This window comes from Pseudomonas sp. B3G-3, from assembly GCF_028640915.1.
In the GTDB taxonomy this organism is placed as follows: domain Bacteria; phylum Pseudomonadota; class Gammaproteobacteria; order Pseudomonadales; family Pseudomonadaceae; genus Aquipseudomonas; species Aquipseudomonas chlororaphis_I.
The window spans coordinates 1-57671 of sequence record NZ_JAQZAB010000098.1 but is presented as its reverse complement, the minus strand read 5'-3'; the positions used below and the strand labels follow the sequence as shown (position 1 = coordinate 57671).

Annotated in this window: 49 protein-coding genes and 1 pseudogene; 34 read left to right on the top strand and 16 right to left on the bottom strand. The window is 63.9% G+C overall.

All coding sequences use genetic code 11. The features are described 5' to 3' along the window. Window positions 1–161: 161 nt before the first annotated feature. Window positions 162–527 (top strand): hypothetical protein, encoded by a 366-nt coding sequence (locus tag PVZ80_RS12570; RefSeq protein WP_016702350.1) that lies wholly within the window; start codon window positions 162–164, stop codon window positions 525–527. 223 nt (window positions 528–750) lie between these two features. Further along, window positions 751–1101, top strand: a complete 351-nt coding sequence (locus tag PVZ80_RS12565; protein ID WP_028682062.1) for a BON domain-containing protein — start codon at window positions 751–753, stop codon at window positions 1099–1101. 193 nt (window positions 1102–1294) lie between these two features. On the opposite strand, the gene argC is transcribed toward PVZ80_RS12565, so the two are convergent. After that, window positions 1295–2221, bottom strand: coding sequence for an N-acetyl-gamma-glutamyl-phosphate reductase (argC, locus tag PVZ80_RS12560; protein WP_273863977.1), 927 nt, complete (start codon window positions 2219–2221; stop codon window positions 1295–1297). Window positions 2222–2333: 112 nt separating this feature from the next. Between argC and PVZ80_RS12555 the strand changes: the two genes are divergently transcribed. Beyond that, window positions 2334–3218: a LysR family transcriptional regulator gene (locus PVZ80_RS12555; protein ID WP_273863976.1), complete on the top strand. Its 885-nt coding sequence runs from the start codon at window positions 2334–2336 to the stop codon at window positions 3216–3218. Window positions 3219–3230: 12 nt separating this feature from the next. On the opposite strand, the gene PVZ80_RS12550 is transcribed toward PVZ80_RS12555, so the two are convergent. The 5 genes from PVZ80_RS12550 to PVZ80_RS12530 all read right to left on the bottom strand — a co-directional run bounded on the left by PVZ80_RS12550 (window position 3231) and on the right by PVZ80_RS12530 (window position 7463). Next, window positions 3231–3602, bottom strand: coding sequence for a PH domain-containing protein (locus PVZ80_RS12550; protein WP_009044741.1), 372 nt, complete (start codon window positions 3600–3602; stop codon window positions 3231–3233). A gap of 104 nt (window positions 3603–3706) precedes the next feature. Continuing rightward, complete coding sequence (locus PVZ80_RS12545; RefSeq protein ID WP_273863975.1) at window positions 3707–4405, bottom strand: hypothetical protein; 699 nt, start codon at window positions 4403–4405, stop codon at window positions 3707–3709. A 182-nt stretch (window positions 4406–4587) separates the two neighbouring features. Further along, on the bottom strand, window positions 4588–5034 hold the full coding sequence (locus PVZ80_RS12540) for a hypothetical protein (RefSeq protein WP_273863974.1): 447 nt from the start codon (window positions 5032–5034) through the stop codon (window positions 4588–4590). Between the two features lie 104 nt (window positions 5035–5138). After that, on the bottom strand, window positions 5139–6401 hold the full coding sequence (locus tag PVZ80_RS12535) for an OprD family porin (RefSeq protein WP_273863973.1): 1263 nt from the start codon (window positions 6399–6401) through the stop codon (window positions 5139–5141). Between the two features lie 168 nt (window positions 6402–6569). Then, a complete protein-coding gene (locus PVZ80_RS12530; protein WP_009049932.1) occupies window positions 6570–7463 on the bottom strand; it encodes a LysR family transcriptional regulator in 894 nt (297 codons plus the stop codon). A 125-nt stretch (window positions 7464–7588) separates the two neighbouring features. Here PVZ80_RS12530 and PVZ80_RS12525 point away from each other — a divergent pair, with 125 nt between their 5' ends. The 13 genes and pseudogenes from PVZ80_RS12525 to PVZ80_RS12465 all read left to right on the top strand — a co-directional run bounded on the left by PVZ80_RS12525 (window position 7589) and on the right by PVZ80_RS12465 (window position 20445). Next, window positions 7589–8716 (top strand): muconate cycloisomerase family protein, encoded by a 1128-nt coding sequence (locus tag PVZ80_RS12525; RefSeq protein WP_273863981.1) that lies wholly within the window; start codon window positions 7589–7591, stop codon window positions 8714–8716. Window positions 8717–8748: 32 nt separating this feature from the next. Next, a complete protein-coding gene (catC, locus tag PVZ80_RS12520; RefSeq protein WP_009044734.1) occupies window positions 8749–9039 on the top strand; it encodes a muconolactone Delta-isomerase in 291 nt (96 codons plus the stop codon). A 51-nt stretch (window positions 9040–9090) separates the two neighbouring features. Next, window positions 9091–10020 (top strand): catechol 1,2-dioxygenase, encoded by a 930-nt coding sequence (gene catA, locus PVZ80_RS12515; protein ID WP_273863972.1) that lies wholly within the window; start codon window positions 9091–9093, stop codon window positions 10018–10020. A 165-nt stretch (window positions 10021–10185) separates the two neighbouring features. Beyond that, the gene (locus tag PVZ80_RS12510; protein WP_273863971.1) at window positions 10186–11142 is read left to right on the top strand and encodes an AraC family transcriptional regulator; all 957 of its coding nucleotides are present in this window, start codon (window positions 10186–10188) and stop codon (window positions 11140–11142) included. 442 nt (window positions 11143–11584) lie between these two features. Further along, window positions 11585–12946 carry a benzoate 1,2-dioxygenase large subunit gene (benA, locus tag PVZ80_RS12505; RefSeq protein WP_273863970.1) on the top strand — a complete coding sequence of 454 codons (1362 nt, stop codon included), beginning with the start codon at window positions 11585–11587 and terminating at the stop codon, window positions 12944–12946. Continuing rightward, the gene (gene benB, locus PVZ80_RS12500; protein ID WP_016702337.1) at window positions 12946–13434 is read left to right on the top strand and encodes a benzoate 1,2-dioxygenase small subunit; all 489 of its coding nucleotides are present in this window, start codon (window positions 12946–12948) and stop codon (window positions 13432–13434) included. Before benA ends, benB begins: the two co-directional genes overlap by 1 nt. 10 nt (window positions 13435–13444) lie before the next feature. Next, on the top strand, window positions 13445–14458 hold the full coding sequence (benC, locus tag PVZ80_RS12495) for a benzoate 1,2-dioxygenase electron transfer component BenC (protein ID WP_273863969.1): 1014 nt from the start codon (window positions 13445–13447) through the stop codon (window positions 14456–14458). Between the two features lie 154 nt (window positions 14459–14612). Further along, window positions 14613–15386 (top strand): 1,6-dihydroxycyclohexa-2,4-diene-1-carboxylate dehydrogenase, encoded by a 774-nt coding sequence (locus PVZ80_RS12490; RefSeq protein WP_053269532.1) that lies wholly within the window; start codon window positions 14613–14615, stop codon window positions 15384–15386. 170 nt (window positions 15387–15556) lie between these two features. Further along, window positions 15557–16886 (top strand): annotated as a pseudogene (locus tag PVZ80_RS12485) (MFS transporter). A gap of 80 nt (window positions 16887–16966) precedes the next feature. Next, window positions 16967–18181, top strand: a complete 1215-nt coding sequence (locus PVZ80_RS12480; RefSeq protein ID WP_273863968.1) for a benzoate/H(+) symporter BenE family transporter — start codon at window positions 16967–16969, stop codon at window positions 18179–18181. A gap of 230 nt (window positions 18182–18411) precedes the next feature. Further along, on the top strand, window positions 18412–18561 hold the full coding sequence (locus PVZ80_RS12475) for a hypothetical protein (protein WP_273863967.1): 150 nt from the start codon (window positions 18412–18414) through the stop codon (window positions 18559–18561). A 310-nt stretch (window positions 18562–18871) separates the two neighbouring features. Further along, on the top strand, window positions 18872–19957 hold the full coding sequence (locus tag PVZ80_RS12470) for a hypothetical protein (protein ID WP_009049921.1): 1086 nt from the start codon (window positions 18872–18874) through the stop codon (window positions 19955–19957). A gap of 134 nt (window positions 19958–20091) precedes the next feature. Then, window positions 20092–20445: a DUF1428 domain-containing protein gene (locus tag PVZ80_RS12465; protein ID WP_124301891.1), complete on the top strand. Its 354-nt coding sequence runs from the start codon at window positions 20092–20094 to the stop codon at window positions 20443–20445. A gap of 4 nt (window positions 20446–20449) precedes the next feature. On the opposite strand, the gene PVZ80_RS12460 is transcribed toward PVZ80_RS12465, so the two are convergent. The 3 genes from PVZ80_RS12460 to PVZ80_RS12450 form a co-directional block, all read right to left on the bottom strand. After that, a complete protein-coding gene (locus tag PVZ80_RS12460; RefSeq protein WP_009049919.1) occupies window positions 20450–20989 on the bottom strand; it encodes a phosphohydrolase in 540 nt (179 codons plus the stop codon). A gap of 143 nt (window positions 20990–21132) precedes the next feature. Then, complete coding sequence (locus PVZ80_RS12455) at window positions 21133–21339, bottom strand: tautomerase family protein (protein ID WP_007922853.1); 207 nt, start codon at window positions 21337–21339, stop codon at window positions 21133–21135. A gap of 66 nt (window positions 21340–21405) precedes the next feature. Then, window positions 21406–22152 (bottom strand): SDR family NAD(P)-dependent oxidoreductase, encoded by a 747-nt coding sequence (locus PVZ80_RS12450; RefSeq protein WP_273863966.1) that lies wholly within the window; start codon window positions 22150–22152, stop codon window positions 21406–21408. A 118-nt stretch (window positions 22153–22270) separates the two neighbouring features. On the opposite strand from PVZ80_RS12450, the gene PVZ80_RS12445 reads away from it, so the two are divergent. Together PVZ80_RS12445 and PVZ80_RS12440 are read left to right on the top strand one after the other, a co-directional pair. After that, a complete protein-coding gene (locus tag PVZ80_RS12445) occupies window positions 22271–23191 on the top strand; it encodes a LysR family transcriptional regulator (protein WP_041988223.1) in 921 nt (306 codons plus the stop codon). 159 nt (window positions 23192–23350) lie between these two features. Beyond that, window positions 23351–23800 carry a hypothetical protein gene (locus tag PVZ80_RS12440; RefSeq protein ID WP_009049916.1) on the top strand — a complete coding sequence of 150 codons (450 nt, stop codon included), beginning with the start codon at window positions 23351–23353 and terminating at the stop codon, window positions 23798–23800. A gap of 207 nt (window positions 23801–24007) precedes the next feature. Here PVZ80_RS12440 and PVZ80_RS12435 read toward each other — a convergent pair whose 3' ends face one another. Both PVZ80_RS12435 and PVZ80_RS12430 read right to left on the bottom strand, forming a co-directional pair. Further along, the gene (locus tag PVZ80_RS12435; protein WP_273863965.1) at window positions 24008–25054 is read right to left on the bottom strand and encodes a class I SAM-dependent methyltransferase; all 1047 of its coding nucleotides are present in this window, start codon (window positions 25052–25054) and stop codon (window positions 24008–24010) included. 392 nt (window positions 25055–25446) lie between these two features. Further along, complete coding sequence (locus PVZ80_RS12430; RefSeq protein WP_372436531.1) at window positions 25447–26256, bottom strand: CAP domain-containing protein; 810 nt, start codon at window positions 26254–26256, stop codon at window positions 25447–25449. Window positions 26257–26537: 281 nt separating this feature from the next. Between PVZ80_RS12430 and PVZ80_RS12425 the strand changes: the two genes are divergently transcribed. Together PVZ80_RS12425 and PVZ80_RS12420 are read left to right on the top strand one after the other, a co-directional pair. After that, the gene (locus PVZ80_RS12425; RefSeq protein ID WP_411268960.1) at window positions 26538–27149 is read left to right on the top strand and encodes a cell wall hydrolase; all 612 of its coding nucleotides are present in this window, start codon (window positions 26538–26540) and stop codon (window positions 27147–27149) included. A gap of 177 nt (window positions 27150–27326) precedes the next feature. Further along, complete coding sequence (locus tag PVZ80_RS12420) at window positions 27327–28013, top strand: GNAT family N-acetyltransferase (RefSeq protein WP_110175514.1); 687 nt, start codon at window positions 27327–27329, stop codon at window positions 28011–28013. Window positions 28014–28047: 34 nt separating this feature from the next. Here the strand turns inward: PVZ80_RS12420 and PVZ80_RS12415 are convergent, their stop codons facing one another. Together PVZ80_RS12415 and PVZ80_RS12410 are read right to left on the bottom strand one after the other, a co-directional pair. Then, the gene (locus tag PVZ80_RS12415) at window positions 28048–30222 is read right to left on the bottom strand and encodes a DNA/RNA non-specific endonuclease (RefSeq protein WP_053269526.1); all 2175 of its coding nucleotides are present in this window, start codon (window positions 30220–30222) and stop codon (window positions 28048–28050) included. 122 nt (window positions 30223–30344) lie between these two features. Continuing rightward, window positions 30345–31205, bottom strand: coding sequence for a type 1 glutamine amidotransferase domain-containing protein (locus PVZ80_RS12410; RefSeq protein WP_009049910.1), 861 nt, complete (start codon window positions 31203–31205; stop codon window positions 30345–30347). 121 nt (window positions 31206–31326) lie between these two features. Here PVZ80_RS12410 and PVZ80_RS12405 point away from each other — a divergent pair, with 121 nt between their 5' ends. The 6 genes from PVZ80_RS12405 (at window position 31327) to PVZ80_RS12380 (ending at window position 37421) form a co-directional block, all read left to right on the top strand. Next, window positions 31327–32232, top strand: coding sequence for a LysR family transcriptional regulator (locus PVZ80_RS12405; RefSeq protein WP_273863963.1), 906 nt, complete (start codon window positions 31327–31329; stop codon window positions 32230–32232). A 150-nt stretch (window positions 32233–32382) separates the two neighbouring features. Beyond that, window positions 32383–34509: a TonB-dependent siderophore receptor gene (locus PVZ80_RS12400; protein WP_273863962.1), complete on the top strand. Its 2127-nt coding sequence runs from the start codon at window positions 32383–32385 to the stop codon at window positions 34507–34509. A 305-nt stretch (window positions 34510–34814) separates the two neighbouring features. Continuing rightward, entirely contained in the window at window positions 34815–36311 is a 1497-nt protein-coding gene (locus tag PVZ80_RS12395; RefSeq protein WP_053269523.1) for a methyl-accepting chemotaxis protein, read from the top strand. Window positions 36312–36541: 230 nt separating this feature from the next. Then, window positions 36542–36796 (top strand): bacteriocin immunity protein, encoded by a 255-nt coding sequence (locus PVZ80_RS12390; RefSeq protein ID WP_273863961.1) that lies wholly within the window; start codon window positions 36542–36544, stop codon window positions 36794–36796. A gap of 81 nt (window positions 36797–36877) precedes the next feature. Further along, window positions 36878–37156, top strand: a complete 279-nt coding sequence (locus tag PVZ80_RS12385) for a bacteriocin immunity protein (protein WP_273863960.1) — start codon at window positions 36878–36880, stop codon at window positions 37154–37156. A 7-nt stretch (window positions 37157–37163) separates the two neighbouring features. Then, window positions 37164–37421 carry a bacteriocin immunity protein gene (locus tag PVZ80_RS12380; protein WP_273863959.1) on the top strand — a complete coding sequence of 86 codons (258 nt, stop codon included), beginning with the start codon at window positions 37164–37166 and terminating at the stop codon, window positions 37419–37421. Window positions 37422–37499: 78 nt separating this feature from the next. Here the strand turns inward: PVZ80_RS12380 and PVZ80_RS12375 are convergent, their stop codons facing one another. From PVZ80_RS12375 to PVZ80_RS12365, 3 genes are read right to left on the bottom strand one after another with little or no spacing between them, the layout of a single operon-like run. Continuing rightward, window positions 37500–38795 (bottom strand): cytochrome c, encoded by a 1296-nt coding sequence (locus PVZ80_RS12375; protein WP_273863958.1) that lies wholly within the window; start codon window positions 38793–38795, stop codon window positions 37500–37502. Then, the gene (locus PVZ80_RS12370) at window positions 38792–41086 is read right to left on the bottom strand and encodes a xanthine dehydrogenase family protein molybdopterin-binding subunit (protein WP_273863957.1); all 2295 of its coding nucleotides are present in this window, start codon (window positions 41084–41086) and stop codon (window positions 38792–38794) included. Before PVZ80_RS12370 ends, PVZ80_RS12375 begins: the two co-directional genes overlap by 4 nt. Then, on the bottom strand, window positions 41083–41556 hold the full coding sequence (locus tag PVZ80_RS12365) for a (2Fe-2S)-binding protein (protein ID WP_101282876.1): 474 nt from the start codon (window positions 41554–41556) through the stop codon (window positions 41083–41085). The genes PVZ80_RS12370 and PVZ80_RS12365 overlap by 4 nt, the downstream gene beginning before the upstream one ends. Before the next feature lie 355 nt (window positions 41557–41911). Here PVZ80_RS12365 and PVZ80_RS12360 point away from each other — a divergent pair, with 355 nt between their 5' ends. The 8 genes from PVZ80_RS12360 to PVZ80_RS12325 all read left to right on the top strand — a co-directional run. Next, on the top strand, window positions 41912–43324 hold the full coding sequence (locus tag PVZ80_RS12360; RefSeq protein ID WP_273863956.1) for a TolC family outer membrane protein: 1413 nt from the start codon (window positions 41912–41914) through the stop codon (window positions 43322–43324). A 132-nt stretch (window positions 43325–43456) separates the two neighbouring features. Further along, the gene (locus PVZ80_RS12355) at window positions 43457–45595 is read left to right on the top strand and encodes a type I secretion system permease/ATPase (protein WP_023964207.1); all 2139 of its coding nucleotides are present in this window, start codon (window positions 43457–43459) and stop codon (window positions 45593–45595) included. Between the two features lie 93 nt (window positions 45596–45688). Further along, window positions 45689–47104 carry an HlyD family type I secretion periplasmic adaptor subunit gene (locus PVZ80_RS12350; protein WP_257373183.1) on the top strand — a complete coding sequence of 472 codons (1416 nt, stop codon included), beginning with the start codon at window positions 45689–45691 and terminating at the stop codon, window positions 47102–47104. 39 nt (window positions 47105–47143) lie between these two features. Then, window positions 47144–47578 carry a hypothetical protein gene (locus PVZ80_RS12345; RefSeq protein ID WP_124304023.1) on the top strand — a complete coding sequence of 145 codons (435 nt, stop codon included), beginning with the start codon at window positions 47144–47146 and terminating at the stop codon, window positions 47576–47578. A gap of 128 nt (window positions 47579–47706) precedes the next feature. Then, window positions 47707–48213, top strand: a complete 507-nt coding sequence (locus tag PVZ80_RS12340) for a DUF5625 family protein (protein ID WP_009049897.1) — start codon at window positions 47707–47709, stop codon at window positions 48211–48213. 33 nt (window positions 48214–48246) lie between these two features. Then, window positions 48247–54822, top strand: a complete 6576-nt coding sequence (locus PVZ80_RS12335) for a S8 family serine peptidase (RefSeq protein WP_273863955.1) — start codon at window positions 48247–48249, stop codon at window positions 54820–54822. 287 nt (window positions 54823–55109) lie between these two features. Beyond that, a complete protein-coding gene (locus tag PVZ80_RS12330; protein ID WP_198919133.1) occupies window positions 55110–56801 on the top strand; it encodes a ShlB/FhaC/HecB family hemolysin secretion/activation protein in 1692 nt (563 codons plus the stop codon). A 25-nt stretch (window positions 56802–56826) separates the two neighbouring features. After that, the coding region (locus PVZ80_RS12325; protein WP_273863954.1) for a filamentous hemagglutinin N-terminal domain-containing protein at window positions 56827–57671 on the top strand (845 nt) is incomplete at its 3' end.

The following is a 57671-nucleotide window of genomic DNA, read 5'->3' as shown; positions in this document are numbered from 1 at the left end:
GTTCTATGAAGGAAGGGCCTAGTAACTGTTGGGTGAGCTCAGACTTTCTGGCGCTTCGGGTGATGTGAGTGGCAATTCGTTGCTCCTTCATCAGTTGCGGCAAAATGGCTTAGGTAATTGAAGGCTGGAACTGAACATCTCGACTAACAGGACGCACATTTATGGAAACGCCCATCTCTCAAGTCAGCGAGCGTTTGAACAATCGTCGGTTTACTGTCGCGAACAACGCCCAAGGGCTATCCGGGGCAGGCACGGTATTTCATTACCGTGTCGAGGAAGATGCCATTTTCAGCACTTACCAAGGCGGGCGGATCCGCATGGGTAATCAAGTCGGGCGCGTGACAGGCCCCGATACCATCGAGCTTCTTTATCAGTGCTTGACGACGGATGGCGAGATGCTTGCCGGCTGGTCGCGTGGCACGGTGGGCGTTGATCAAGCAGGACGTACTACTCTGAGCTTTGTATGGGGTTGGTTGTCGGGCGCGACTGGGGGAGGGGAGTCGAACTACGTCGAGCTTGTCGCGTAGTGGTTAAGGTTCTGATGCTTGCGTCCATCAGCAGCACCATCGAGCAACCCTCGCACACGGCCCCTGAGCGTATCCAACCCCCGAACTATAATTAATAAGCACCCCCATTTGCCCGGCGAGTACCACCACGCCCATCCACAACCCACCACGCTCACCCGCCAGGCAGAGGGCAGTCCAACCAATGGGACGGGACGCCCAACTGATTACGCGAGAGGGGCCCGCCATGAAACTTCATTCCTTCCAGCATTACTCCCATGGCCTGGAAATGGCCGTTCACGATGCCTGGATCACCACCAAGGTGAAGTCGGCCCTGGCCTTTGCCGAACCGACCCGCGGCCTGCATATCAATGTCAAAACCCATGCGGGTATCGTCACCTTGAGTGGCCGGCTCATCACCCATAAGCAGTGTGAGCAGGCCGTCAGCCTGACCCGTGCGGTGCATGGCGTCGTCGATATCGAGGCCAGCGACTTGCAGACCCATATGTTCACGCCGGGCAGCCTGCCTGAAGCGCCCAACGCTGAAGAGAGCCGCGAATACTCTTCGCAGTCGTCGACGAAGAAGGACGACAAATAACGAAGGTGATTGCTTGAGCGTCGCCCCGGGAAAACTGGCCCGCGCTGGGTTCGATAGCCCTTTCGGCAGGGGCTCAGAAGGATCATCAGCACGCTGAAAGCCCCACCTCAGCCGGTGGGGCTTTTTTATCAGGCACCAAAGGCAGCATGAAACCAGGCTATATCTGGCCAGTTGCAACACGCAGGCAATCCCTTCAACCCAGTGCGGCCAGCATCAAATCCAGATTCTCTACCGCCGCCCCCGCCGCGCCTTTGCCCAGGTTGTCGAACACCGCCGCCAACAGCACCTGACCCTCACCCTCAAACACCATCAAACGCATAGCGTCCGTATCGTTCAGCGCCTGTGGATCAAGGCCGGTGAGTTCTTGTGCATGCCGAGGCGACATCACCTCCACGCAACCGCTCCCGGCGTAATGCTGCTCCAGACAGGCATGGATACGCGCGGCATCGACACCCGGAGCAAGCAGGCGCAATTGCAGTGGAATGGTCAGCACGATGCCCTGGCGAAACGCACCGTAGGCCGGGACGAACAGCGGCCGTTCGCTCAGGCCGCTGTGTTGCTGGATCTCCGGTACATGTTTGTGGCCCAGGCCCAGGCCGTAGATCTGGAAAGGGGCGGCTTTGGAGGCATCCGGCCCTTCGTGTGTTTCGACCGCGGCGCGGCCGCCGCCGGAGTAGCCGGAGATGGCGTTGATGCTGATCGGGTAGTCCTGCGGCAACAGCCCGGCTTGCAGCAACGGGCGCAGCAGGCCGATGGCGCCGGTGGGGTAGCAGCCGGGGTTGCTCACGCGTTTTGATGTAGCGATACGTTGCGCCTGTTGCGGGTGCATTTGCGCGAAGCCGTAGGTCCAGTGGGGGTGGGTACGGTGCGCCGAGCTGGCGTCGATCACCCGCACGGCCGGGTTGCGGATGCTGGCGACGGCGTCGCGGGCGGCATCGTCGGGCAGGCAGAGCAGGGCGATGTCGCAGGTGTTGATGGCTTCGGCGCGGCGTTGCGGGTCTTTGCGCTGGTCGGCGGCGAGGGTCAGCAGGTGCAGGTCGCTGCGGCCGCGCAGGCGCTGGTGGATCTGCAACCCGGTGGTGCCCTGGTCGCCGTCGATAAATACGAGGGGTGTGCTCATGTTGTGTGCTCGCAAGCCGGAAAAGTTGGGCAAATCTTCCGGCTGAAGCTGAAATAGAGAAAGTTGAATTTAATAACGCTAAGCTTCAGTTTTTCTGAATCTGGAGCGAGCCATGCGCGAAATCAGCCTCGACCGGTTGCGCACCCTGGTGGCGATTGTCGACCTTGGCTCCTTTGCCGAAGCGGCCCGCGCGCTGAACCTGGCGCCGCCTACGGTCAGCCTGCATATCGCCGACCTGGAGGCGCGGGTCGGAGGCTCGCTGTTGTCGCGCACCCGCGGGCGGGTGCAACCGTCAGCCATTGGCGAAACCCTGGTGGAGCGCGCGCGGCGCCTGTTGGCCGATGCCGAACAAGCGCTGGAGGATGTGCAGCGCCAGGTGCTGGGCCTGGCCGGGCGGGTGCGCCTGGGGGCATCCACCGGGGCCATCGCCCAGTTGCTGCCCCAGGCCCTGGAAACCCTCGGCCAGCGGCACCCGGGCATCGACCTGCAGGTGGCGGTGCTGACTTCCCAGGAGAGCTTGAAGAAGCTCGCCGAAGGTTCGCTGGATATCGGCCTGGTGGCCTTGCCGCAAATCCCGGTCAAGGGCTTGCGCATCGAGCCCTGGCGCAAGGACCCGGTCATGGCCTTCCTGCCGGCCCGCTGGCAGTGCCCCGACCCGGTAACCCCGCAGTGGCTGGCGGCCCAACCGCTGATCCTCAACGACCACAGCACCCGGCTGTCGCGCCTGACCTCGGAGTGGTTCGCCCTGGGCGGGCAGCAGCCCACGGCGCGCATCCAGCTCAACTACAACGACGCGATCAAGAGCCTGGTGGCCGCCGGTTATGGCGCCACCTTGCTGCCCCACGAAGCCGCCACGCCGCTGCCCGACACGCGGATCGCCATGCGCCCGTTGTTGCCGCCGCTGTGGCGACAGCTGGGCATTGCCCATCGGGACGGCGAGGTGGAGCGCTCGACCCAGCATGTGCTGGAGGTGTTGTGGGGGCTGAGCGCCGATTGACGCCTCGGCGTTCTAGCCCAGCAGATGCCTGGAAATGTGCTTCGAGATTTCCACCATCGAAGTCTTGCCGGTGAATTCGAACTTCACCTGACCCAGCGATGAAAAGTAGATCTCCAACTCGGAGTCCAGGTCGAAAGTGCCGGAGGTTTCCACCGAGTAAGCGACGATGTTTTTGTAGGGCAGGGAGGTGAAGTCCTTTTTACTGCCGGTGATGCCCTGCACGTTGACCGCGATGATGCGCTTGTTGGTAAACACCACGCCGTCGCGCATGGCTTTATAGGCGTCGATCACCTGCTCGCCTTCCAGCAGCAGGTCGCTGACCCGTTCCGCGTATTCGTCGTTTTGCTTGAGCTTGAAGAAGCCTTTGTTGTTGAAGTCGATCATGGGGGAGTCCTTATTCTTGAAGCGATATTCCAGGTTTTTTGCTGGCAGCTAAGGTTTATCGGACCTAGCTTAGGTTTAATCTGCTCCAACGTATATGAGCGAGCCTACACCGAGTACTGTGCTCTAACAGGGTCGTACATTGGTTTTATGGAAAGCCGGCTGTAGAAAGTGTCTGCTAAAGAAACTGCGCTTTTAACTGCCCATCTAGCACAGCCTGATCCCAGGACTTTATCTGGATAGAATGTGTTGCCTGCGCCGGTTAGTGAATTAAGTTCGAATTTTCCTCTGAGCTTTTTCTCAAATTTATGAAGGTCTCTTTGTTCTTCTGATATTCCAGTTGGGTGCTGAATGGTCTCTGGTTCGTAATGTATTAGAGCATTTCTGAGTTCTATCAGAAGTTTAACGTCCTGATATGGATAGCTGCTTTTGTCAAAAGGCTGACTTTCATTGAGGTCTAAGGCAATTTCGTACTTTTCTAGAATGGAATAGCTTGCTGTTCTGGGGATGCCGCGGGTCCATAGTTTTGCCATTAATTTGCAAGTTGGCAGCATGGCGACCTTTGCATAAGGTTCTTCAGCGCAGTCTGAGAAAAACTCATTGATTGTTGCCTCTAAGAATGCAACAGATAGCATTATTGTTGATACGATACAGGCATTATGTTCACGTAGTCCGTTTGTGGATTCGCTTTCGCCAAGAGTCAGTGTGGGCTCAAGCTCAGTACTGCGCTTTGCAAATAGACTTGCTGCCGAAAGATGAGAGATTGACAGGTAGTTTCGGCTGGTCATTGTGACTTGTATTTGCATATGGGCGTCTCTTTGGTTTTTTATCTGAGGTGAGTTGTAAAGGGCCTAGCGCTCTTGTTTTAGAGCTTGTGTCATTGGACTTTTTTGAGGCTTCAAAAGAGCTTTTCTGCATGCAAAATAGGTGGGCCTGATTCGAGCTTGCTGGTATTAGATATTAGGGCTTTTTCTATGTTCGCCACTTACTACTCCTGATTCTCCGGCCACGTCTCAGTCGGAAAATACGCCTCCAGCCCCGGCCGTTTGTGCTCCACGCCGTTGTCGATCCAGTAGCAGCTCAGGCGGCTGTAGTTGTCCAGGTCGCCGCGCAGCAGGCAGGTGCTGCTGTGGCTGGGCCAGTAGAAGCGCAGGACATCGGCTTCGGCGATGCTTGCCCGTTCGACTTTGCCGGTGGCGGTGGTGGTCGTGCCGTTGATGGTTTTCACCAGGGTCAGGGTGCCGTCCTGATAGCGGATTTCGGCGTTGCCCGAGTAGGTCACGCCGCCGTCCGGCTCCTGGCCGATCAGGGCGTAGCGGCCTGGGGTCATGCTGTAGTAGAGGTGGGGCTCCGGCTCGTTCTTGGTGGCGGCGAGGCTGCCGAGGCTGGTGAGCAGCAACCCGAGCAGGGCGCTGGCGGGCAAAAGGCGATTCATGGGGCGCGGTCCTTGGCGAAATCGACGGCCATGATTCCAGACTTGGCGCCGGCGTGGAATCCTCCCGCGCTGGCGCCGATCACGAGGGTTGCCGGTAGCGGTTGTTAAAACAACTTCCAGCTATAACTCAGCAACAACCGGTTCTCATTGATATCGGTCCGATAATTCGACCTTGCCACCACATTACGCACCTTGATCCCCAGCCCGCCCAACGGGCCGGACTGGATCACGTAACCGATATCCAGGTCGCGCTCCCAGTCCTTGCCCTCAAAGCCCTTGCCGGTGTCGACGTTGTCGCCGCGGATGTAGCGCACGGTGCTGGTCAGGCCGGGCAGGCCGCTGGCGGCGAAGTCGTAGTCGTAGCGCAGTTGCCAGGAGCGTTCGTCGGTGTAGGCGAACTCGTAGGTCGGCACTTCGTTGCCCAGTGGGGTGATGTTGGCGAAGACCCGGGGGAAGGCGCTGTCGCCGAACATGCCCTGGTAGCCGACGTAAAAGGTATGGCCGCCACGTTTGGCCGACAGCAGGGAGAAGAAGGCCTGGTTGTCGATGGCGCCGAGCAGCTGTTTGCCGTCCTCTTCGCTGTTGTAGTAGCCGAGGTTGGCGCCGAGTATCCAGTTGCTCAGCGGCTGGCTGTGTTTCAGGCCGAGGAAGCGCTGGTGGTAGATGTCCTCCAGCTGGCCGTACCAGGCGCTGACGCTGGTGCGTTTGTCGTTGAAGGCGTAGTCGGCACCAAAGTAGTTGAAGGCGTCGCTGCTGACCGCGCGTTTTGGCACGTGGCCGAGCATGGCTTGCAGTTTGCCGTCGCCGGATTCGTTGCGCAGGCTGGTGGAGCGCAGGCGGCCGCCTTGCAGGGTCAGGCCGTCGATGTCGTTGGAGACGATGCTCGCGCCCTGGTAGGACGGTGGCAGCAGGCGGATATCGCTGAAGCTCAGCACTGGCAGGTTGGGTTGCAGCTCGCCGATGCGCAGCTCGCTTTTCGCCAGGCGCAGTTTCAGCGCCAGGCCGAGGCGGCTGTAGTCGTCGGCGGCTTCGCCGTCCTCCTGCACCGGCAGCAGGCCGCTGTTGACCCGGCCCTTGCCGCTGTCGAGCTTGAGCCCCAGGGTGCCGATGGCATCCAGGCCCACGCCGAGGGTGCCGGGGGTGTAGCCGGACTTGAAGTTGAGGATAAAACCCTGGGCCCATTCCTGGGCCATGGACTGCTCGGTGCCGCGGATATCCGAATAGTCGCGGCTGAAGAAGTAGTTGCGGGCCTGGAGGGTGGCGGTGGCGTCCTTGATAAAACCGCCGTCTTCGGCCAGCAGCGGCTGGGGGGCGCTCAGGCACACCGCGCTGGCGCCCAGCACGGCGAGGGTCTTTGCAGGTTTCATTGCTTTTACTCTTATTGTTATGGAAAGCAGTTCACTGCCGCGCAGGCTAGGGGTGGGTGTGGCGCGGGCACTATCCGTTGCCTGCAGACCTGTATCCCTTTTCTGCAGGCGTGCTTTTTTGCGGCAAGGGGAGGTGGGCGCAACCGCGAGTCGGTTGCGCGCGAGGCGTCAGGCGTCGGGGTGTTCGGCGCGCAGTTCGTCGATCATCCGCAGGCAGTGGCTGAGCCCCGCCGACACATCGCCGACCCGGCGGCTGATGATGATCGGCGAGGTGGCGTTGGCTTCCAGCAGTGGGCTGAAGCCGATGTCGTCGCGGTGCAGCAATTGCACCGAGGCCGGCACCAGGGTGATGCCGATGCCGGCGCCCACCAGGCCGATGGCGGTCTGCAGTTCGTTGGTCCACTGCACGATGCGGATATTCAGGCCGTGGGTGTTGAACAGCGCGATCACGTGGTCGGCGTAGCTCGGGCGCGGGTTGCCGGGGTAGAGCACGAAAGGTTCGTCGGCCAGTTGCGCCAGGCTCACCGGCTGGCCGATCAGCGGATGCCCGGCGGGCAGGGCGGCCACCAGGCGATCCTCGGTCTGCACCTTCTGCACGATGGCCGGATCGTCGATGCGGATCCGCCCGAAGCCGATGTCGATGCGCCCGGCCTTGAGGGCTTCCACCTGTTGCAGGGTGGTCATCTCCGACAGCCCCAGTTCCAGGGCCAGGGTCTCGTGGCTGCGCAGGCGGCGGATCAGTTCCGGCAGCAGGCCGTACAGGGTCGAGGGGGCAAAGCCGATGCCGAGCCAGGTCTTTTCGCCGTGGCCGATGCGCCGGGTGTTGTCGCAGACCTTGGCCAGTTGCTCCAGCAGCGCGCTGGAATGCTCATAGAAAAACCGCCCGGCCTCGGTCAGGCGCAACGGCCGGCCGCGCTCCAGCAGCAACACCCCGAGTTCTTCCTCCAGTTGCTGGATCTGCCGGCTCAGGGGCGGCTGGGCGATGTGCAGGCGCTCGGCGGCCTTGGTGAAGTTGAGGGTCTGGCCCAGCACCTGGAAGTAACGCAGATGACGCAGTTCCATAAGGCCTCCGCAGGCAACGGTTGGATACCTTCAAGGTATCGATCCAGACCAATTCTATATTGGAACCCCGGAAAAAGCCGTACGAGAATCGGGTCCATAACTTCAAGAACCTGATGGGTATGGAAATGCTTTCGAGTGCCATTGAATCGATCGAAACGATCATCGTCGATCTGCCAACCATCCGCCCGCACAAGCTGGCGATGCACACCATGCAGAACCAGACCCTGGTGCTGATCCGCCTGCGCTGCGCCGACGGCATCGAAGGCCTGGGCGAGGCCACCACTATTGGCGGCCTGGCCTATGGCAATGAAAGCCCGGACAGCATCAAGACCAATATCGACCGTTTCTTCACGCCGCTGCTGCTCGGCCAGGACGGCGCCAATATCAATGCCGCCATGCAGCGCCTGGAGCGCAGCATCCGTGGCAATACCTTCGCCAAGTCCGGTATCGAAAGCGCCTTGCTCGACGCCCAGGGCAAGCGCCTGGGGCTGCCGGTCAGCGAGCTGCTCGGCGGTCGGGTGCGCGACGCCTTGCCAGTGGCCTGGACCCTGGCCAGCGGCGACACCGCCAAGGACATCGCCGAAGCGCAAAAGATGCTCGACCTGCGTCGCCACCGCATCTTCAAGCTGAAGATCGGCGCCGGCGAGGTGGACCGCGACCTGGCCCACGTGATCGCGATCAAGAAGGCCCTGGGCGACCGCGCCAGCGTGCGGGTCGACGTCAACCAGGCGTGGGACGAAGCGGTGGCGGTGCGCGCCTGCCGGGTCCTGGGCGGCAACGGCATCGACCTGATCGAACAGCCGATCTCGCGCAACAACCGCGCCGGCATGGTGCGCCTCAACGCCATCAGCCCGGTGCCGATCATGGCCGACGAATCCATCGAATGCGTGGAAGACGCCTTCAACCTGGCCCGCGAAGGCGCGGCCTCGGTGTTCGCCCTGAAGATCGCCAAGAACGGCGGCCCGCGTGCGGTATTGCGCACCGCGGCGATCGCCGAGGCGGCGGGCATCGGCCTGTACGGCGGCACCATGCTCGAAGGCGGCATCGGCACCCTGGCGTCGGCCCATGCCTTCCTGACCCTCAATACCTTGAGCTGGGACACCGAACTGTTCGGCCCGCTGCTGCTGACCGAGGACATCCTCGCCGAGCCGCCGCTGTACCGCGATTTCCAGTTGCACATATCCCAAGCGCCGGGCCTCGGCCTGAGCCTGGACGAGGAGCGCCTGGCGTTCTTGCGCCGCGACAAAGCCTGAACTGCCATTCATCACGTCTTAAGGAGTGCACCATGCTGTTCCACGTCAAAATGACCGTGAACCTGCCGGTCGACATGAACCCCGAGCGCGCCGCCCAGCTCAAGGCCGACGAAAAGGCCCTGGCCCAGCGCCTGCAGGAGCAGGGCAAGTGGCGGCACCTGTGGCGCATCGCCGGCCTGTATGCCAACTACAGCGTGTTCGACGTCGACAGCGTGCAGGAACTGCACGACCTGCTGATGCAACTGCCGCTGTACCCGTACATGGCTATCGAAGTGAACGCGCTGTGCAGGCATCCTTCGTCCATTCATGCGGATGACCGCTGAGCCCTCGCCAGCCCGCTGCACACTCTAATAAATACAAGATGAGGAATAACCATGAACGTCCGAATTTCCCACACTGCCAGTGCCCAGAAATTTCTCGAAGAAGTCAGCGGCCAGTTCAACGACCAGGGCAACCCGCGTACCAAGGCCCTGGTGTACCGCATCCTGCGTGACACGGTGAACATCATCGAAGACCTCGATGTGACCCCGGAAGAGTTCTGGAAGGCGGTCAACTACCTCAACGTGCTCGGCGCGCGCCAGGAAGCCGGGCTGCTGGTGGCCGGCCTGGGCCTGGAGCACTACCTGGACCTGCTGATGGACGCCGCCGACGAGCAGGCCGGCAAGACCGGCGGCACCCCGCGCACCATCGAAGGCCCGCTGTACGTGGCCGGTGCGCCGCTGAGCCAGGGTGAAGCGCGCCTCGACGATGGCGTCGATCCGGGCGTGGTGCTGTTCATGCAGGGCCAGGTGCGCAACACCGCCGGCGAACCGCTGGCCGGGGCCATTGTCGATGTCTGGCACGCCAACACCGGTGGTACCTACTCCTACTTCGACACCGCCCAGTCGGAGTTCAACCTGCGTCGGCGCATCGTCACCGATGCCGAAGGCCGCTACCGTTTCCGCAGCATCGTGCCGTCGGGCTACGGCTGCCCACCGGACGGTCCGACCCAGCAGTTGCTCGACCAACTGGGCCGCCACGGCCAGCGTCCGGCGCATATCCACTTCTTCATCTCGGCCGATGACCACCGTCACCTGACCACCCAGATCAACCTCGATGGCGATGAATACCTGCACGACGATTTCGCCTACGCCACCCGCGACGAGCTGATCGCCAAGATCACCTTCAGCGACGATCCGCAGCGTGCGGCGCAGCACGGGGTCAGCGGGCGTTTTGCCGAGATCGACTTCGACTTCACCCTGCAGCCGTCGGCCCAGCCCGAGGAGCAGCAGCGCCTGGAGCGAGTACGAGCGCTGGAGGACTGACATCGCGGCAGATCCCGATTCGGGGCCACGGGATAACTTGAGTTATCCCGTGGTTTTTTGCCGTTGTGAGCCGTGGTCGATGTTTTGCGTGACGTGCCAGCGGTGGCGAATGATCACCGCCCGATAATAACAATCCCAATAATTAGAACTGGGAGTGACCCGCTTATGGAAACGTATCTGTTGAGTGAGCGCAGCAGGGTATTCGCCCAGGCCGATCCCTATGCCGTGTCCGGCTATGTCAACCAGCATGTGGGCAGCCACTGCATCCGTTTGCCCAATGCCGGCAGCCCCCAGGCCAGCCTCAATCATCGGCAGTTCGCCAGCCTCGACCTGTGCTCGCTCAGCTACGGCGGCAGCGTGCGCGTCACCTCGCCGGCGCTGGAAACCATCTACCACCTGCAAGTGCTGCTGCGCGGTCACTGCCTGTGGCGCGGCCATCGCCAGGAACATTACTTCGCCCCGGGCGAGCTGCTGCTGATCAACCCCGACGATCCGGTGGACCTGACCTATTCCGACGATTGCGAGAAATTCATCATCAAGGTGCCCACCCGCCTGCTGGAGTCGGTGTGCCAGGAGCAGCGCTGGCTGTATCCGGGGCAGGGCGTGCGCTTCGTGGGCAACCGCTACCAGCTGGATGAACTGGAAGGTTTTATCAACCTGTTGAGCGTGGTCTGCCGCGAAGCCGAAGCCGTCGAATGCATCCCGCGGGTGCAGGAGCATTACGCGCAGATCGTCGCGAGCAAGATGCTCAGCCTGATGAAGACCAACATTCGGCGCGCGGGCCTGGGTTCGTCGTCGGCGACCTTCGAGGCGATTGCCGATTACATCGAGCGCAACCTCAAGCAGGACATCGGCTGCGAGGAGCTGGCGCAGCAGGCGCAGATGAGCCTGCGTTCGCTCTATGCGCTGTTCGAGCGCAACGCCCGCAGCACGCCCATGCGCTACATTCGCCAGAAGAAACTCGAGCGGATCCACGCCTGCCTGCGCGACCCCAGCTGCAACGTACGCAACATCACCGAACTGGCCATGGACTTCGGCTTCCTGCACCTGGGACGCTTCTCGGAAAGCTACCGCAAGCAATTCGGCGAACTGCCGTCCGACACCCTCAGACGCCGGGCTTGATCCGGCTTTTGCTTCTGCTTCTGCTTCTGTAGGAGCGGCCGGTCGACGCTCGATCGCCGGCGATGGCGAACGACACGTAGGTGTTTGATCCGACGCCATCGCGAGCAAGCTTCGCTCCTACAGAAACCGTGTCCGCCACGTCATCCCCGACTCCTCGTAGCCGCTGCCGAGCCTGCGAGGCTGCGATCGGCTGCGCAGCAGCCGCAAAACCTGAAACCGTGTTCATTCTGGATAAATGCGCGGCCCGGGTGGCGGCCGCTACGTCGGAATGCCGCCCAACCCGATCGCAGCCTCGCAGGCTACAGCAGCGGCTACCCCTGTAGGACTTGCCCTACAAAACTCTGCAGAAAACGGATAGTGGTCTGCACGCAACGGATATTGCCCCCGCACACCCCGCCCTAGCATGAGCCTTGCCTGAATAAAAACAACGGAGGCGGCGGCCATGACCCTGCGACCCGAATACCTTCACTCCCTGCTTGAAGAAGACCGTGACCGGGGCGTCTACCGCTGCAAGCGGGAGATGTTCACCGACCCCCGGCTGTTCGACCTGGAAATGCAGCACATCTTCGAGGGCAACTGGCTGTACCTCGCCCACGAGAGCCAGATCCCCAACAACAACGACTACTACACCACCACCATGGGCCGGCAGTCGGTCTTCATCGCGCGCAACAAGGACGGCGAACTCAATGCCTTCCTCAATGCCTGCAGCCATCGTGGCGCCATGCTCTGCCGGCACAAGACCGGCAACAAGTCGTCCTACACCTGCCCGTTCCACGGCTGGACCTTCAACAACTCCGGCAAGCTGCTCAAGGTCAAGGACCCGGCCGCCGCGGGTTACCCGTCGAGCTTCAACTGCGAAGGCTCCCACGACCTGACCAGGGTCGCGCGCTTCGAGTCTTATCGCGGCTTCCTGTTCGGCAGCCTCAACCCCGACGTGCTGCCCCTGGTGGAGCACCTGGGCGAGTCGGCGAAGATCATCGACATGATCGTTGACCAGTCCGCCGATGGCCTGGAAGTGCTGCGCGGTTCCTCGAGCTACATCTATGAAGGCAACTGGAAACTCACCGCGGAAAACGGCGCCGACGGCTATCACGTCAGCTCAGTGCACTGGAACTACGCGGCCACCCAGAGCCAGCGCAAGCAGCGCGAAGCCGGCGAAGAAATCAAGACCATGAGCGCCGGCAGCTGGGCCAAGCAGGGCGGTGGTTTCTACTCCTTCGACAAGGGCCACATGCTGCTCTGGACCCGCTGGTCCAACCCCGAGGACCGCCCGCTCTACGAGCGCCGCGACGAGCTGGCCCGGGACTTCGGCCAGGCCCGCGCCGACTGGATGATCGAGAACTCGCGCAACCTGTGCCTGTACCCCAACGTCTACCTGATGGACCAGTTCAGCTCGCAGATCCGCATCGCCCGGCCGATCTCGGTGGACCGCACCGAGATCACCATCTACTGCATCGCGCCCAGGGGCGAAAGCGACGAAGCCCGGGCCATGCGCATCCGCCAGTACGAGGACTTCTTCAACGTCAGCGGCATGGCCACCCCGGACGATCTGGAGGAATTCCGTTCCTGCCAGATGGGCTACCAGGGCAGCAACAGTGCCTGGAACGACATGTCCCGCGGCGCCGAACACTGGGTCGAGGGCGCGGACGACGCGGCCCGGGAAATCGACTTGCAACCGATCCTCAGCGGCGTGCGCACCGAAGACGAGGGCCTGTTCGTGATGCAGCACAAGTACTGGCAGCAAACCATGCTCAAGGCGGTGGCCGCCGAAGCTGCGCGAACCATTGCCGTGGAGGCTGTGTGATGAGCATTTCCCATGACACCGTGCGCGACTTTCTCTACCGCGAAGCGCGCTACCTGGACGACAAGGACTGGGACAGCTGGCTGGAGCTCTACGCCCCCGACGCGACCTTCTGGATGCCGTCCTGGGACGACAACGACGAGCTCACCGAAGACCCGCAGCGGGAGATCTCGCTGATCTGGTACGGCAGCCGCTGCGGCCTGGAAGACCGGGTGTTCCGGATCAAGACCGAGCGCTCCAGCGCGAGCATTCCCGACACCCGCACCTCGCACAACCTGAGCAACATCGAGGTGCTGGAGCAGGCCGACGGCCTGTGCAAGGTGCGCTTCAACTGGCACACCCTGAGCTTTCGCTACAAGACCGTCGACAGCTACTTCGGCACCAGCTTCTACACCCTCGATGTGCGGGGCGAGAACCCGCTGATCAGGGCCAAGAAAGTCATCCTGAAGAACGATTACGTTCGTCAGGTCGTCGATGTCTACCACCTCTGAGGCGACTGCCATGACTCATCAAATCGCACTCAATTTCGAAGACGGGGTGACCCGCTTCGTCGCCGCCAACGCCGGCGAAACCGTGGCCGATGCCGCCTACCGCCAGGGCATCAACATCCCCCTGGATTGCCGCGACGGCGCCTGCGGCACCTGCAAGTGTTTCGCCGAAGCCGGGCGTTACGACCTGGGCGAGGAATACATCGACGACGCGCTGACCGCGGATGAAGCCGAGCAGGGCTTCGTGCTGACCTGCCAGATGCGTGCCTTGAGCGATTGCGTGGTACGGGTGCCGGCTTCGTCGCAAGTCTGCCGAGCCGCCCAGGCCACCTTCGACGCCACCATCAGCGCGGTGCGCCAGCTCTCCGACAGCACCATCGCCCTGTCGATCAAGGGCGAGGCCCTGAGCAAGCTGGCGTTTCTGCCGGGGCAGTACGTCAACCTCGGCGTGCCCGGCAGCGAGCAGACCCGCGCCTATTCCTTCAGCTCGCTGCAGCGCGACGGCGAGGTCAGCTTCCTGATCCGCAACGTGCCGGGCGGCCTGATGAGCAGCTTCCTCACCGGCCTGGCGAAAGCCGGCGACCACATGAGCCTGGCCGGGCCGTTGGGCAGCTTCTACCTGCGGGACATTCGCCGGCCGCTGTTGCTGCTGGCCGGCGGCACCGGGCTGGCGCCGTTCACCGCGATGCTGGAGAAAATCGCCGAGCAGGGCAGCGAGTATCCGCTGCACCTGATCTACGGGGTGACCAACGATTTCGACCTGGTGGAAATGGATCGGCTGGAAGCCTTCGCCGCGCGCATCCCCAACTTCAGCTTCAGCGCCTGCGTGGCCAACCCCGAGAGCCGCCACCCGCTCAAGGGCTACGTGACTCAGCATATTCAGCCCAGGCACCTGAACGACGGCGATGTGGATGTGTACCTGTGCGGCCCGCCACCGATGGTCGAGGCGGTCAGCCAGTTCATCTGCGACCAGGGCATTGCCCCGGCCAATTTCTATTACGAAAAATTCGCCGCCAGCGCGGCCTGACAGCCCCCGCGCCCTTTGTAGGAGCGAGGCTTGCCCGCGATAGCGATAGTGCGTGCAACGCTGACCTTTCAGCCTGTCGGCTGATCGCGAGCAAGCTTCGCTCCTACAGAAGAAGGTGCGGTGGTGCGTCGGTATATTGGCATGAGGTTTTGAGATGAGCAGATTCGAGAAGAAAGTCGCCCTGGTCACCGGGGCGGCGCAGGGTATCGGCCGACGGGTCGCCGAGCGGCTGGCCGAGGAGGGCGCGCGGCTGGTGCTGGTGGATCGCTCCGAGCTGGTGTTCGAGTTGCAGGCCGAGCTGGCCCCCCGGTTCGAGGTGTTGGCGCTGACCGCCGACCTCGAACAGTACGCCGAATGCAGTCGGGTGATGGCCGCCGCCGTCGAGCGTTTCGGGCGCCTCGACGTGCTGGTCAACAATGTCGGCGGCACCATCTGGGCCAAGCCGTTCGAACACTATGAAGAGCAGCAGATCGAAGCCGAAGTGCGCCGCTCGCTGTTCCCCACCTTGTGGTGCTGTCACGCGGCGCTGCCGTACATGCTGGAGCAGGGCAGCGGCGCCATCGTCAACGTGTCGTCCATCGCCACCCGCAGCATCAACCGCGTGCCGTACGGCGCGGCCAAGGGCGGGGTGAATGCCCTGACCGCCTGCCTGGCGTTCGAGACCGCCGGGCGCGGGGTGCGGGTCAATGCCACCGCCCCCGGCGGCACCGAAGCGCCGCCACGGCGCATTCCGCGCAACAGCGCCGAGCAGAGCGCCGAGGAAAAGGTCTGGTACCAGCAGATCGTCGACCAGACCGTCGACAGCACCCTGATGAAACGCTACGGCACCATCGACGAGCAGGCCGCGGCGATCCTGTTCCTGGCCTCCGACGAGGCCTCCTACATCACCGGCATGGTCATGCCGGTAGGCGGTGGCGACCAGGGTTGAAGTCTCAGGCGTCATCGAAAATCGCACCCTGACCGTAGGAGCGAGGCTTGCCCGCGATGGCGTCCGGCCTGACACGCCGCAGCACCCCCATCGCCGGCAAGCCTGGCTCCTACAGAAGCGCGCAAACGTTCATCCGGTTTCTCATAAAACAACAACAAGAGTCAGATGCCATGCGAAACATAGACAGCAATCAATTGATCGACGAGGCACGCTTCAATGCCTTTCACTGGCGCGTGCTGTTCTGGTGCGCACTGATCATCATCTTCGACGGCTACGACCTGGTGATCTACGGCGTGGTGCTGCCGGTGCTGATGCAGGAGTGGGGCCTGAGCCCGCTGCAGGCCGGGGCGCTGGGCAGTTACGCACTGTTCGGCATGATGTTCGGCGCGCTGTTTTTCGGTTCGCTGTCGGAGCGTATCGGCTGCAAGAAAGTCATCGCCATCTGCGTGGTGCTGTTCAGCGGTTTCACCCTGCTCAACGGCTTCACCACCACGCCCACCCAGTTCGGCATCTGCCGCTTTATCGCCGGCCTCGGCATCGGCGGGGTGATGCCCAACGTGGTGGCGCTGATGAACGAATACGCGCCGAAGAAAATCCGCAGCACCCTGGTGGCGATCATGCTCAGCGGCTACTCGGTGGGCGGCACGCTGTCCGCCGGGCTGGGCATCGTGCTGCTGCCGAGTTTCGGCTGGCAGGCGGTGTTTTATGTGGCGGCGATCCCACTGTTGCTGCTGCCGCTGATTCTCAGGTTCCTGCCCGAATCCCTCGGCTTCCTGCTGCGCCAGGGCCGGGAAGACGAGGCGCGCCAGGTGCTGCAATTAGTCGAGCCGGGCTTCGTCGCGCAACCCGGCGACTCGTTCGTCAAGGCCAACCTCAAGAGCGCCGGTGGTGCAGCTGTTCCGCGAAGGCCGGGCACTGAGCACCTTGATGCTCTGGGTCGTATTCTTCTGCTGCCTGCTGATGGTCTACGCGCTCAACTCCTGGCTGCCCAAGCTGATGGCCAGCGCCGGCTACAGCCTGGGCTCGAGCCTGATGTTCCTGCTGGTGCTGAACCTCGGCGCGATCTTCGGCGCCGTGGGCGGCGGCTGGATCGGCGATCGCCTGCAGCTGCAAAAGGTCCTAGTGGCGTTTTTTATCGTGGCCGCGCTGTCCATCAGCCTGCTCGGTTTCAAGAGCCCGCATGGGCTGCTGTACGCCCTGATCGCGATTGCCGGGGCGACCACCATCGGCACGCAGATCCTGGCTTTCGCTTGCGTCGCCCAGTTCTATCCGGTGACGATCCGTTCCACCGGCATTGGCTGGGCCTCGGGTATCGGCCGCAGCGGGGCCATCGTCGGGCCGCTGCTGGGTGGTGCCTTGGTGAGCATCGAGCTGCCGCTGCACTATAACTTCATGGCCTTCGCTATTCCGGGGGCGGTGGCGGCGCTGGCGATCTGTTTCGTCTACCAGCGGCCCGCCAAGGCGCTGCCGGTCAGCCAGGCCAGCGCGCCATCGCTGTAGTGATGCCATGACCGGCGCGGGCGCCCAGGTGCCTGCGCCGGCGGTTCAGTCATGCCATGCCTCAGGGCTTCGGAGCTTGCATGCGGCAGTTGATCGAGGACTTTTCGTTGTCGGCGCTGGTGGCCGGGTTTATCGCCACGCTGATTTCCTATGCCGGGCCGCTGGTGATCATCTTCCAGGCGGCCAAGGCCGCGGGCCTGCCCGAGGAAGTGTTGTCGTCCTGGGTCTGGGCGATTTCCATCGGCAGCGGGGTGCTGGGCATCGTCCTCAGCCTGCGCTTCAAGGTGCCGGTGGTCATCGCCTGGTCGGCACCGGGCTCGGCGCTGCTGGTGGCGTTGCTGCCGGGCATTGGCCTCAATGAGGCGGTGGGCGCCTACCTGGTGGCCAGTGCGCTGATCCTGCTGATCGGCCTGTGCGGCATCTTCGACAAGATTGTCGGCCGGCTGCCGGCGGCGATTTCCGCGGCGATGCTGGCGGGCATCCTGTTCAGTTTCGGTACCGGGCTGTTCCGCTCGATCCAGGACAAACCGCTGCTGGTCGGGGCGATGTTCTTCACCTACCTGCTGTGCAAGCGCCTGTGGCCGCGTTATGCGGTATTGGCCGTGCTGCTGGTGGGCTGCGCCATCTCCCTGACCATGGGCGATATCGACCGCTCGGCGCTGGTGATCGGCCTGGCCACGCCGCACTGGATCAGCCCAGCGTTCAGCTGGAGCGCTGTGCTCAACGTCGCGCTGCCGCTGGTGGTGGTGGCCTTGACCGGGCAATTCGTGCCGGGCATCGCCGTGCTGCGCAACGACGGCTACCGCACGCCGGCCAGCCCGATCCTCGCGAGCAGTGCCTTTGCCAGCCTGCTGCTGGCGCCGTTCGGTTGCCACGGATTGAACCTGGCGGCGATCACCGCGGCCATCTGCACCGGCCGCGAAGCCCACGAAGACCCGGGCAAACGCTATGTGGCCGGGGTCATGGGCGGGCTGTTCTACCTGCTGCTGGGAATCTTCGGCGCGACCCTGGTGTCGCTGTTCAGCGCCTTCCCCCGGGCCTTGATCGCGGCCCTGGCCGGGCTCGCGCTGTTCGCCGCCATCGGCGGCGCCCTGAGCAGCGCCATGGCCGTACCGCGGGATCGCGAAGCGGCGCTGATCACTTTCCTGGTGACGGCGTCGGGCATGTCGCTGTTCGGTTTGTCGGCGGCTTTCTGGGGGCTGCTGTTTGGCCTGGTGGCCCATGGCGTGCTGACCCTGCGTCGCCCGCAAGCCTTACCTGCGGCGGGGGAGGCACCGGTCCAGGCGCGTAATTGACAGCACCCTGTATCGAAATCCTTGCACAGGCGAATCGCCACCGGCACGGCCTGTGCCTGCGGGCCTGCCGTGCGCTGCTGGTGAAATAAACGTGTGAATCCCCGGAAACCTGTGGGTTTTTCGATACAACCCTTACCCATTCTTTACCTTCATGCACTGCTCAATGTCGCGCAAACGCTGTCTGAAACGGCGAGAAACTTGTGGTTCTCGTCCTGAAAGAGAGTGAAGTGATGATGTTGAGTCGAGTTGCAAAAGTGGCGGTAGTGATCGCCTTGTTGTCGTCCCTGTCGGGCTGCTGGATGTTCTTCCCGCCGGGTGGCGGCGGCGGTGGCCAGCATGGCGGTTTTGGCGGAGGTCCCGGTGGCGGCGGCCCACGCTGACTGCGGCTGACCCGAGCCTGTAGGAGCGAGCTTGCTCGCGAAAAATCCCAAGGGCGACGTGGAGCGTCAGACACACCCTGTTGTCCCTATCGCGAGCAAGCTTGCTCCTACAGTGACCCTGCTGGTTGCAGATACCGCGTCGCCGACAAGCAAGCGGCTGGTCGGATACGCCGTCGCGACCCCCTTCTCGAGCCTGGGGCGCAGACCCCAGCACCTATACTCAACCCAGGCATGGTCGTGTGGTACCCGGTTGAAGCCTGCCCCGTCGTGGGCGGGTGGCCGTGGTCGACGCTGTGCGAGGGTTGCCATCTTGTACCTGCGTGCGCTGATCGTCGTGATGCTGCTGGTGCTGGCCGGGTGCGCCGCGACCCAGCGCGTCCGCGAGGCGGTGGCGCCGGTGGTGGTGCCGCCCAGCACCTGGCGCCAGGTGGACCGCGAGATCGCCCAGGCTTCGCAAGAGGCGGTGATCCAGGTCAAGGTGTTTGCCCGCGGCTCCATGGAGCACTGGCGGGTGCGGGTCTACGCAGTCACCGAAGAAACCTTCATCCCCTGGTTCAGCAGTTACTGGACCCAGGAATGGATGGCCATGAAAGTCAGTTGGTACAGCCTCACCGCCGGCGACGAGGAGGACGCGGCGGCGACGCGGCTGGCGGCCTACCTCAAGGAGCAGTATCAGGAACAGGTGCTGGCACCGGTGGCGGTGGAGATCGACCCGGATGCGATTCTCAACCAGGCCACGGAGTTCTATGTCGAGCTGCTGGACAAGCAGGTGCAGGTCATTGCCCAGCGCTATCGGCTGCCGGCCAAGCAGCTCGATCAACGGCTCAATGGCATCCAGGCAATTCGCCTGGGGCCGCCGCCGGCGCGCGATGCGTCGTTGTACCAGGTGCTGCACGCCAAGCCCTTGACCACGCTGCCGGCCTACTCGGCGCTGTACCAGCAGATCCATAGCGCCCCCGCGGGCACCGGCGAGGTGTCGTCCGAGGCCGGGATTGTCTCGGTGGCCAGGCAGGCCAGCGAAAAATTCGAAGCGCAGATGGCCGGCCGTGGCATTGCCGGCGCCGCGTCGGCGGTGGCCGGCAAGGTCGCCGGGGCGGTGATCTCCCTGGGGGCCGCAGGGTTTCGCGCGATCGCCCATGAGAGCGACCGGGCCGAGACCGAGGCGCAGATTCGCCAGAGCCTGGGCAAGGCGTTCGACCAGGCCTGGTTCAAGCTGTTGAACAACACCGGCAACGGGGTGATGGCCGGGGTGTATTACCTGGCCGGACAGGTCGAGGGCGAGCTGGGCAAAAGCGCGGTGCCGAACCCTCCGCTGGAGACCGTGCCGGGCTCCGTGCATCCGCCTGCCACGCCGGGCCTGAGCGCCCCGGAAACCGGCTGGCAACCGGAGCCATGAAGCCCGTCGGTCGGTCTTCCGGTTTTTTTCGCGCCGGCCTGTCGATTGTCGGCGATGCGGATCGACCAGTTCACAGAAGGGCCGACACCCGGTTCGTCCCCGGATGTCCAACCCCAATCAGCAGGAGCAGGATCATGTCTTATGTCGATGGTTGTGTACTGGCGGTACCCACCGCCAACCGTGAGGCCTTCAAGCAGCATGCAGAGACCGCGGCGAAGGTGTTCAAGGAGTTCGGCGCCCTGAGCGTGGTCGATTGCTGGGGCGACGATGTGCCCGAGGGCAAGCTGACCTCGTTCCCCATGGCGGTCAAGCTCAAGGAGGAGGAGACCGTGGTGTTCAGCTGGATCATCTGGCCGTCCCGTGAAATCCGCGACGCGGGCATGCAAAAAGCCATGGAAGACCCGCGGCTCAAGCCCGACGTCTGCCCGATGCCGTTCGACGGCCAGCGCATGATTTATGGCGGGTTCAAGATGCTGGTGAATGCCTGAGGCATCACCAGCGGAACATCGGCAGTGGTCGCAGCGGCGTACGCAGCAACTGCCGGGCCGAAGCGCGCGCCAACATCCAGTGAAAACCCTGGTCGGGGTAGCGTGCCTGGACCTTGCGGATAAACGGGCGGGGCAGGCCGAAGCTGAGCAGGCCCAGGGAGACGTCGATCGTGTCGGCCTGCCGGAACGCTTCGACACTCGCGGCGTGGGCCTGGCGATAGGGGCGCAGTTTGTGATGCTGCTCGATCAGCGCGCTGACCTGCTCATCCAGCAGCGATTCGCCGCGCTCGGCCAGAAAGGCCCGGGCCAGTTGGATCGACGGCGCCAGGTAGTCGAGGGTGCCATGAGTCCAGATACCCAGGTCATGAAAGGCCGCGGCGATCTGTACCGCCGAGGACAGCGGCCGGTCCTGCGGGTTGAGCGCGGTGTAGAAGCTCAGCACGCGATATATATGATTGCGATAGCCGGGCAGGTCCTTGCCGATCACCGTGGCGTAAGAGGCAAGGATCTGTTCGGTGAGCGGGCATTCGAGAACGACGTCCATGTGGTCTGCTCCGGGTCTGGAAGGGCGACAGTATAAGGCTCGGCGCAGGGCTTGAGGATGCGGGCGTCACGGCGTATCGACAGGTCGTGGATCGATTCAACGCCAGGAACAAAGGGCGGACCAGATGCTGGCCCGCCCTTTTTTCATTGCGCCGTTCGCTGGCGGTATTCGGTGGTGGTCATGCCGGCGTAGCCCCAGTTGTCGGTGTCGACTTCCTCGATGACGATGTGGGTCAGTTCCGGGGCCTTGTTCAGCACCCGTTGCAGGGTTTCGGTGATCTCGCGGATGACCTGGGCTTTCTGTTCGCGGGTCACGCCGTCACGGGTGATGCGGACGTTGACGAAAGGCATGGCATTACTCCTAAGGAAAGGATGGAGGTTGCAAGGGACGGGAGGCACGCGGGCCTCCCGCCGGGTTTACCATTTGCCGCTGCTCATGCCGCCGTCCACCGGCAGCACCACGCCGGTGGTGAAGCCGGCGCCGGACAGGTAGAGCACCGCGTCGGCGATTTCCTCGATGCGTCCGATCCGTCCGGCCGGTTGCAGGCCGTCGAGGAAGGCGCGGTGCGCCGGGTCGTGCATCGGCGTGTCGATGATCCCCGGGGCCACCGCGTTGACCTGGATGTTGAACGGCGACAGCTCCAGGGCCAGGGCGCGGGTCATCTGGTTCACGCCGCCCTTGATCAGCACCGGCAATGCCGCCGGGACCGCCAGGTTCGGTTGCAGCGCGACGCTGGCGCTGATGTTGATGATGCGACCCTGGCGCCGCTCGATCATGTGCCGCGCGGCGGCCTGGGAGGCGTAGACCACGCCCTTGAGGTTGGTCTCCAGCAGGCTTTCCAGCTCCTCGGGGCTGTAGTCGATAAACGCCTTGGGCAGGAAGAAGCCGGCGTTGTTGACCAGCACATCGACCTGGCCGAAACGGTCGATGGCGCGTTCGACCAGTTGCGTGGCGGTGGCCGGGTCGGCGATGTCGCCTTCGACCCCGAGAAAACGCTCGCTGTGGCCCAGGGTTTCGGCCGCCGCGGCCAGTCGCTTTGCCGAGCGGGCATTGCCGACCACGTTGTAGCCGCGGGCCAGGTAGGCCTGGGCCAGGCCGAGGCCGATGCCGCTGGAGGCGCCGGTGATGATGACGGTGCTGTTGGGGCTCAGGTTGAGGTTCATGGTGATAGTCCTGTTCTGCGTTGAGAGAAGTTCCAGCGCTGTTGGGCAGAACTATATTTGTGTGCCGAATACTGATAAATAGCGCCCCAGGTACTTCACTTGATACATGGTGTAATCAATGAGTCGGCAATTCGACGATGTGCTGCTGGGCAGCATCGAGCTGTTCTGCATGGCGGCGGAGATCGGCAGCTTTACCGGCGCGGCGCTGGCGGCCGGGGTCACGCCGGCGGCGGTCAGCCGCTCGGTGTCGCGCCTGGAAGAGCGGCTCGGCGTCCGCCTGTTCGTGCGCACCACCCGCAGCATCCGCCTGACCGACGGCGGGCGCGACTATCACCAGCAATGCCGCAGCGCGCTGAACCAGATGCTCGAAGCCGAGCGCCAGTTGACCGGGCAGCAGCTGGCGCCTTCCGGCACTTTGCGCATCAGCCTGCCGACCACCTACGGCCATCTGCGCATCCTGCCGCTGCTGCCGGAGTTTCGCCGGCGCTACCCGCAGATGCGGGTGGAGGTCAACCTGAGCAACCGCAATATCGACTTTGTCGAAGGGGGCTACGACATGGCGATCCGGGTGCGCGCGCAGCCGGATTCCGGGTTGGTTGCGCGGTTGCTGGAGGACGCCGAACTGGTGGTGTTTGCCGCCCCGGATTACCTGGCACGGGCCGGTACCCCGCAGCGGCTCGACGACCTGGCGCAGCACGAGTGCATCCAGTTCGAGCTGCCCAGCAGCGGCCGGCGCATCGCCTGGCTGTTCAACGGCCCCGACGGCCCCTGTGAAGTGCTCGCCGAGGGGGCCTACGTGTGCTCCGAGGACCTGCTGGGGGGCGTGACCCTGGCCAGGCATGGCGCCGGCCTGTTCCAGACCTACCGTTTCATGGTCGAGCGCGAGCTGGCCGAAGGGTCGCTGGTGGAGGTGCTGCAGCCTTACGGTGGCCGTTCGCGGCCCTTCAGCCTGCTGTATCCCCACAGCCGGCATGTGCCGTTGCGCCTGCGCGCCTTTATCGATTTCCTGCTGGAGAAACAGCCGGGCTGGAAGACCTGAAGCGGGGATGGGCAGCCCGGGATGGATTGGTTAGTATGGCGACCGGGCTTCCTGGGCGCCCACCTCGCGAAAGCGCAAGCACCTTCAATTTCCGCAAGCACCACGCTTGCATACCCCCTCCGGGCCAATAGCGAGCAGGCCGATTCTCTTGGAGTTGGTATGCCTATCAACAAATCCGTTCCCCGTTCACCCGCCAGTCAGGCCGCCAGCCTGGTACTGCGCGAAGCCAAACGCCTGCATCGCACCGCCACCAGCGGTTCGCTGGCCAGCGCCTTGCCGATTCTGCGGCGCTTGCTGGCGAGCAACAGTTTGCCTGGCCTGTCGTTGCCTGAGCTGTATCGACAGCGCGACAAGGTGCAGCGCAAACACCTGCTGCGCACCCTGGCCAGCGAGGCCGGTTTTGCCCATTGGGAGAGCTACCGCCAGGCCCTCGACGAGCTGGCGCCCGAGCAGTTGCAGCACTTCGAACTGGTCTACCGCCAGGCGGGCCATCTCAACTGCTGGTTCTCGTCGCCGGACGAGGCTCGGCAGTACGTGGCCCATCATGGCGGCCGGCTGTTGTGCGTAGGGCAACAGGCGGTGGTGCTGGTGGATCTGCCGGCGGCGTAAGGCGCTATCCATCGTTGTACAGAGGCACGGTACCCGGGATCTGCCCGGGTGCCGTTTTTATTGGCATGCAACATCTGAATCAACAACACACATCTGTAGGAGCGAAGCTTGCTCGCGATGGTCGTTAACGATGACGCGTATCGACCGGGTAAGCGCGCCGCCCTCAAGTTCATCGCGAGCAAGCGTCGCTCCTACAGGACTGCGTTTTTATTTACGTGCCTCGAGAATCAGGTTGAACGGCGTCTCCGCGGCCCGGCGGAACTGGCTGAAGCCGGCTTCGCTGAAGACCTTGCGCAGGCGTGCTTCGCCGGCCTGGGCACCGAGCCCGAGACCGACTTCCTGGGACAGCGAGTTGGGCGTGCAGATAAAGGTCGAGGCGGCATAGAACAGCCGGCCGACCGGGGTGATGTTCTGGTCCAGTTGATCGTTGGCGAACGGCTCGACCAGCAGCACGCTGCCGTCGTCTTTCAGCGACTGGAAGGCATGTTGCGCGGCGCCCACCGGGTCGCCCATGTCATGCAGGCAGTCGAAGAAGCAGATCAGGTCGTAGTCGTTGCCGGGGTAGGTCTTGGCGCTGGCCTGGGAGAACTGCACGCGGCCGGTCACCCCGGCTTCCTCGGCGCGTTGCGTCGCGGTGGTGACGGAGGGCTGGTGGTAGTCGAAGCCGAAAAACTGCGAGGCGGGATAGGCCTGGGCCATGATCACCGTCGAGGCGCCATGCCCGCAGCCGACATCCGCCACCTTGGCCCCGGCCTGGAGTTTTTCCACCACGCCGTCCAGGGCCGGCAGCCACTCGGCCACCAGGTGCGCCCGATAGCCGGGGCGGAAGAAGCGCTCGGTGCCGCTGAACATGCAGGGGTGGTGATCGCCCCAGGCCAGGGCGCCGTCGCCGCGCATCGCCGCCAGCAGTTTGTCCTTGTCGTGAAACAGCGCGGAGACCACCACGGCGCCACCGGCCACGTACACCGGCGAGTCCTCGATGGCCAGCGCCAGGGCCTGTTCTTCCGGCAGGCGGAACTGGCCGTCGAGGTGTTCCATGTAGCCGGACGCGGCATGGGCGCTCAGCCATTCGCGCAGCAGCCGCGCGTTGCAGCCGGTCTTGGCGGCCAGCGCTTCGGGGCTGACGAAACGACTGTCGGCCATGGCCCGGTACAGGCCCAGTTCTTCGCCGAGAATCATATTGGCGAGCATGGCTGCGCCGCCCATGTCTGACACCAGTTTGCCCATGAAATCGTTGAGCTTGGCTTCGTCCATGGCCTTGTCCTCCGCTGTGAGGGTCACTGTCGCAGACGGCCCGGCAGTGGCCGGAGGGGTATACGCGCACGCGAGGGGAGGCCGTGTCCCGGCGCTGCCGAAGGAATGGGTCTGGCAAGCCAGGCCTGTGCTTTGAGGAGCTGATGCACGGACGCCTCCCGCGTGGGCGGGGGGCGTGCCTACCGTCAGGAAGGTGAGGCAGGCCATCGGGCCTGGGCGTCGAACCCATGGCGGCAGGCGAGGCTGCGCGCGGGTTCCGGGGACGCCCGGAGCAAGCGATTCCTGGTTGGTAGATGAGTCAGTTTAGTTCCCCGGTGGGGGCGTCGCGGGGTTGGCCGATAAGGGGAGCAGGGCGCCGCTGACGGCGCCCTTGGGCAAGGTCGGTCAGGCCTTCAAGGGGTGCCGAACATGGCGGTCCAGTAGATGCCGGCATCGCTTTTCGGATCGATCGCATAGGACGCACCCAGCTCGCGGTATTGCGGGTTCATCAGGTTGGCGCAATGGCCGGGGCTGGCCAGCCAGCCATCGACCACCTTGCGCACGCTGTCCTGGCCGGCGGCGATGTTCTCGCCGATCTGCTGGCCGGCATAACCCGCCAGTTCGGCGCGGTCGCCGGGGGTACGGCCGTCGCGGTCCTTGTGATCGAAGAAGTTGTGGTTGGCCATGTCCCGGGTATGGTCCTGGGCCGCGCTGGCCAGGGTGGCGTTCCAGGCCAGCGGGGTGGCGGCGGCGAAGATCTGGTTGCCGCACTGGCGTGGTTGCGCGCGGGCGCTGTTGAGGCTTTCCAGGAGCTTCTGGCCTTCCGCCTGCCAGTCGCCGAGGCGCGCGGTCAGCAGCGGCCGGGCGAGGACGATGCGCCAATCCTGGCCGGTGCGGCTGACGCCGATATCGACGAACTGCGGGTCCAGCACCACCTGGCAGAAGCTTTCCCGCACCGCCTTCATGGCCGCCTGGGCATCGCGCGGCCCGGACAGGCTGATGGCCTGCACATTGACCATCGGGTAGGCGCTGCTGGCCAGGGCCTGCTGCAGGTTGCCGATGCTGTTGGCGGGCAGCACCAGGCGCGGGTCGGCGGCCAGCGGTGGCAGCTCCTGGGACACCTGGCCGGCGCAGCGCTGGGCCTGGCTGCGGTAGCTGTTGATCGATGTCACCAGTTGCGTCTCGTCGCTCGCCACGGCGCTGGTGGCGAAGGCCATGCTCATCGACAACAGGGGGAGCGACAGCAGGGTCAGTGGCAGAGCGGAGGATAGGCAGCGCATGGAGGTCTCCCTTGAGCGAATTGCGCCCATGATGCGCGATTTCGCCCCGGTCGGCGCAAGGTCTTTTTGCCGAAAACGGGCGCCGTTATCCATTCTTTTGGTTGCCGGCATGGCGCCGGTTACGGGCGGACGGCGGCGAACTACACTCAATTCCAGCCGCGCCAGCCGGCAGGCTGGCGGCGGCTTTCCCGTGCCCGGATCGGGCTTTTGGCGAAGGTGCGAGCATGCGCCCGACAGCGATTGCCGGCGGTCTCCTGATCCTCCTGTGCGGGGGGCTGGCGATGGCCGCGGGTGAAAGAGCGAACCCCGAAGTGGTGGAGGACAAGGCCCAGGTCCTGGAGCAGAAAGCCGCGGACCAGCAGCCGGCGCCCCGCAGCGAAACCATTACCCCTCCCGAGGCCCAGGCGGTGGACCCGGCCGGCGCCGCGCCGCTGGACGATGCCATCACCTGCCTGGCGCGTTCCATCTACTGGGAAGCCAAGGGCGGGGCCGCCGCCGACATGGAAGCCGTGGCCAGCGTGGTGCTCAACCGGCTCGGCCACGAGGGGTTTCCCGATACGGTGTGCGCGGTGGTCAAGCAGGGTTCGCAGCAGCGTGCCTGCCAGTTTTCCTGGTGGTGCGACGGGCGTGCGGACCAGGTGAAGGAAGATGAGCCCTACATCGCGGCCAAGGAAATCGCGCGCAAGGCGCTCAACCAGCAACTCCCGGACCGCAGCCACGGCGCCCTGTATTTCCACGACCGGCGCGTGCGGCCCGCCTGGGCCAGGCAATACCGCAAGACCGCCGAGACCCGGAAGTTTCTGTTCTACAAGCCGCAAGGCGACAGCGCCCGCTAAACCGGTTTACCCAGGCCATCTGTAGGAGCGAGCTTGCTCGCGATAGNGGCACGCTGCATCGCGAGCAAGCTCGCTCCTACAGGGACTGCGTCAACTACGCGGGCGGAGTATCATGCCCGGCCCGCCGCCGACGCCCGCTGTCCAGGCGTGCCTCAACCTTTGGAGCCCTTGCGCGCAATGCCCACCATCAGCCATTTCCAGACCCCGTGCCCGGAGGCCGTCAACAGCCAGATCCTGCAGATGGTGGTCGACTACCTGACCGACATCAGCGCGGTAGCGATCCCGCCCAGCAACCTGCTGTACAACATCTACCAGTACGCCATCGGCTACGAAGTGCATCTGTACCTGCAGGCCCTGGACGGCTCCCGGGGCATCGCCGTGGAACTGCTGGTGGCCACTGACGATGATGATCCGGAACAGGTGCTGGGTTTTGTGCTGTACCTGCCGGTCAAGGACGATCCCGAGGCGTGCGGCGTGGCCTATATGGCGGTGCGTGCCAGCCATCGCCGGCAGGGGATCGCCCGTTCGCTGCTGGCACGGATGCGCGAGCGCTACCCCCATGCCGAACTGACCTGCGCGGCGGGCAAGGTGCCCTGTTTCGAAGCGCTGGGCTTCCAGGTGCTGGGCGTGCGCGGTCCGCAGGTGCTGATGAACACCCGCGATCACGCCACCGACGGTTTGATGGGCCTGCTGGACACGGCGCCGATCTATCGCTCGCTGGAGGTGCGGCAGATCCACAGCTACCTGCTGCAAAAGCATGGCAAGCGGGCGATGCTCGATGCCGAAAAACAGCGCGACCGTCACCTGGACCAGATGACCCGCAACGCCCAGGCGCTGGTCCGCGAGCGCCTGGGGCAGGGCTGAGGCCGCTCGGTCGCTCAGCCCTTGAGCCGCACGCTCAGCCCGGCTTGTGCTGGTCGGCGGCCATGATCGAGGGGGCCAGGGAAATGCCCGCCATCTGGCAGATGTCCGCCAGCGTCGCCCTCTGCTTCTGGAAGGCCTTGGCCAGGTCCAGCGCGGCTTCCTGGACGTCGAGACCGAACTCCTTGATCACCTCGCTCTGATCGAACAGGAAGCCATAGGCCAACAGTTCCGGGGTTCGCGATTCGTCCTTGGGCACGATGACGATTTTCCAGAAGCGGGTCGGGTAGTGCACCGGGCCCTTGCCGAAGTCCTGCTCGACACAGGAGTCCCCCAGCACCGGGCCGGCAAAGATGACGGCCTGGCCGCCCCCGGCCTCGATCTGTTCGGCCAGCTCGCCCTCGAAGTAACCCCAGATGCCTTTGCGATTACGGTACTGGGCGCCGTCGGGCGTTTCCTGGTTGAACAGTTCATGCTGCGGCGTGCAGTTGGTCCAGTGGTAGGTGTCGGCGTTGGCGTACTCGGTGTCGATTCCCGGCTGGCCCCAGCAGTTGTCTTCGCGGCGCACGATATGGCCGCGATCGAAGTTGCCGGCCGGCGCGTAGATGTCGCTGTTGGTCAGCTGGAATCGGCTCGGCACCCGGCGGTCGAGGCGCCAGCTTTCGCCGCCGAAGCCCCGGCGGCCCCGCGCATCGCCCCGGACCTCGGGCCGGTAGTCGGCATTGGAGGCGGCCCACATCGGCATGCGGTACTTCTTGTTCACCACCAGCGAATAGCGGTGATAGGGCAGCTCCAGCGGAGCGTCGTCGTCCAGGTGGGAGAGCCTCATGGCCGGCACATTGCGCGCCGAGGCGGCATGTTCGCGGTAGTCGCCGACGCGGTAGAGCTGGGCCAGCTGGGCGCCCTCGACGAAGGGCGGCGGGACCGGCACCCCGAGAAAGTCCGGGTCGTAGCCGGGGCGGGCCTCGTAGTCGAGGTCGAAGGTCAGGGTCTTTTCCAGGGCCGCGACTGCCGGAGCGGAGTCGGTTGATGCCGGCTCGGCCGGCGCCACGCTCAGGCTGGAGGTAATGCTTGCCGGGCTGTCCGCGGCATGGCTGAGGATGTTGATGGTGGTGGGGCCGGAGATATGAAAGATGTTCTGCGACCTATCGGGCAGGCCTGGGCGGAGCGGCGTAACGGCCACTGCTTCGTTGACGCTGAGCGCGGCCAGCGGATCGGCGGTCTGCTCCATGAGCTGGGCCAGCAGCTCGGCCGGCCTGCCGCTCAGTTGCAGGGCCTTGAGCGCGCCGACGATGCTGCTGACCCGGGTGCCCTCGTTGGCCACCCAGTCCACGGTGCTTTCCTCGTCCCCTTCGGGGTTCCAGAGGCTGTGGTCGGTCTTGAGGATGTTGCCGGCTGCGTCGGTCCGGGGGATGCCGCAGTGATGCAGGGCGATCAGCTCCCAGTTGTCGCTGAACACCGGGGAGCCGGAGGCGCCTTCGGCGGTGTCGGTTTCGTAATGCAGGAAACCCTGGTCGAGAATGTCCAGCAGCCGGTTGTGGGTGGTGGCGTACTGGCGCGGGCCGCCATCGGGGTGCTGGATGATGTTCATCGGCCGGCCACGCAGGGTCTTGCCGGTGGCTTCGATCAGGCGGATGCAGCCGTAGTCCGACAGTGCCTCGCCGCGCGTGCCCTGCGCGGAAATGGCCACCAGGCAGAAGTCCAGCGCCTCGTCGGCGAAGTAGAACTGGTCCGGCTGCAGGTTGAAGTAGGTGCCTTCGTTGATGCCGCGCTCCTGCCTTTCGTAGAGAAAGTTGGCGGCGCAGTCCACGGCATCCACATACCGGGGAAACACATGCTGGTTGGTCAGCAACAGGCTGGGCGAGACCAGGAAGCCGGTGGCGAAGCCCTCGACCACCGTGCCCGGGCGTGGCGCATTGACCAGCCGCGCCACCGGCCTTGCCGCCTGGCGGGCGGCCTCGCTGGGGGCGTAGAAGGTCGGGTCCCAGGTGCCGATCCGGCGTTCCAGCCCGGCGCGGGTCAACAGGGCACGGGCGTTCTCGCGGGCAACCCACTTGGCCAGTTGCTGCGGTGAGTCGCCAGCGCCCGGGCCCAGTTCGCGGATGCGCGACAGCGATGCGGTTCGGGTATTGGCTTGCTGGTTCCAGCGCTCCAGGGCTTTGGCCATGTTGCTTCTACGGGCACTGGCAACGGCATCTGGCGTCTTGCTCATGGGCACCTCCTGGCGAGTACGGGATTCCTTTCGGGCTAGCCATTTGAGCGTAGACAACAAGTGCCACGGCAGACGGCTGGCGTCATGCCAGCTCGTCGGATCCGCCGCTCTTTATGCGCCTTTTATGCACCTTTGCCGGCGCGCTCCTGCAAGCGCTCGAGCAACACCTTGGCCACACCCTGGGCCGAGCCCGGGTTCTGCCCGGTTACCAGCTCGCGGTCGATCACCACGTTTTCGCTCCACGGCGAGCGGTTGCTGCGGTACAGGCCGCCGGCCTGTTCCAGGGCGGTTTGCGGATAGAAACGCATGGCGCCGCCGCCCAGCAGGCCCTTGGCCAATTCCTCTTCCTGGTTGCTGATCACCGTGAACTGGTAGCCGGCGTAGATCCAGCCCGGGGCGCTGGCCTTGCCGCCGCTGGCCAGCTGTCGGGTGAAGTCCTGCGCCTGGGGCAGGGTCGACAACAGGGCGATCGGGCCGTGGCAGACCAGGGCGGTGGTCTTGTTGTTCTGATGGAAGTTGCTCAGCAGCCGGCCCAGCTCGGGGCTGTGCAGCAGGTCCTGCATCGGTGCGTGGCCGCCGGGCACGTACAGCGCATCGAAATGCTCGTAGCCGATCTGCTCGACCCGGGCCAGGCTGATCACCGGCGATTCGCCGGGGGAGGTGATTTTCAACTGGTCGAGCAGCGCCTGGTGCGCCTGCAGCGCGGCGACATCATTGTTGAAGTACATCTTGTCGGTGGAGGAGCGGTCCAGGGTCGGTGCCTTGCCCTGTGGGGTGGCGAAGGTTACCGAGTGGCCGGCGTCGAGCAGCTGCTTCACCGGTTGCATCAGTTCGTTGAGGTAGAAGCCGGTGGAAAACACCTTGCCGTCCTTGAGGTCGAGGTGGTCGGAGTCCGAGAGCACCACCAGGACGTTTCCGGCCTGGGCGTTGAAGGTGGCGGCGGTAATGCTCATGGCAAGAGCGAGGGTGCTGAGTGGGCGCATGTGGGTTTCCAGTATGTGAGGTCAGGGAGCCGGCGGTGGCCGACGGGTGATTCACTGTATTCATGCCTCTGTGGGCGATAAACTCGCGCCACTGGAAATCACTTGTTCCCTGGAGGTTAAGGTGAGTCGCCGATTCGATTATCTGGCTGACGTCGAGGTGTTCGTCAGCGTGGTGGAGAAGGGCTCGTTGAGCGCTGGCGCGGTGGCGCTGGGCACCACTCCGTCGGTGGTCAGCCGGGCGATTTCCCGGCTGGAGGCGCGCCTCGGTGTGCAGCTGTTGCGGCGCACCACAAGGCGCCTGAGCCTGACCGAGGCCGGCCTGTTGTACCTGGAACAGTCGCGCGCGGCGTTCGAGTTGATCGACGGCGCGGAACGCAGCATTCAGGGCCAGGACGGCGAGCTGAACGGCCGGGTGCGCCTGAGCGTGCCAACCACCTACGGCCATTACCGGCTGCCGGCGCTGCTCGGCGGCTTTGCCCGGCAATACCCGCAGGTGCGCATCGAGCTGAGCATCAGCAACCGCAATGTCGACCTGGTGGCCGAAGGCTACGACCTGGCGATCCGCCTCGGCCAGTTGCCCGACAGCGGCCTGATCGGGCGCAAGCTGGAGGACGCGCCGCTGTGCCTGGTGGCGTCCCCCGACTACCTGCAACGCGCCGGCACGCCGCAGCAGCTGGAGGATCTGGCGGCCCATGCCTGCCTGCCGTTCATCATGCCCAGCAGCGGCCGGGTCGGTGCCTGGCTGCTGCGCGAGCAGGGGCGGGACCTGGAGTGGACACCCCAGGCGAATATCCAGGTGGCCGACGATGTACTGGGCATTGTGTCCCTGGCCGAGCACGGCATGGGCATCTGCCAGACCTACGAGTTCATCGTCCGCGAACGGATCGCCAGCGGCCGCCTGGTGGCGCTGCTGCCGGAGGCGAGCGGCCGTTCGCGACCCTTTTCGGTGATCTACCCGCCGCACCGCCAGCTGTCGGCGGCGGCGCGGGCCCTGATCGATCACCTGACCCAGGCCGTGGCCCAGTGACAGGCCGACTGGCCATCAGTCCCTGTGTTGCCCGGGAGGAGGATTAAAAAAGCGCCCACTCCCGTGGGGAAGGGGATTTACTGAGAATCGAGCGCTGATTACAATGATAATCATTGCTATTAATGTCCTTCCCTCCCTTGAGTGCACACCTTGAAGTCATCCTGTCCGCGTGCCCGCCGTAACACCCTGATCAAACGCCTGTTGCCGACACTGTCCTGCTGCCTGGTCGCCAGCCCGCTGTGGGCACAGGAGGCGGTCGAACTGCCGACCACCGATATCCAGGCCGATCGCCTCAGCCAGGACACCGGCTACACCACCTCGCAAGCCAGCACGGCGAGCAAAAGCAATGTGCCGATCAAGGAGGAGGCGCAGTCGATCAACGTGGTGACCCAGCAGACCCTGGCCGACTATCAGGTGCGCTCGCTGAACGACGCCATGAAGTTCGTCAGCGGCGTCAACCAGGGCAACACCCTGGGCGGTTCCCGGGACTCGCTGGTCAAGCGCGGTTTCGGCACCAACGACGACGGCTCGATCCTGCGCGATGGCGTGCGTTCCAACCTGGGGCAGAACTTCAGCGCCACTACCGAGCGGGTCGAAGTGCTCAAGGGCCCGGCGTCGATGCTCTATGGCGCGCTGGAGCCGGGCGGGCTGATCAACATCATCAGCAAGCAGCCGCAATATTCCCAGAGCACCACGCTCAGCGGCTCGGCCTACAGCGAAGGCGGCGGCACCATGGCCCTGGACACCACCGGGCCGCTGGGCGATACCGGCCTGGCCTACCGCCTGATCGCCGAGCGCGGCCATGAGGACTACTGGCGCAACTACGGGGTCAACGAGCACACCCTGGTGGCGCCGTCGCTGACCTGGACCGGCGAGCGCGCCAGCCTGACCCTGAACTACGAATACAACGACTACTCCAGCCCCTTCGACCGCGGCACCGTGTTCACCAACGGGCATCCGGCGGACATCGACTACGACAAGCGCCTGGACGAACGCTGGGCGAAAAGCGTCGGCATCCGCGAAGTGGCCAGCGCGCGCTTCGAGTACCAGCTGAGCGATGACTGGAAAACCCGTGTCACCTACGGCTGGAACAACGACCGCTACAGCCTGTCGATCGCCCAGCCCAACAGCCTGACCGGCAACACCCTGCGCCGGGCCGCCAACGGTGCCCACTACGACGACGAAACCCGCTACGCCAGCTGGGACTTCATCGGCCAGCAGGAGCTGTTCGGCCAGCGCCATGACCTGCTGGTGGGCGTCGACAGCGAGCACTCCGACCAATACCGCGGCAAGACCTACCGCAACATCGCCCAGGGTGGTTTCAACATCACCTCACCGGTCTACGGCAAGCTGGCCGAGCCGAGCCTGGTCAGCGCCACGCAAAGCAACCTGCGCAACCAGCTGACCTCGAGCTCGGTGTACTTCAAGGACAACTGGCACCTGGACGACCAATGGATCCTGGTGTTCGGCGGTCGCCAGCAGCATTACGACCAGTACAGCGACCAGGGCCTGGGCCGCAGCTACAAAGTCAATCGCGACAGCAATGGCGACACCTTCGTGCCGTTCCTCGGCCTGGTGTTCAAGGCCACCGACAGCCTGTCGCTGTACGGCAACTACAGCCGTTCGTTCAAGCCCAACACCGATGTCGACGATGCCGGCAAGACCTTCGATCCGGAAGAGGGCCGCAGCTACGAAGTGGGGGCCAAGTACGATCCGCTGCCGGGCCTGAACATCAACCTGGCGCTGTACGACATCGAGAAGAAGAACGTGGTGACCACCACCACGGTCAATGGCGTGAGCCTCTCGGAAGCCGCCGGCAAGGTCGGTTCCCAGGGCGTGGAACTGGACGTCACCGGGCGTATCGCCGAGCGCTGGGACCTGATCGGCACCTACGCCTACAACCACACGGAAATCCTCGACGACCCGAGCAACGAAGGTCACCGCCTGGCCAACGCCCCCAAGCACACCGCCAGCCTGTACCTCAGCCACCACCTCAACGTGCCCGCGGAATTCGGCGCCTGGCACGCGGGCGGCGGTGCCCGTTATGTCGGCGAGCGCGCGGCCAACAACGCCAACGATTTCTGGCTTAGCAGCTACACCGTGGCCGATGCCTTCGTGCGTTGGGAATCGCCGCTGTTCGGTTATAAAACCAGCCTGCAGTTCAATGTCGACAACCTGTTCGACAAGCAGTACTACCCGTCGTCCACCGGCAGCCAGCTGCAGGTCAATGTCGGCGAGCCGCGCACCGCACGCCTGAGCGCCAGCGTGACCTTCTGACAACTCCCGGACCGCTGCGCGTCGCCCTGCCGGGTGGCGCGTCGGCGGGATCCGTCTCGCCGCTGTCGCTCTTCCCCCCACCCATTCCGCCCTTCATGGCATTCCCGCCAATCTCCCGACTTTGCCCACCCGCGGCCCGATTCCCCATGGCCCGGCGTCAAGAAAGCCCTGGTCATGTCGATAGTTGAAAAGGCGAACTTGGCTATTTGCCACTATCGTTGCTGACTGAACCGCTCGCCGAAAGCGGTCACTCCGTTTTGCCCTCTGCCGTTTTTCTTCCCGTCACGTACATGGAGTAAGAGTGCATGGCTTTCCCCCCGCGTTTTCTCGAGCATTACCGCAAAGCCGACCGCATCATGATGGGCCTGATCTGGCTGATGTTCGCCTATGCGCTGGGCCTGGCGTTCTGGCACGACACCTTCACCCAGGCGCTGCTGGTGGGCGGTGGCACCACCCTGGTGCTGAGCCTGCTGTACCGCGCCATCAGCGGCACGCGCCTGATGCGCTGCTGCATCGCCATCGGTTTCATGCTCATGGCGGCGCTGCATATCAACCAGGCCAAGGGCCTGATCGAAGCGCACTTCGGCATTTTCGTGCTGCTGGCGGTGCTGACCTTCTATCGCGACTGGCTGCCGATTCTGCTGGCGGCGGTGACCATCGCCCTGCATCACGTGGTGTTTCATGTGCTGCAGCACCAGGGCTTCCCGGTCTACGTCATGGCCCATCACGGCGGTTTCGGCATGGTGGCGGTGCATGCCTTCTATGTGGTGGTGGAGACGGTGATCCTGCTGTACCTGGCGGTGCACAGCCATGCCGACGCGGTGGAGAGCCAGGACATGCTGGACAAGATGCTCGCCGCCACCTCCCAGCTGACCGTCGAGGTTCATCAGGGCGAAAGCGGCAAGGTGCATGTGTCGCTGGCCCAGCGCTTCGACCACTTCATGCAGCAGATCACCGCGCTGGTGGATGGCGTGGTGCGCGACACCCATGGCCTGCGCGAACTGGGCCAGGACCTGGCGAAAACCAGCCAGACCCTGGAGCAGGGCGCCCAGCACCAGTTGACGGAAATCACCCAGATGACCGGCTCCATGCAGCGCATGGGCGATGCCATGGGTGACATCGCGGTGCACGTCGAGCAGGCGGTCGAGCGCGCCGGCCAGGCCAGCGCGCAAATCAGCCGTGGCCAGCAAAGCGTCGATCGCGCCCAGGCGGAAATCACCCAGTTGGCGTCCCGCATCAACGGCACCAACGAAACCGTGCAACGCCTGGCGGGGCAGGCGCAGCAGATCGGCAACGTGCTGGAGGTGATCGGCAGCATCGCCGCCCAGACCAACCTGCTGGCCCTCAACGCCGCCATCGAGGCCGCCCGTGCCGGCGAGCAGGGCCGCGGTTTCGCGGTGGTCGCCGATGAGGTGCGCAACCTGGCCCAGCGCACCGCGCTGTCCACCCAGGAAATCAAGACCATCATCGAAGCCCTGCAACAGGGCAGCCGCCAGGCCGCCGAAGCCATGCACGACAGCCACGAAGGCGCCCAGCGCTGCGTCGAAGACAGTCGCCAGGCCTCCGCGATGTTCCAGGCCGTCGGCGCCGACATCTCCCATATCGACCAACTCAACGGCCGCATCGTCAGCACCACCCGCGAACAATCCAGCGCCAGCCTCGACATAGTCGGCCGCCTGCACTCGGTCCAGGCCATCGCCCAGAACACCGCCGACGACATGGGCAACCTGGCCCTGAGCAGCCAGCGCCTGCCACCGATCGCGATCCGCCTGGAGGCGTTGGGGCAGACGTTTCATAAGTAACGGGGGAGTGGCGCCTGCTTGCCGATAGGCAGCGGGCGCCATCACTGCAGCTGGTTCGCAGGCCCTGACCGGAATCCGGACTACAGGTCATTCAGACCAGTCGACGTCAATCTCAGAGTTCTCCAAGTTTCCAAGGGCGAGCCGTTTCGCCAACTTGAGATATCGACAACCTGAGTGTCGTTACACCGAAACATCACATCGACATTCACCGAAAAGGATGACGTTTATCCATGAAGAACAACATCACTGACTTTACCGAAGACGAATTTGTCCGCTATCTGAAAGAACTGCTCGCCGCTAACAAGACCGCAACCGACGATGTGCTTGACGATCTTCTAGAGGAGTTCTGCGAGATTACCGGTCATCCAGGCGGCACCGATTTGATTTACTACCCGGAGGACGGTTCAAAGGGAACCGCTGAAGACATCACGCGAGTTGTGAAGGCGTGGCATGCAGCGAATGGGTTACCGGGATTCAAGCAGTGATGATCAAAGGAGAGGGTGAGCGTCTGATATCACATTCATCAAAAGTGAGACCTCCAAAAATCTTGCTCAAGGTTAGCTGCCATGTCTTTAGATAAGGCTCGGATCGAGCACTACACAGAGAGTGAGTTCCAGCAGCTGATCAATGAGTTCTTCAGTGAAACCAACGACCTTGAAGGGCCCCAACTCGAAAAGTATCTGAGTACGTTGGCCGATCATTTTGAGAAAGTCACCGGGCATCCGGCGGGTTATGGACTCATTTACTACCCGGATCAAAACGGTATTGAAGACAGTCCTGAGGCGGTATTGAGTGAGGTGAAAGCGTGGCGGGCTGCAAATGGTTTGCCAGGGTTCAAGGGTTAAGGTGCTTATGAAAAACAACTTCTCTGATTACACAGAGTCCGAGTTCATCGAGCTTTTGGAGGAGCTTCGTAAAGCAGACGAAGAAGATGAAACGGATGCTAGGGCGGATGTGCTTCTGCTGCACTTTGAAAAGGTCAGCCAGCACCCGGCAGGCTCCGACCTTATCTACTACCCCGAAGAGGGTGCAGATAATTCGCCCGAAGGCGTCACTCAGATCGTGAAAGCATGGCGGGCCGCGAACGGTTTGCCGGGCTTCAAGGTGTGATGCCTTACCTTGTTGAGCACCAGACAGAACCGATAAAAAGCCCCGCTCATGCGGGGCTTTTTCATGGCCGGGAACGGGTCAGCCGGGAGGCAGGCTGGCGCGTATCTGGCTGACGCGTTGTTTCACGTCTTTCCAGGGCGCCTGGCTTGCCAGGTCCTGGCGCAGGAAGGTCAGCAGGTCGGCGATCTGCTGGTCGTCGAGGCTGTGGCGAAACGCGGGCATGTAGCCCAGTTCCGGGTTGGCCGGTTGGGCGATGCCTTCGAGGATCACGCGGATGGCGTTGTCGGGGCTGTCGGCGTAGAGGTTGCTGTTGAGGGCCAGGGAGGGGCGTACGCCGGTCAGGGTCGGGCCTTTTTCCTGGGCGTGGCAGGCCATGCAGGCCCCCGAGAACAGGCGGGCGCCGGGGGAGCCGAGGGGCTCGGTGCGTTGCTCGGCCTGGTGGTTCAGGGTGTCGGCGCTGGCTTGTGTGGTGCTGGCCGGCTGCAGGCTGGACAGGTAATGGGCGATGGCCTGCAGGTCGGCCTCCGGCAGTTGCGCCAGGCCTTCGTGGATCACCGGCGCCATCGGGCCGGCGGCGACGCCGTGGCGCGGGCTATAGCCGTGGCGCAGGAAGTCCAGCAGGTCCTGTTCGGTCCAGGCCAATGGAGCCTTGCTGCCGGCCAGGGCATGGGCGCTCCAGTCTTCGGCAACACCGCCGCTCAGGTGGTGCCGGCCGCCGCGTTCGCCAAACAGCGGATCGCGGGGCGAGTGGCAGGCGCTGCAGTGTCCCAGGCCCTCGCTCAGGTAGGCGCCGCGGTTCCACAGGGCGCTGCGCCCGGGATCGTCGGCCATGGCGCCGGGCCTGAGGTAGAGCCAGTTCCAGGCGAGGATGCCCGGGCGGATATTGAAGGGGAAATGCAGGTCGGTCTGCGGTGGCTGGTGGCGGACCGGAGGCTGGCTCATCAGGTAGGCGTAGAGCGCCTTGAGGTCCTCGTCGCGGGTCTTGGTGAAGGCGGTGTAGGGAAACGCCGGGTACAGGTAACGCCCGCTGCGGTCGATGCCGTGGCGCATGGCGCGCTCGAAGGCCGGATAGGACCAGCTGCCGATCCCGGTCTCCGGATCGGGGGTGATGTTAGTGCTGTACAGGGTGCCGAACGGGATGCGCATGGCCAGGCCGCCAGCATTGCGCGCCCCGCCCGGCGCGGTATGGCAGACCGCGCAATCGCCCAGGGCCGCGAGTTGCTCGCCCTTGGCGACTTGCGCATGGCTGAAGTACTGGGTGTCGTGATTGTCCAGCGGCGCGATCGCCGGCTGCCAGCTGATGAACACGCCTGCGGTGACGGCCAGGCTCAAGGCGGTCAGGCTCCAGCCGGCGAGGGTCTTGAGTTTGCTCATGGGTGGGCCTCCTGGCCAGTGCGGTCAGCGTCGGGGGCTTGCTGCAAGGCTTGCAACAACCTTTCCGGGGTAAAGGGCACTTGCCGCAGGCGCACGCCGACCGCGTCGAAAATCGCGTTGGCAATGGCCGCGGCGCTGGGTACCGAGGCTGACTCGCCGGCGCCCATGGACGGTTCTTCCGGGCGGTCGAGCAGTTGCACATCCACTTCGGGTAGCTCGTCGAAACGCAGGATCGGATAGCCGCCCCATTCCAGGGAAGTGCTGCCGCAATGGTCGAAGTCGACGTATTCCTTGAGCACCCGGCTGCACGACTGGACGATGTTGCCGTGCACCTGATGACGGACGCCGGCCGGGTTGACCATGCGCCCGCAGTCGTGGCTGACGAAGATCTTGTCCAGGCGGATCTGCCCGGTGCGCCGGTTGACGCTCAGGTCGCAGACCCACGCGGCCCAGGCGGCACCGAAGCCGGGGAACTTGCTGTGGAAATACCGGGCATAGGCAAACCCCCGGCCCTTGACCCATTCCTGCGACGGCGGTGCCGGGTGGCGGTGGGCGCTACCGTCCTGCCAGTCGGCCTGTTTTTTCAGCGCCTCGATCAGCGCCAGGGCGCGCGGGTCGTCCAGGTAGCGCAGGCGGAAGGCGATCGGGTCCTGCTGGGCGATGTAGGCCAGTTCGTCGATCCAGGATTCGTGGGCGAAGACATTGGGCAGCGCGGAAACCCCGCGCATCCAAGAGGCGCGGACGATCGGCGCGGCGTCCTGGCAGACGATGCGCATCTGCGGGAAACGGTATTGCGGGATCGCCGTGCGGTCGCCCATCTGCTGGATGTCGGGGCGGTTGGCGACGGTGCCGGTGAGCAACAGCGCCAGGGTCCGGGCGTTGTTCGAGGGGTAGCAGGTCTTCAATTCGTAGGCGGCCACTTCGCGTTTGCCGTCCAGGCCACCGCGGACCTGCATCAGCTGCGCGGTGCCCTTGGGTTCCCAACCGGCCTCCTGCTCGCGCATCAGTTGCACCCGTACCGGCCGCCCGACTGCCTGGGAGAGTAGGGCGGCGTCGGCGGCCACATCGTCGGCGCAGTTGCGCCCGTAACAGCCCGAGGCTTCCATGCGATTGATCTGCACCTGTTGCGGTGTGCGCCCCAGCAGCAGGGCGATGTCCTTGCGCAGGTCATGAGGATTCTGGCTGCCGGTCCAGACCTCGGCGCGCTCGGCGTCGATCATCGCCACCGCGCAGGACGGGCCGATAGAGGCATGCAGGTGGTAGGGCCAGACATAGTCGACATTGAGCGGGCTGTTGAGCGTGCCCAGGCTGCTGTCGATGTCGGGATCGTCGCGCAGCACGCGGTCCTGCTTGGGGTGGGCCAGGAGGGTCTTGTGCAGCGCATCTTGCCGTAGGTCGGGCAGCGCATCCCAGGTTTTCCACTGGACCTTGAGCTGGCGCATGGCGTCGATGGCCTGCTCCTCGCGCTCGGCGACGATGCCGACAAAGTCACCGATCACCACCAGTTTGACGATGCCCGGCAAATGCGCGATGGACGCCACATCCACCGCGATCAGCGCATGGCCCAAGGGCGCGCTGGCATCGGCGCCGGGGTAGGGCGGGCGTACCACGCGACCGTGGAGCATGCCGTCCAGGCGCAGGTCGTGGACATAGGTCAACTGGCCGCTGACCTTGGCCGGGATGTCCACGCGCGGGGTGGACTGGCCGACATAACGACCGGCACCGACGGCCTTGAGTTTGATGCGCGGGTCCAGGGGCAGGTGCAGGTCCTGTCCGCGGGCCAGTTCGGCGTAGCTCAGGCGTCGTTTGGGGCTCGCGCTGGTGTAGATCTGCCCTCGTTCAACCCGCAACCCGGCAATCGGCTGGTCGAGGATTTCCGCCGCGCCTTCCAGCAGCCACTGGCGCAGCTGGGCGGCGGCCTGGCGCAGGGGCAGGGCGCTGACCTGCAGGGTCGCGCTGGCGATGGTCGGGCCCTGGTCCGGGGTGCTGGCGGTGTCGCCGAGAATCATCCGCACCTGCTCGAAGTCGACATCCAGCTCGTCGGCGACGAGCTGCGCCAGCGCCGTGCGCACCCCGGTGCCGAGGTCGACATGACCGCAGAACGCGGTCACGCGGCCGTCGGCGCCTAGGGCGATAAAGCTGTCGACATGGTCCGGCGTCGGGTCCGCTGGCAACGGGGGCGTAGTACGGGTTTCGGCCATGGCCAGCAGCGGTTTGGGCAGCAGGGTGCTGATCATGATCAGGCCACCGGCCTGGAGCAGGCGGCGACGGGTCAACGGCAGGTCGTTCATGCTCGACCCCGCTCTGCCAGCAGCTGACGGGCCCTGGCCGCGGCTTGCAGGATCTCGAAGTGCGCGCCGCAGCGGCAGAGGTTGTAGGCCAGCTCGTTCTTGATCCGCTGCTCGTCGGCTTCGGGCTCGCGCTCGAACAGCGCCACCAGGGTCATGATCATGCCGTTGCTGCAATAGCCGCATTGCGCGGCCTGCTCATCGATGAACGCCTGTTGCACCGGGTGCAGGCGCTCTTCCTGCGCCAGGCCCTCCAGGGTGGTGACCTGTTTGTCCTGCACGCTGGACAGCGGCAGGGTGCAGGAGCGGGCGGCTACACCGTCCACCAGCACTGTGCAGGCGCCGCATTGCCCCAGGCCGCAGCCGTACTTGGGGCCATTGAGGCCCAAGTCGTTGCGCAGGGCATACAGCAGAGGTGTGTCTGGCGGCAGCTGATCCAGTAAAAGGTGGCGGCCGTTGAGGATAAAAGTCATGGCAGCTTGGGTCCTGTGAGTGAGTGGCGTGGCGCGTTGAGCACGCGACAGCGGTCAGGGCAGGTGTGAGCCGGCAACGCGTCCCGTTCAGGGACTGGACAACAAGGTTGCGCTCAGGTGCTGGGCAGATTTGCGGGGGCGAAGCATGCGGGGTTTGAGGTGGTCGATAAATAAGACGATTCTGGTTTTTTGTAGGCCGAAGCCAGGGGGTGATTCGGCTTTATCTGATCCGATGCCTGAGAAAATGATGGCTAGTAGCCATAATTGTCGCTTGTGACAGCCTTGGCCACGGCGTAGGATGCGCGCCCTGATCAGCCTGGCTGAACCGTTTTACCCGAATGCGACATGGATTGTTATGACCCACTCCCCCCGTTTTTTCTCGCCATTGCTCATCCTGGCACTGGTGACGATCCCGGCTTTCGCCGATCCAGGTGCCCAGCGCGCCGAGCTGCTGCAGGTTTACCGCCAGGCCGTCGAGCATGACGCCCAGCTGTCCGCGGCGCGCCACGAGTACCAGGCCCAGCGCGAAAGCATCCCCCAGGCCCGGGCCGGGTTACTGCCCACGCTCAATGCCGGCAGCACCGTGGAATCGGTGCGTCTGGAGCGGGACGAGCCGGGCCTGACCCGCACGCGCAGCACCACGGTGTTCCAGGCCAATCTCAACCAGCCGCTGTTCCGTGCCGATCGCTGGTTTCAATTGGAAGCCGCCCACGCCAGCACCGCCCAGGCCGAACTTGAATTGGGCGCGAAGGAGCAGGGGCTGGTGCTGACCACGGCCCAGGCCTATTTCGAAACCTTGCGCGCCCTGGACCTGCTCGCCGCCTCCAAGGCCGAGGAAGCGGCGCTCGAGCGTCAGCAGCAACAGGCCCAGGCCCGCCTGGAGAATGGCGCCTCGAGCATCACCGATGTGCTCGACGCCCAGGCCGCCCATGACAACGCCGGCGCCAATCGCAAACTCGCCGAGCGCAAGGTCGACGATACCTTCGAGGCCTTGTCCCGCTTGACCCGCCAGGACTATTCGACGATCGAGGGTATTCAGCATCAACTGCCGGTGGAACTGCCGGTGCCCAACGATGCCAACGAATGGGTCAGCCGCGCGGTGCGCCAGAACCTGGCGTTGCAGGCCAGCAGCTACGCGGTGATTGCCGCGGAACAGACCAACCGCCAGCGCAAGGCCGGTTATGCGCCGACCGTCGATGCGGTGGCGTCCTGGCGCAAAGGTGAAAACGACAGCTTCGGCTACAGCAACCCCACCGACTTCGGGCGGGATGGCTATCGAGGCAATGTCACGCAAAGCAGCATCGGCCTGGAGTTGAATATTCCGCTGTACTCCGGCGGCATGACCCGTTCCCAGGTGCGTGAAGCGACCGAGCGGCTGGCCCAGAGCGAAGACGAGCGCGAGGACCGCCGTCGCGAAGTGGTGCAGAACACGCGTAATTTCTACCGCGCGGTGAATTCCGATATCGAGCAGGTCATTGCCCGCCGGCAGACGATTCGTTCCGGCCAGGCTTCGGTCAAGGCCAACCAGGTCGGGCGCGACCTGGGCTCGCGCAACACCGCGGATGTGCTCAATGCCCAGCGCCAGCTGTACAGCGCGGTGCGTGAGTACAACAACGCGCGCTACGACTACATCATCGACACCCTCAAGCTCAAGCAGGCGGCGGGAACCCTGAGCCCGAAAGACCTGAGCGACCTGGCGATGTACCTGACGAAAGACTACGACGCCGATCGGGATTTCCTGCCACCGCAGGAGCGCAAGGCGCTCTGACGGGAGATTCATACAGTCGAGTGAAATAAATCTCAATCGATGATGTCGTATTGATACTAATTATTTCATTCTTGATGTAACATCTTGAAATATTAGGACTTTACGGCCGCAACGCGGCATGCATGGAAGCTTATGAGCGAACAAGGAAGGGGCGCCGAGTCGCCCACGCCAGACACTGGCCTGGTCTGTCTGGTGATGCTGGCCCGGTTTCATTCGGTGGCGGCATCTGCCGAGCAACTGGCCCACGAATTCGCTCCAGAGAACCAGCCGTTCACCCAGCGCGAACTGCTGCTCGCCGCGCGCAAGCTGGGGCTCAAGGCCAAGTCGGTCAGCACTTCCATCGCTCGCCTGGAGCGCACGCCATTGCCGGCGATCGCGGCCGATGGCGACGGCACATTCTTCATCATTGCCAAGCTCGACCAAGGCCAGGCGCTGATCCAGGACCCGCGTTCGGACCGGCCGGAGGTCATTTCCTTCGAGGCCCTGGCCGCGCGCTGGACCGGCGAGCTGGTGCTGCTGCGCTCCGAGGCCGGGTTGCCGGGGGAAACCTCGCGGTTCGACTTCACCTGGTTCATTCCCGCCATCGTCAAATACCGCAAGTTGCTCGGCGAAGTGCTGCTGGTGTCCTTTGCCCTGCAGCTGTTTGCCCTGGTGACGCCGTTGTTTTTCCAGGTGGTGATGGACAAGGTGCTGGTGCACCACGGGCTGACCACCCTGGATGTCATCGCCGCGGGGTTGCTGGGCATCATGCTGTTCGAATCGGCCTTGAGCGGTTTGCGCAGCTACGTGTTCGCCCATACCGCCAGCCGGATCGACGTGGAACTGGGCTCGCGCTTGTTCCGTCATCTGATCAATTTGCCGCTGGCGTATTTCCAGGCGCGCCGGGTCGGCGATTCGGTGGCCAGGGTGCGTGAGCTGGAAAACATCCGCAGCTTCCTGACCGGCAACGCCATTACCTTGTTGCTGGACGTGCTGTTCTCGCTGGTGTTCATCCTGGTGATGTTCTACTACAGCGGCTGGCTGACCCTGGTGGTGCTGTTGTCGCTGCCGCTGTACGTGCTGGTCTCGCTGTTTGTCACCCCGCTGCTGCGCGCCCGCTTGCAGGACAGTTTCACCCGCGGCGCGGAGAACCAGGCGTTCCTGGTGGAGACGGTGAACGGCATCGACACGGTGAAATCCATGGCCGTCGAGCCCCAGGCGATCCGCAAGTGGGACAACCAGATGGCCGCTTATGTGGCGGCCGGGTTCAAGACCCAGACCTTGTCCACCATCGCCAACGAGAGCGTGTCACTGATCGGCAAACTGGTGACTGTGGCGACCCTCTGGCTGGGCGCGCGGCTGGTGATCGACGGGCAGCTTTCAGTGGGCGAACTGATCGCCTTCAACATGCTGGCCGGTCGGGTCAGCGGCCCGATCATGCGCCTGGCGCAGTTGTGGACCAGCTTCCAGCAGACCGGCGTTTCCGTACAGCGCCTGGGCGATATCCTCAACACCCGCACCGAGCTGTCCCAGGCCACTCGCAGCGCCTTGCCGCCCCTCAGGGGGCAGATTGAATTCGACCAGGTGCATTTCCGTTATCGCGCCGACGGCTCGGAGATCCTGCGCGGGATCAACCTGCAGATCGCCGCCGGCGAAGTGATTGGCGTGGTGGGGCGTTCCGGCTCGGGTAAAAGCACGCTGACCCGCCTGCTCCAGCGCCTGTACGTGCCCGAGCGTGGACGGGTGCTGGTGGACGGCATGGACCTGGCGCTGGCGGACGTTTCCTCCCTGCGCCGGCAGATCGGCGTGGTGTTGCAGGACAACATGCTGTTCAACCGCAGCATCCGGGAAAACATCGCCCTGAGCGATCCGGGCGCGCCGCTGGAAACGGTGATGCATGCCGCCAGCATGGCCGGGGCCCACGAATTCATCCTGGAACTGCCCGAAGGCTACGACACCATGGTCGGGGAGCATGGCACCTCGTTGTCCGGCGGCCAGCGGCAACGCATCGCTATCGCCCGGGCCCTGATCGGCAACCCGCGGATCCTGATTTTCGACGAGGCCACCAGTGCGCTGGACTACGAGTCCGAACGGATCATCCAGCAGAACATGCAAAGCATCTGCGCCGGGCGCACGGTGATCATCATCGCTCACCGCTTGTCGGCGGTACGTGATGCCAACCGCATCCTGGTGGTCGACCGCGGACAGATCGTCGAGCAGGGCAACCATGCCGAACTGCTGGCGCACCAGGCCGGCCACTATTCGCGCCTGCACCGTATGCAGCAGGGCTGAGCGCCGCCCGATTTCACAGGTTATTTGTTCGGCCGCCGCCCCCGCCGCAGGGGGCGAGGCTGGACGCCATCCGGATTCAAGGACCGATTGCCCATGAGCGCCACTCCTTCGTTATTGCAGCGCTACCGTGACGCCTGGCAACACGCCTGGCGCCAGCGCAAAAGCATGGACAGCGTGCAGCGCCTGCCCCATGAGGCGCAGTTCCTGCCTGCCGCCCTGGAGTTGCAGGACACCCCCGTGCACCCGGCGCCGCGGATCTTTGTCTGGAGCATCCTCGGTTTTGCCGTGCTGGCCTTGCTGTGGGCCTGTCTCGGCAAGATCGAAGTGGTGGCGGTCGCGCCGGGCAAGATAGTGCCCAATGGCAAGACCAAGCTGATTCAATCCAGCGAAACCGCGGTGGTCAGGGCGATCCATGTCAGTGACGGCCAGGCGGTGAAAGTCGGCGAGCTGCTGGTGGAACTCGACCCGACGGCGGCGGATGCCGACGTCAGGCGGATTCAGAGCGAGCTGCTGGCGGCCCGGGTCGACAGTGCCCGTGGCTCGGCGATGCTCGATGCGATCAACCAGCAACAGCCGCCGGCATCGCTGATCGGTGCGATTGCCAATGCCAACCCGGAGCAGGTGCTCAGCGCCCAGCGCTGGTTGCAGGGGCAGTATCAGGAATACCGCAGCAACCTGGAGCTGGTGGACGCGGAAATCCTCCAGCGCAGCGCCGAAATCCAGTCGGCCCAGGCCCAGGTGGCCAGCCTGCGGCAAACCGTGCCGATCGCCACGCAATTGGCCGAGGACTACCGGCGGCTGCTGGAGCAACAGTACGTGGCGCGCCATGAGTACCTGGAAAAGGAACAGGCGCGCCTCGACCTGCTGCGCCAGTTGAGCGTGCAGCAGGCCAGTGTCTTGCAGTCCACCGCGGCCCAGGCTGAGGCGCGGCGCCGGCGCGAAGGCGTGGTCGCGCAGAACCGCCGGGCCATGCTCGACCTGCAACAGGAAGCCAACCAGAAAGCCGCAAGCCTGGTCCAGGAACTGGCCAAGGCCCGTTACCAGGAAACCCTGACCAGCCTCAAGGCCCCGGTGGACGGCACCGTCCAGCAACTGGCGATCCACACTGTCGGCGGCGTGGTCACCCCGGCCCAGCCGCTGATGGTCATAGTGCCCGCCGACCAACCGGTGGAAGTGGAAGCGATGCTGGAAAACAAGGACGTGGGCTTCGTCCGCGCCGGCCAGCCGGTCACGGTCAAAGTGGAAACCTTCACCTTCACCAAATACGGCACCGTCGACGGCGAAGTGCTCAGCGTCTCGAACGACGCCATCGAAGATGAAAAGCGCGGGCTGATCTACAGCAGCCGCATTCGCCTGAAGTCCGACCACCTGATGGTCAACGGCCAACGCGTGGCGTTGTCGCCGGGCATGTCGATCACCGCGGAAGTGAAGACCGACCAGCGCCGGGTGATCGACTACTTCCTGAGCCCGTTGCAACAGCATGTGGATGAGAGTTTGCGGGAGCGTTGAGTGTTGCCGGAAAGGGGGAGCATGCGAGTGATACGTTGGTTGAAGTTTGTACTGGCAGCGATCGGTTTGTTCACTGTACTGAAGCATGGCGTGATCCTGTTGATCGGCATGATCGATGATCCCGATGATCTGTATACCCAGGTCTATCCCTCACCGAGTGGACGTTACAGCGCCGCCCTTGTTTCTCGCTCGGGAGGCGGGGCGATAGCGCCGTTCTGTTCTGATGAGGTGCTTGTATTCAACAGCCTGCTGGATGTGGAAGAGGCGATTAACAGTAATAGCTACCAGGTTTATTTGGGTGAGTGCGACAGTTTTCTTGATCATGCCCCCTCACCGAAAGTGCAGTGGGTTTCCGACTCCGAGTTGCGCGTTGGTTTTGCGTTGGGGGGAGCGCGGATGTTTAGTCGTAACGTGAACTTGCGCGGGACGGATGCGTCGGGAAATGTGCAGGTCAGGTTTGCGGGTTATCGTTGAGAAGTTGGCTTTATATAAAGTTGGCCACAAAGAATAAGTTGGTAAGTTTTCGGGTTTGGCTTTGGTTAATAACGATATCGCTCAAATGTGATTTTGTTTTCTGATGGATGAGAAGGATGGGGTGAGTCATGCACGGACTGATAAGCGTCTTGCGTAACGGGATTCTAGGGGTTGTATGTTTTTTGCTGGCCGCCTGTTCCGCACCGGTATGGGTGGTCAAACCCATTGATATTTCACAGGCCGAACAAAGAGTCACAGCAGACTTTGTAGTCAGCAAGTCGGCTGACTATAGATTCGCTTTGCTGTTTGTTCAGGGAAACACCCTGGCTGAAATGAACAGCCGGGAAGAAATCTGGGGCACCAGCCACAAGGAAGGTGTCGCGATTCCTGTGCATCTGCGGGTCTTGAAAGATGGAACACCGGTGTTTGACGGGAACATAGTGACCACGGGTATCAACTGGGGTCAGACGTTTGATTACCAGGGGCGGCGAATCAACACGGCGGTGCGTTTGATCAAGACATTGGAATTGTCGCCTGGGAAATATTCGGTCGAAGTCGGCACTCTTGGGGAAGTACAGGAATTTCGCAGTATCGAGAGCTATGTAGAGTTTAGTTATTACAATCCCAAGCATTGAAGCGTTTTTGTAAGCTGGTAAAGGAAGCAACGTATGGAAAGGAAGTACAGTGTAACTTACAAGGTTGCACGGGCTGGTGCGGAATATGTCTATCAGCAGGACAAGGGCGATCATAAGACCGGTGATTCCCACTCTTCCACCGGTGGGCATATGTGGTATGCCCTGAACGATGGAACAGGCCCCGGAGAGAGTTATGGGTTCGAGTCAAAGTTTGATCAGATGCATGGTGAAGGGCAAGTCTCGAGGAACGATAATCTCGGTTATAAAGAGACGGCGTACGAAGTCAGCTTTAATCTGACAGAGGACCAATACAATAAGCTCAAGGCGTTTTCCAAAGATCCCGCGTCAGGCGGATTCGATGCTACGCGTTATAGACTGCTGACCAATAGCTGTGTGGACTTTGTATATGCTTCCTTGCAAGCCATCGGTTATAATGACAAGAAGTTTGAAGGCGCTCTTTTTCCGGCGGATAACATCGAACCGGTCAAGAGTCTTCTGCATACTTATGGTGCACAAATCATTCGTGACGACTTGACGCGTCACGGCGAATATTATGAAGCAAAAGATGGTCAGCAATGTTTATGGCTTGGCGTGGGTGATGTCTCTACTGCCCCTCAGACACCCGGCCTGATCAACATCGACATCAACCCATCCCCGCAACCCCAACAACACATCCAGGGCGAAAGCAAAGCCCAGCAGGACGTCGCCAACGGCTTCATTCAGAACTCGGCGACCAACAGCATTTTTGCCGTCGGCGGCATTCTCAGCAAAACCGATTTCACCTCCACCCAGATGTCCAGCCTGGCCTCGGGTGGCATTCGCCCGGGCGAAATGCAGCTCGACCCCAATGCGCGTCCCAACACCTACCTGACCCAGTTCTACCAGCCGTCCAGCCCGAACAAGCCGGACTTCAGCCTGCGTAATGCGGTAACGCTGAACGGCCTGTCGGCCATGACCACCTTCAACACCTACGTTGACCCGCTGCTGCTGGACCTGACCGGCAACGGCGTGCACATGACCGACATCCGTGACGGCGTGCTGTTCGACACCGACCACAGTGGCACGCTCAAGCGCAGCGGCTGGGCCGATCGCAGCACCGGCATGCTGGTGATCGACGATGGCAACGGCCAGATCAAGGACGTCAGCCAGATGTTCTCCGAGTATTACGGCGGCAAGGCCGGGGTGAACGGCGCGGCGGGCGAGACGAAATTCAAGGACGGTTTCGCGGCACTGGCCAGCGAGGACGCGAACAAGGATGGCGTGATCGATCAACGCGATCCGATCTGGAGCAAGCTGCGGGTCTGGGTCGACGGCACCCATGACGCGAAAGTCGATGCCGGCGAACTCAAGACCCTGGCCGAGCTGGGCATCACCCAGATCAACGTGCGGGCGGCGGCGTCCACTCAAACCGAAGTGCGTGACGGTAACCGGGTGCTCGCCACCGGTTCGTTCACCATCAATGGCAAGAACCAGGAAGCGCTGGCGGTGGATTTCCTCGGTGACCCGGTCAGCAACACCCTGACTGCCCAGGGCGCGGGTACCAAGGTGACCTCGACCACCAATGGCATCACCACCACCGCCTATGCCAGCCAGAGCACCGCCGGCGAAACCCTGGACGCGGCGCAGCTGGGCGTGGGCAACTTGTATGGCGGCAGCGGCAACGACACGCTGATTGCCGCGCCGGCCGGTGGCTGGCTGGTGGGTGGCGGCGGCAGCAACACCTATGTCGGTGGCAAGGGCGACGACGTCTTTGTGATCAGCGCCTCGGACGATCCGAAAAATATCCACGGCAATGGCGGCCACGACACGGCGATCATCGTCGGCGACAAAGGCGTGGTGCTGAACATGGCCCAGGCCGGCCTGACCATTGCCCAGGGCGGCAGCGGCGACGACACGATCATGAGCGGCGGCACCGGCAGTGCCTTCATCAAGGGCGGCTCCGGCAATTCGACCCTGGTGGGCGGGGCGGGCAGCGACGTGCTGGTCGGTGGCAGCGGCCACAACACCATCATCGGCGGCAGCGGCAAGGCGGTGATCTACGCCGGGCCCCAAGGCGACGTGATCTACGCCGCCGAAGGCGGCAGCATCATTCACGCCGGTGGCGGCGCCGACCGGATTTTCGGCGGCGCCGGCAATGACGTGATCGAAGTCGGCCATGGCAACGCGACCATCGACGGTGACGGCGGGATCAACCTGGTGACGCTGCATGGCAACCATGGCGATTACCGCATCACCCGCACCGCCAGCGGCTATGAAGTGGCCGACAAGGTGGCTGGGCGCGACGGCACGGTGACCCTGAAAAACATCCAGAAGCTGAATTTCTCGGATATCTCGGCGGTCGACCTGCAGACCCCCAACGCCATGCCGGTGGCCGACGTGCTGACCCTCGACAAGGACGGCAAGGCCTTCAACCGGACCCAGGCCCACCTGATTTCCGCGCAGAGCCTGCTGGCCAACGATCAACACCTCAACAGCCAGGGCGCGCTGCGCATCGCCAATGTCGGCGACGCGGTCGGTGGCACCGTCAGCCTCACCGCCCAGGGCGACGTGCTGTTTACCCCGGATGCGCGCTACACCGGCCTGCTCAGCTTCAAGTACGGCGTGGTCGATGCCGCCGGCAACCTGTCGGCTTCGGTGGTGGACCTGAGCAGCGGGCAGACCGCGCCGATGCGCGCCGGGGTGACTTTGCTGACCCCGGAAGTGCCGCTGGACCCATTGGCGGCCCAGGAGTGGTACCTGAGCGACACCAACGTGCTGCCGGTCTGGCAGGACTACACCGGCAAGGGCGTGCGTATCGGCCAGTTCGAGCCGGGCGGCCAGTTCGCTACCGCGCCCGAGATCTTCGACATCGCCCACCCGGACCTGGCCGCCAACGTCGACAAGGCCTGGCTGCAGACCCAACAGAGCAACGGCAGCCTGCCGGGCCTGGTGTCCAACCACGCCACCATGGTGGCGGGGGTGATGGTCGCCGCCAAGAATGGCACGGGCGGGGTAGGGGTGGCCTACGGCGCGACGCTGGGCGGCTACTACCTGGCCAACAGCGGCGCCGACCTCGCGGGGCTGGGGCACATGGTCAGCTTCGACATCGCCAACAACAGCTGGGGTTTCACCAACGATTTCGCCCTCAGCAGCTTCCAGGACGGTTTCGTCAACACCGCCACGGCGCTGAGCATGAATGCCCAGTACGCCGCGAGTAACGGTCGCGGTGGCCTGGGGACCATCATTGTCGCGGCCGGCGGCAACAGCCGCGCAACCGGCGGCAATGCCCAGGGCTCCTTGACCAACAACAACCGCTTCTCGGTAGAAGTCGGCGCGATCAATGCCCAGGGCGACTTGTCGACCCTGCAGATCGGCTCCTCGCCGTTCTCCAACCCGGGCGCCAGCCTGCTGGTGTCGGCGCCGGGCAGCAACGTGGTGTCCACCAGCCATATGCTGGAAACCGATCGTGGCTCGACCTTCGGCAACGACTACACCAGCATGCAGGGCACCAGCTTCGCCGCGCCGATCGTCTCCGGCATCGTCGCGCTGATGCTCGAGGCCAACCCGAACCTGGGTTATCGCGATGTGCAGCAGATCCTCGCGTTGTCGGCGCGCCAGATCAACGACCCGTCCACCCAGTGGAGCGACAACGCCGCCCACGGCTGGAACGGCGGTGGCATGCACACCAGCAACGACTACGGTTTCGGCGAAGTCGACGCGCGGGCCGCGGTACGCCTGGCCGAAGCCTGGATGACCCAGAGCACCGGGGCCAACGAGTATGTCTACAGCGCCTCCAGTGGCGCACTCGGCAAGAGCCTGGCGGCGGGGGGCACGCTGACTTCGTCCATTGCGATGAATGCCGGCCTCAATGTCGAACACGTCGAGATCGATTTCGACGCCCAGGTGGGCCGCCTTGGCGACCTGACGCTCAAGCTGATCTCGCCCGACGGCACCCAGAGCATCCTGCTCAACCGCCAGGGCAAGGTGCCGGACGGCATGCCCGGCGCGAGTGCCAGCGATGTCGGCAGTACGCAGTCGGGGTCGTTCAAATACAGCTTCATGACCACCCATGACTTCGGCGAGCGCTCGGCGGGCAACTGGACCTTGCAGGTGAGCGATGCGGCTTCCGGCCAGCCGGTCACGCTCAACGCCTGGTCGCTGCGTTTGTACGGCAGCAAGAGCACCCCGGACGACACCTATTTCTACACCGACGAATACCTCAAGTCGGTGGTCGGGCATGCCAACCGCGCGGTCCTGGACGACGCGGTCAATGGTGTCGCGGGCGGGCGCAATACCCTCAACGCGGCGGCCGTTTCCGGGGATAGCTCGGTCAACCTGTTGACTGGTATCGCCAGCATTGGCGGCGCGGCGTTGACGGTGAAGAACCCGGGCAGCATTCAGAACATCGTCACCGGCGACGGCAACGATGTGCTGGTGGCTGGCAAGGCCGATGCCTTGCTCGACGGCGGGCGTGGCAACAACAGCCTGACGGGCGGGGCGGGCAAGGACTTCTTCGTGGTCCATCGCCGGGAGGGTGGCAGCGATGTCATCAGCAACTTCGAGGCCGCCCGGGGCGAGATCATCGACCTGGTGGGCTTTGCCGGGAAGAAGTTCACCGACCTGGTGCTCAGCCAGCAAGGCGCGGACGTCAAGATCGACCTGGCCAAGGGCCAGAGCATCGTCCTGAAGAACCAGCTGCTGGCCGGGATCGGCGCGGCGAACTTCAAGTTCCAGGACACCTTTGTCGCCCCGACGGCCTACGTCAACAGCGACGCCTCGGCGGTCCAGCCGCAGGAAGGCCTGGGCACCGTGCTGCTCAACGGCGGCGCTAAGGGCGTGATGTACAGCAGCGATGCCCAGGGCAAGATGGTGGCTTCGTTGAGCGGCACTATCTACAGCCATGACAGCGCGACCTCGGATGTGTTCGTGGTGGCGGCCCAGTCGGGCGTCAAGGACTACAACAACGCCCTGCGCGGCTTCCGCCACGGGATCGACAAGATCGACCTGCGCCAGACCGGAGTGACCGATTTCAGCCAGCTGACCATCGAGCACAAGAATCGCGCCACCCTCAACGGCCTGACGCAGATTCATGGGGTGTACGTGACCCGTAACGGCGCCCAGGGCGCTGCCTCGAACGTCAACCTGGTGTACCTGGATGCGCTGGATGTGGCGCAGGTCAGCGCCTCGGACTTCATCTTCGCCGAGCATGCGCCGCAGGTGGTGCCGACCGTTGGCCCGGTGCCTGCGGTGACCGAGCAGCCGACGGTGACTGTGCCGGGTACGCTGACGCCGATTGTCGAGCGCCCTGGCGTGGACCAGCCTACGGTGGTGTCGCCGCTGCCGCCGGTCGATCTGCACCCGACGGTCAGCGTTCCGGTGGTCGACCCGGTGTTGCGACCTACGGTCACGATCCCGGACATCACCGTGCCGGAACACAAGACGATCGAGCAGATCCTCGCCGAACGTGGTGTCGACCTGAATCCGAAAGTGCCGGAACACAAGACCGTCGACCAGATCCTGGCCGAACGTGGCGGCAATCAGGGGCCGACGGTTCCCGAGCACAAGACCCTCGAGCAGATTCTCGCCGAGCGCGGCATCGGTTCGCTGGAGCCTTCGAAGGTGCCGGATATCGGGCCGGTCGGGCGTGAAGTGGGACGTACCCCGGTGGACGTACCGAGCCCAAGGCCGATCGTGATTCCCGATATCCCGGTGGTCGATATCGCGCACCGCGACCTGGATATTCCGAGTCGTCCGCGGGTCACTGTGCCGGATCTCCCGGTAGCGTCGGACCCATGGCTGAAGTTCGACGATCCGCTGCCAGCGGTGACCGACACCGATGATTTCTCGTTCGCGTCGATCCGCGACAGAATCCGTACGCGCCCGACACCGACCACCGTGGAGCCGGTAACGAGCTCGTCGCGCGACCCGCTCACGCTGAGCCCGTTGCCGACGGTCGATCCCGCGCCCGTGGCCAGCGATCCCAACACCATGACGGTCAAGGGCTTCTTCGCCAATGTCAGCCTGGGCGACGAGAGCAAGACCATCAACGTCGAGGCCACAGGCGCCAAGCTGCTGGCCGGCAACGGTGACAACAAGGTCAACGTGACGGGCCGCCGGGCCGAGATCACCCTGGGCAATGGCAACAACGTGATTGCCGGCGACATCAACAAGCTCACGGTCGGCCATGGCAACAACAGCATCACCGACAGCGGCTCCTTCGCCACGGTGAAGCTGGGCGATGGCAACAACAAGGTGGTGGTCAGCGGCAGTATGCCGACCGTGGAAGTCGGGCACGGGGTCAACGACCTCGAGTTCAGCGGCAGCATGGGCCAGCTGGTGTTCGGCCAGGACATCAGCCCCGAGCGCCTGTGGTTCCAGCATGAAGGGCCGGACCTGCAGATCTCGGTGATCGGCAGCCAGCAGGAGGTCACGCTGCATAACTGGTACGCCGCAACCCCCGAGCGTCCACGGGACATCATGACCGGCGACCGTCATCGGTTGCTGGGCAACGATGTGGAGAACCTGGTCCAGGCCATGGCGGCGTTCGCGCCGGCAGCACCGGCGACCATGACCTTCGGCGCTGCCGAGCAACAGGCCTTGCAGCCTGTGCTGGCGGCCAACTGGACATGACCGCGCAAGCTTGATCCGGTAACAGGGCCCGCGATGCTTGTCGCGGGCTTGTGCCGCTCTCGTTCGGGAGCGGCATTTTTTTATCCCCCCTGATCCCCCCATTTCCCCATCGGACTTCGTCGGGCTTCCCGATAACCCCGTTGCTCAGCCGACGCGGGTGGCAGGACCTGTCCGAACATTTCATGTCAGGCACAGCTGAATACAGCTCTGTTGACGTCAGAGATAGTGGCCATTTAGTATCGCGACACCTGAGTGATGTCAAAGCGCTATCGCAAGGAAGCTGAGAATTGTCTGTACTTAAAGTCGGGCTGTTGTTGCTCGCTATCCTCCCTGCTATTTCGCTTGCCGCTCCCACGCCGGGCGAACAGGACCTGATCCGCGAACGCCAGGACCGCCTGCTCGAAGAGCAGCGCCGGCGCCTGGAAGAACTCAAGGACCTGCCCGGAAAAGAGGCCGCTCCCACAGCGCCGACCGCGCCTGCCGACACCCGCTGTTTCCCGATCCAGGACATCGAACTCAAGGGCGCCGACAGCCTGTCCGCCGCCGAGCAGGCGCGCCTGCTCAAGCCCTATATCGGTCAGTGCCTGGGCGTCAGCCAGCTCAACGAGCTGCTCAAAGTCATCACCGACTACTACCTGGAGAAGGGCCTGGTGACCAGCCGCGCCTACCTGCCGCAGCAGGACCTGTCCGGCGGCCACTTGAAGGTGCTGGTGGTCGAGGGCCGGCTCGAAGGCTTGAAGGGCGCCGCCGACAGCCAGCTGTCCGAGCGGGAGCTGGCCATGGCCTTTCCCGGCCAGGTCGGCGCGCTGGTCAACCTGCGGGAAATCGAACAACTGGTGGACCAGCTCAACCGCCTGCCGTCGAACCAGGCACAAATGGAGCTGGCCCCCGGCAAGGAGGTCGGTGGCAGCCAAGTGCTGGTCAAGAACACTGCGCAAAAGCCCTGGCGGGCCGGGCTGTCGCGCAGCAACGACGGCCAGCGCAGCACCGGCGAGCAGCAGTGGGGCACCACCTTCGACTGGGACAGCCCGCTGGGGCTGGCCGACCAGCTGATGTTGCGCGGTGGCCACGATGCCATGAGCGACCACCAGCACACCTCCAACAACGCCATGCTCTCTTACAACCTGCCCTGGGGCTGGTGGAACTTCAGTTACACCTACAGCCAGAGCGAGTACCGCTCCCAGGCCCAGGCCAATGGTTTCAGCTTCAAGCAGACCGGCGACAGCCAGAACCACCAGCTGCGCGCCGAGCGGGTGATCCTGCGTGACGCGGTGAGCAAGACCTCGCTGAATGCCGGCCTGGCCTACCTGCGCACCAACAACTTCATCGAAGACAGCAAGCTGGCCCTGAGCAGCAATCGCCTCAGCGAAGCCCAGTTCGGCATCAACCACGGCCGGCGCATCGGCGGTGCCTTCGTCAACCTCGACCTGGGCATGCAGCACGGCATCGGTGCCTTCGACGCCCAGGACAATGGCCACCCAGGGCCGGGCGAGCCGAATGCGCGCTACCGCAAATACACCGCCACCCTCAGTTACCTGCAGCCGTTCAAGCTGTGGGGCGAGTCGTTCAGCTTCAGCAGCCTGATGACCGGCCAGCGCAGCGAAGACGTGCTGTTCAGCCCGCAGCGCACCAGCCTGGGCGGGCAGTCGTCGATTCGCGGGTACAAGGATCAGTCGCTGTCCGGCGACAGCGGCGGTTACTGGCGCAACGACCTGCGCTGGAGCCGTCCGGTGACCCTCGGCTGGCTGCGCCCGGTGTTCGCCGAGTACGGCAGCAGCCTGGGCTACGACCAGGGCGTGATCCGTGGCGACCGTTACAACGGTGAGCAGCACGGGCGTCTGTCGAGCAACTCCCTGGAGCTGTTCGCCCGCGGCCAGCACCTGGCGACCAGCGTGACCTTCGCCCATTCCCTTGAACGCCCGGATGTCCTGAGCGAGCGCGAAGCGCCGATCTACTTCCGCCTGGATTTCCTCCTCTGATTCGCGTTTTTTCGAGACCTTCGACATGGATGTTCGCCAATTCGCTTTCCTGGCCCGCCAGCCTTCTGCTGCCCTGAAAACCCGCGAGCACTTCTGGGGCATGCCCAAGCGCGGCCTGGCGTTCATCCTGGCCAACGCCATGTTCTGGCAACCGCTGTGGGCCCAGGCGGAAGGCATCGTGGTCAGCGCGCCGGGCACCAGCCTGGGGCAAGCGGGCAACGGCGTGCCCATCGTCAATATCGCCACGCCCAATGGCAGCGGCCTGTCGCACAACCAGTTCCACGACTACAACGTCGGCCAGCAGGGGCTGATCCTCAACAACGCCACCGACCGCACGCAAAGCACCCAGCTGGGCGGGATCATCGTCGGCAACCCGAACCTCAAGGGCGTCGCCGCGCAAACCATCCTCAACGAAGTCAACGGTGGCAGCCCCAGCCAACTGCGCGGTTACACCGAAGTGGCGGGGCAGTCGGCCCATGTGATCGTCGCCAACCCCTATGGCATCAGCTGCAATGGCTGCGGCTTCATCAACACCCCGAAAGCCACCCTGACCACTGGCAAGCCGGTGATCGAAAACGGCCAGCTCAGCCGTTATCAGGTCGATCAGGGGCAGGTGACCATCGAGGGCGCGACGCTCAACGCCAACAACGTCGACCGCTTCGAAATCATCACCCGCAGCGCCAAGATCAACGCCGAGATCCAGGCGAAAAACCTGAGCATCGTCACCGGGCGCAACGACGTCAACGCCCAGACACTGAACGCCACCGCCCGCGCCGACGACGGCAGCGCCAAGCCGGAACTGGCGATCGACTCTTCGGCCCTGGGCGGGATGTATGCCGGGGCGATCAAGCTGGTGGGAACTGAAGCGGG

Bases quoted from the DNA above. Each gene is read 5' to 3' on its own strand.
- PVZ80_RS12570 (WP_016702350.1), top strand. From the start codon at position 162: ATGGAAACGCCCATCTCTCAAGTCAGCGAGCGTTTGAACAATCGTCGG.
- PVZ80_RS12565 (WP_028682062.1), top strand. From the start codon at position 751: ATGAAACTTCATTCCTTCCAGCATTACTCCCATGGCCTGGAAATGGCC.
- argC (WP_273863977.1), bottom strand. From the start codon at position 2,221: ATGAGCACACCCCTCGTATTTATCGACGGCGACCAGGGCACCACCGGG.
- PVZ80_RS12555 (WP_273863976.1), top strand. From the start codon at position 2,334: ATGCGCGAAATCAGCCTCGACCGGTTGCGCACCCTGGTGGCGATTGTC.
- PVZ80_RS12550 (WP_009044741.1), bottom strand. From the start codon at position 3,602: ATGATCGACTTCAACAACAAAGGCTTCTTCAAGCTCAAGCAAAACGAC.
- PVZ80_RS12545 (WP_273863975.1), bottom strand. From the start codon at position 4,405: ATGCAAATACAAGTCACAATGACCAGCCGAAACTACCTGTCAATCTCT.
- PVZ80_RS12540 (WP_273863974.1), bottom strand. From the start codon at position 5,034: ATGAATCGCCTTTTGCCCGCCAGCGCCCTGCTCGGGTTGCTGCTCACC.
- PVZ80_RS12535 (WP_273863973.1), bottom strand. From the start codon at position 6,401: ATGAAACCTGCAAAGACCCTCGCCGTGCTGGGCGCCAGCGCGGTGTGC.
- PVZ80_RS12530 (WP_009049932.1), bottom strand. From the start codon at position 7,463: ATGGAACTGCGTCATCTGCGTTACTTCCAGGTGCTGGGCCAGACCCTC.
- PVZ80_RS12525 (WP_273863981.1), top strand. From the start codon at position 7,589: ATGCTTTCGAGTGCCATTGAATCGATCGAAACGATCATCGTCGATCTG.
- catC (WP_009044734.1), top strand. From the start codon at position 8,749: ATGCTGTTCCACGTCAAAATGACCGTGAACCTGCCGGTCGACATGAAC.
- catA (WP_273863972.1), top strand. From the start codon at position 9,091: ATGAACGTCCGAATTTCCCACACTGCCAGTGCCCAGAAATTTCTCGAA.
- PVZ80_RS12510 (WP_273863971.1), top strand. From the start codon at position 10,186: ATGGAAACGTATCTGTTGAGTGAGCGCAGCAGGGTATTCGCCCAGGCC.
- benA (WP_273863970.1), top strand. From the start codon at position 11,585: ATGACCCTGCGACCCGAATACCTTCACTCCCTGCTTGAAGAAGACCGT.
- benB (WP_016702337.1), top strand. From the start codon at position 12,946: ATGAGCATTTCCCATGACACCGTGCGCGACTTTCTCTACCGCGAAGCG.
- benC (WP_273863969.1), top strand. From the start codon at position 13,445: ATGACTCATCAAATCGCACTCAATTTCGAAGACGGGGTGACCCGCTTC.
- PVZ80_RS12490 (WP_053269532.1), top strand. From the start codon at position 14,613: ATGAGCAGATTCGAGAAGAAAGTCGCCCTGGTCACCGGGGCGGCGCAG.
- PVZ80_RS12480 (WP_273863968.1), top strand. From the start codon at position 16,967: ATGCGGCAGTTGATCGAGGACTTTTCGTTGTCGGCGCTGGTGGCCGGG.
- PVZ80_RS12475 (WP_273863967.1), top strand. From the start codon at position 18,412: ATGATGTTGAGTCGAGTTGCAAAAGTGGCGGTAGTGATCGCCTTGTTG.
- PVZ80_RS12465 (WP_124301891.1), top strand. From the start codon at position 20,092: ATGTCTTATGTCGATGGTTGTGTACTGGCGGTACCCACCGCCAACCGT.
- PVZ80_RS12460 (WP_009049919.1), bottom strand. From the start codon at position 20,989: ATGGACGTCGTTCTCGAATGCCCGCTCACCGAACAGATCCTTGCCTCT.
- PVZ80_RS12455 (WP_007922853.1), bottom strand. From the start codon at position 21,339: ATGCCTTTCGTCAACGTCCGCATCACCCGTGACGGCGTGACCCGCGAA.
- PVZ80_RS12450 (WP_273863966.1), bottom strand. From the start codon at position 22,152: ATGAACCTCAACCTGAGCCCCAACAGCACCGTCATCATCACCGGCGCC.
- PVZ80_RS12445 (WP_041988223.1), top strand. From the start codon at position 22,271: ATGAGTCGGCAATTCGACGATGTGCTGCTGGGCAGCATCGAGCTGTTC.
- PVZ80_RS12440 (WP_009049916.1), top strand. From the start codon at position 23,351: ATGCCTATCAACAAATCCGTTCCCCGTTCACCCGCCAGTCAGGCCGCC.
- PVZ80_RS12435 (WP_273863965.1), bottom strand. From the start codon at position 25,054: ATGGACGAAGCCAAGCTCAACGATTTCATGGGCAAACTGGTGTCAGAC.
- PVZ80_RS12430 (WP_372436531.1), bottom strand. From the start codon at position 26,256: ATGAGCATGGCCTTCGCCACCAGCGCCGTGGCGAGCGACGAGACGCAA.
- PVZ80_RS12425 (WP_411268960.1), top strand. From the start codon at position 26,538: ATGCGCCCGACAGCGATTGCCGGCGGTCTCCTGATCCTCCTGTGCGGG.
- PVZ80_RS12420 (WP_110175514.1), top strand. From the start codon at position 27,327: ATGCCCACCATCAGCCATTTCCAGACCCCGTGCCCGGAGGCCGTCAAC.
- PVZ80_RS12415 (WP_053269526.1), bottom strand. From the start codon at position 30,222: ATGAGCAAGACGCCAGATGCCGTTGCCAGTGCCCGTAGAAGCAACATG.
- PVZ80_RS12410 (WP_009049910.1), bottom strand. From the start codon at position 31,205: ATGCGCCCACTCAGCACCCTCGCTCTTGCCATGAGCATTACCGCCGCC.
- PVZ80_RS12395 (WP_053269523.1), top strand. From the start codon at position 34,815: ATGGCTTTCCCCCCGCGTTTTCTCGAGCATTACCGCAAAGCCGACCGC.
- PVZ80_RS12390 (WP_273863961.1), top strand. From the start codon at position 36,542: ATGAAGAACAACATCACTGACTTTACCGAAGACGAATTTGTCCGCTAT.
- PVZ80_RS12385 (WP_273863960.1), top strand. From the start codon at position 36,878: ATGTCTTTAGATAAGGCTCGGATCGAGCACTACACAGAGAGTGAGTTC.
- PVZ80_RS12380 (WP_273863959.1), top strand. From the start codon at position 37,164: ATGAAAAACAACTTCTCTGATTACACAGAGTCCGAGTTCATCGAGCTT.
- PVZ80_RS12375 (WP_273863958.1), bottom strand. From the start codon at position 38,795: ATGAGCAAACTCAAGACCCTCGCCGGCTGGAGCCTGACCGCCTTGAGC.
- PVZ80_RS12370 (WP_273863957.1), bottom strand. From the start codon at position 41,086: ATGAACGACCTGCCGTTGACCCGTCGCCGCCTGCTCCAGGCCGGTGGC.
- PVZ80_RS12365 (WP_101282876.1), bottom strand. From the start codon at position 41,556: ATGACTTTTATCCTCAACGGCCGCCACCTTTTACTGGATCAGCTGCCG.
- PVZ80_RS12360 (WP_273863956.1), top strand. From the start codon at position 41,912: ATGACCCACTCCCCCCGTTTTTTCTCGCCATTGCTCATCCTGGCACTG.
- PVZ80_RS12355 (WP_023964207.1), top strand. From the start codon at position 43,457: ATGAGCGAACAAGGAAGGGGCGCCGAGTCGCCCACGCCAGACACTGGC.
- PVZ80_RS12350 (WP_257373183.1), top strand. From the start codon at position 45,689: ATGAGCGCCACTCCTTCGTTATTGCAGCGCTACCGTGACGCCTGGCAA.
- PVZ80_RS12340 (WP_009049897.1), top strand. From the start codon at position 47,707: ATGCACGGACTGATAAGCGTCTTGCGTAACGGGATTCTAGGGGTTGTA.
- PVZ80_RS12335 (WP_273863955.1), top strand. From the start codon at position 48,247: ATGGAAAGGAAGTACAGTGTAACTTACAAGGTTGCACGGGCTGGTGCG.